This window comes from Nonomuraea sp. LPB2021202275-12-8 (genome assembly GCF_037044575.1).
In the GTDB taxonomy this organism is placed as follows: domain Bacteria; phylum Actinomycetota; class Actinomycetes; order Streptosporangiales; family Streptosporangiaceae; genus Nonomuraea.
Window position 1 is genome coordinate 56,542 of record NZ_JBAHWD010000006.1, and the last position, 57,285, is coordinate 113,826.

Genomic DNA, 57,285 nt, shown 5'->3' on the forward strand with positions numbered 1-57,285 from the left:
GCGTCCATCCGCCGTCCGAGATCCGCCCGCGTGCGGACCTCGCGCTGCCTGGCCATGCCCAGGGCCCGTTCGCACGCCGCCCTGCGTCGCAGCCGTTCGTCCTGGCACCACAGCTGCAGGAAGTGATTCCTGCGCAGTTGGTACGAGCCGACCCGCCTCAGCGGCAGCTTGCCGTCCCTGCCGAACGCCCGTGCGGGCAGCACGGCCCGCCACCCGCCGTGCGGCCCCCGCCGGAGCGAGCCGTGCCCGAATCCGCTGTCGGACAGCCACTCCTCCCACAACCGTCGCTCGTCCGGCCGCGTCTCGGCCTCCACCCGCGCCCGCGCCTGCGGCACCGAAGCGAGCACCTCCTCCAGGAATGCGTCCCGTTCGCCGCCCGCCGCCGTGTAGCCCAGCAGCTCGCCGCCGCCGGTCTCGATGATGTACGAAGGCAGGTACGCCTCCTGTGGCCGCAGGTCCCGGATCTCGCGCAGTCGCACAGGCAGGTTGTACGCGGCCCGATCGGGACGCGCCGCCAGGTCCAGGACGAGCCCCTCATGGAAGGCCGCGGGTGCGAACAGCGGCCGGAACAGCGTCCCGTCCGACACGTCCTCCTTGCGGACTGTGGGCGTGTCCAGCACGCTTATCGACCCGTCGTAGTGCGAGCGCGGCAGCGGCCTGCCCGTGAACCGCTCGAACAGCAGCCTCCTGCGGCTCTCCTTGCGAAGTGCGTAGCGCACGCCCTCGTGGTGGGAGCGCGTGCCCAGCTCGGTCAGGGTCACGTGCCCGCCGTCCACCCGCACGTGGCCGATGACCACAAGAAAGTGCAGGCAGCGCTCGACCAGCGACAGATCGAGGCCGAAGAACGCGCTCAGCTCGGTCGCCGTGCCGATCCCGCCCTCTGCGACCGCTCTGACGAGGTAGCGGTCGATCACCTCGTAGGCCTGCTCCTCGTACAGGTCGGCGGTTACCTCCACCTGCCACAGCGGCCACAGGACGGCGAACAGTCGCGTCGGGTGCGTCCCGGGCCGACTCACCGCGTGCTCCACCGCCCGCCTGGCGGGATAGATGATGTGCCTGGCCACGCGTCAGGCCTCCTCGATCTCATCGATCAGTCGGCCGGCCTCCCGCGAGGGCCGCAGGTCGCCGACCCTCCCCAGGTGCGCGATCATGGCCCGTGCCAGGCGGGCGAACTCCGGCTCGCGCGCCCGCGTCAGCGTCGCCTGATCGCCGACGACGACGAGCTGGGCGCGGGCTCTGGAGATGGCCACGTTCAGGCGGCGCAGTTCCTTGAGGAAGCCGATCTTCCGCTGCGCGTTGCTGCGGGTGAAGCCGTACACGACAAGGTCGCGCTCGCCGCCCTGGAAGGAGTCGACGGTGTCGACATGCCCAGCCACGTCGGTGCCGCCGCCCAGCTTGGAGCGGATCAGCTCAGCCTGCGCCTTGTAGGGGACGATGACCGCCCAGTCCTTGTAGCGGGGCGCGTACGCCCTGACGAGCCGCGCGATCAGGTCGGCCTCTGCCCGGTTGCGGTATCCCTTCGCCTCGCCGGTCAGTTCCTCCTCGCGGCGCTCGGCGTCCGGCAGGTCCGAGGTGTCGATCATGGCAAAGGGGCTGCGGAAGATCGGATCGCGACCGCCGCCGGGGTGCTCCGTGCGCAGGATGCCGCCGTAGAAGGCAGCGGAGACGAACTCCGCGATCTCGCGGGGCATCCGCCGTTGCAGCCGCAGCATGACCTGGTGATCCTCTGGCAGGGTGCCGTAGAGCTGCTCGAAGGCACTGCGCCGCAGGATGTCGCCGATCCGGTCGATGGCGGGCTGCGGGAGCTCGGCGTCGGCGCGCAAGCCCGCCGCCCAGTCACTCACCTCCTCGTCCAGGTAGGGCGGGAGCTGGTGATGGTCGCCTACGAGGAGCGCGCGCCTGCCGCGTACCAGCGGGACCAACAGGTTGGGGGTGGAGATCTGCCCGGCCTCATCCACGATCACCAGGTCGAACTCCAGGTCGGCCAGGATTTCGGCCGTCGCGGTGCCGATGCAGGTGGCGCCCACGACGGTGGCGTAGCGCACCAGCTCGTGCTGGAGCTCCTCCCCCGTCTCCGCGATTCCCGCGCGCCAGGCCGTCAGCAGCTCCGCGCGGGCGGCCAGCTGAGTCGTGGCCCGCGCCAGCCGTTCCCGCTCGTCCCGCCAGTGCGACAGGTCGGCGCCTGGTGCGGCGGGGTCGAGCGGCAGCCACGCGGTGATCATCGAGCGCACCATGGAGGCGGCCTGCTCCGCCTGTGCCAGCTCGGCACGCCGTCGTCCGGCCGCCGCGTCCACGGCGCGCGCCAGCTCGTTCGCCGCGGGGTCGGCCTCCGCCAGCCGGTCCGCCTCCTCCCGAACGGCGGCCAGGGCAGTGGAGGCGGCGTCGGACTCGGCGCGGGCGACCGCGGCCGCCTGCTCGGCCTCCCGCGACCTCAGCAGCCGGCGACCGGCCACCCAGCGCCAGAGGAAAGCCAGCAGCCCCGATCGGGCACGGGTCAGGCCGGCCTCGTAGCGGTCGCGGGCACGGCGGCAGGCGTCGTCCAGGGCCTGCGCGGTCGCCCGGGCGCCGGCCGCCGCGCTCCCGGCCGCCTCCAGGCGCCCGGCGAGGGGTGCGGTCGCGCGGGCCACCGCCGCCTCCCGCTCGGCGGCCAGGCGCCTGGCCTGCGTATCGGCGGCGTCGGCGCCGTCCAGGCTCCGGTCGAGGTAGGACAGCCAGTGCCCGGCCGCGGAGTCCGATCCGGCGAAGGGCCGCAGGGCGGCCTCGGTGCCCTCGGTGGCGGCCAGGACCCGTCGCTGCTCCAGTTGGACGCGGTTCTCCACCATGAGCGTCCTGGCGTGCGCGGTCATCTTGTCCTCGTTGCCGATCCGCACGGTGAAGACGTCCTCGGGCAGTTTCTCCAGGACGTTGTCCACCGCACGATTGGTGTGGGAGGTCACCAGCACCCGCTGGCGACCGGCGCAGGCGGCCACGATCTGCGCGATCGTCCTGGTCTTGCCGGTGCCCGGCGGGCCCAGGACCAGCAGCAGGTCGGGCACGGCCAGCGCGCGCTGGAACGCGGCGAGCTGGCCGCTGCCCTCGTCGAGCGGCTCGCGTGGCCTGGCGTGCGCATGGGGCTGGAACGGCGCCACCCGCCGGTCGACGAGCTGGTGCAGCAGCCCGGCGTTGACCGACCGGCCGTCGCGCAGCCGGGCCACGGCGTCGGCCTGGGCCTGGTAGATGCGGTCACTGGGCATGGTCATGAGCGCGCCGGCCGCCGGGATGCGCCCGTAGTCCACGGCCCGCTCGAAGCGGATGGTGACGTCGAGGTCCCTTACCCTGAGTACCCGGCCGCGCAGGTCGGGGCTCTCCCGTAGGTACAGCACGGTCCCCTCCGGCACGTCGGCCGCGCGCAGGAGCCGGAAGGTGTAGACGTCCCTGACTGAGTGACGCTGTTCCCTGGTGCTGGCCTTGTTGCGGTAGAGCAGCGGATCGGCGTCGTGCTGCCGGGTGACCTCGATGTCCCGGCCGGCCTCGATCACCTGGCTCATCAGGTCCAGGTAGAGGGTGTGTGCCGGCGGCAGCGGCGAGGCGGGGCGGGAGGGGGCGGCGGCCTGGGACCAGGCGCGCAGGAGCAGGTCCCAGTGGGCAGACCCATGGGCGGGCACGTCGCGCAGGTGGTGGTAGGCGTGCCAGCCGTACTGGCAGCGCAGCAGCAAGGCGGCCTCGACCAGCCGTTCCTCATCCCTGAATCGGCGCGGAGCGGCACCGCCGAGGCTGTACGCGTCTCCCTGCCGCGACGGATAGAGCCAGGCCACGTACCTACTGGTGTAGACAGCCAACCGCCCGTCGTCCACCCGGGCGGGCAGCGCGCCGGCGCGGGCCAGGTCGTCCATCTCCTGCACCAGCGCGAGGGGATGCGTGTCCTGGGCCAGCTTGGCGTACACCTTCGGCGAGGGGACAACGGCCACCCCCGTGGTCAGGAACACGGGGACGGTGCTCATCGTCCGCCCCCGCGCGACAGCTCGGCCCTGGCCCGGCGCAGGCCCGCCGCCATCGTGCGGATGTCATCGGGCCGGCCTGCGGGGTCGGCGTCGAGCGCGCGGGCCAGCAGGTCGTCCAGCTCCACGGGCGTCTCCGGTACGACCGCGCGCAGCGGCGGGGACGTGCCCGGCAGCCCGGAGAGGGTGTGGCGGACGAGGGCGGCGACCTGGTAGACGTCTGTCCGCGGGCCGGGCGGGAGCGTGGCCAACGTGGGCCGGTGCTGCTCGGGGGCCTGGTAAGGCGCGTGCCCCTCGCCAGGCACGGGAGGCAGCGCCGCGAGGCCGAGGTCTCGGGGGACGCCTTCGTGTCGGCCGCCGCGCAGGACAACGGTCTCGGGGCTGAGAGCGCGATGGGCGTGCCCGCGCCGGTGCAGCTCGTACAGGGTGTCGCACAGTCCGGCGGCGGCGGCCAGCGCGGCGGCGGCGCTCAGGCGGTCGAGCGGTCCCGCCGGCCCGAAGGCGGGGCCGAGCACCTCTCGCCAGAGCGGGCCGTCCGGGAGAGCGGTCGCCAGCGTGACCGAGCCGTCGCCATCGCGGCGCAGGCTCTCCTTTCGCGGCAGCCCTCGGGCGCCGTGCAGGTCGTCGAGCAGCCTGGCCTGGGCGAGCAGCCCGTCCCGGCGCGTGGTTCCGCCCACCGAGTCGCGGAAGATCCGCACCTGGCGCAGGGAGACACGCCGGCCGGGCGGGGCCACCCGGTCGGCGGTGGCCTCGCGCCAGGCCCAGGCGCGGTCGGAGGCGAGGACCTCCACGGCGTCCGCGTGCAGCAGGTGACCGAGGCTGACCGAGCCCGCCTGCCATGGCCCGTCCACGTCCAGGTCCGCGAACGAGGGGACGATCGTGAGCGGGACGTCGTCGGCGGGCGGGCGGTAGGGGTCGTAGTAGAGGCGGCGTACGTGGTCGGATTCCGGCCTCGCCAGCAGGTCGCGCAGCCGGTTGTCGTCCCACAGCTCGATCGGGATGCCGGTCTCGGCCTCGCGATCCGCCTTCCACCTCCCCCACCACCGGGTGTTGGGCGGGTCCATGTTGCAGGGAATACAGAGCACCCAGCCATCGATGGCGTGGCCCTCCCGCGTGGCGGCGGCCACCGCCGACTTGAAGGACTTGTCGACCTGGACGCGCTGGCGGGTGTCGAAACCCCGGATGAAGTACTTGGCCTGCCAGATCCTTATGCGGCCGTTCAGATCGCCGGCCAGCACGTCGATCCCCCAGTCGCCGCGGGTGGCGTGCGGGACGGACGTCTCGATCCCCTCGACGGCCCGTACGAGCAGGCCGAGCATCTGCTCGAACTCGTCACGGCCCCCCGCGTCGTTCTGGCGCGTCGCGTGGACGCGGAAGTCTATGTGTGGAACGCCGCTCATGTGCCGCGCGCCCTCTCGCTCTTCACTCGTCCCTCGATCCACCTGGGCGGGAGGCCACAGCTCCATGATCTCGTCGCGCACCAGAGGTCGTGCACGAGCACGGTGTCACCGTGCGCGGGCGGCAGGCGTCTTGCCGGCCTTGGGCGAATGCCTTGTCCGGGTGTGTGTGCACTGGTCTTCACCGCGTGTGTAGGTGACTGATCGAGGCGGGAGACTAGCGGATGGCGCTCCAACTCCGGCGAGAATCGACAAAGTGCCCGATTACGGCAAGCCGCGCGCCCGGAATGGGGTGAATCCGAAACCTCGGCCGACGGCGAGCGCCGGACCTGTTCCCTCCCGTATGACGCGCTTGCTGTATGAATGATCGCAACTGTGGTGGTTCAGGGCTCCGAGTCCATCTTGTGGAGCCTTGAACCAGGCGAGGAGGGCGGACCTGATGGCGGAACGGGCGATCTCTCCGGTCCTGGTCGGGCGCGTGGAGGAGCTGGACCGCCTGGTCGCCGCCGTGAGCCGGCCGCCCGCCGTCGTGGTGCTGGAAGGCGAGGCCGGCATCGGGAAGAGCAGGCTCCTGGCTGAGATGGCGGCGCGCCCCGAGCTGGCGGGCCGGCTGCTGCTCAGCGGGGGCGCGCGGCGGATCAGGGAGCCGTTCCCGCTGGGTCCCCTGGTGGAGGCGCTCCGCGGCACGGGTGACCTGCTGGCGCGGGCCGAGCTGTCGCCGGTCGCGGGCGCGCTGCGCGGGCTGCTGCCGGAGCTGGCGTCCGTGCTGCCGCCGGCGCTGGAGCCGCTGGACGACCGGGCGGCCGTGCGCCACCGGCTGTTTCGCGGTCTCATCGAGGTGCTGGGGGCGCTCGGCCCCGTGGTGCTGGTCGTGGAGGATCTGCACTGGGCCGACGAGCAGACCGTCGAGTTCCTCGCCTACGCGCTTGCGGTGCTGCCGGCCGGGATGTCGGTGGTGCTCACCTACCGCGGTGAGGAGGCCGGCGCGCTGGTCCGGGAGGCGACCGAGCGCCCGGCGGACGCCGTCCTCCACGAGCACATCCTGCTGAGGGCCCTGGACTCGGCGCAGACCGGCGAGCTCGCGGCCGCGATCCTCGGCGAGGCGGGGGTGACCGCGGACTTCGGGGCGCACCTGCACGAGCTGTCGTCGGGACTGCCGCTCGCCGTACACGAGCTCATGGCGCTGATGCGCCAGCGGGGCGCCCTGATCAGGCTGCGCAGCGGGCGATGGGCGCGTAAGGCGGTGGCCGAGCTCGACGTGCCGCCAGGAGTGCGCGACTCGGTGCGCGAACGGGTGGCGCGGTTACCCGAGACGGCGCGTGCCGTGGCGGAGGCGGCGGCGGTGCTCCAGGTGCCCGTGCGGCTGGAAGGGCTGGCCCAGGTGAGCGGGCTGGCGAAGGCCGAGACCGTGACCGGGGTCGACGAGCTGCTGGTCTCCGGCCTGCTGGCGGAGCAGGCCGGGTCGGTGGCCTTCCGGCACGTGCTGACCGCTCAGGCGGTGTACGGCGGGATCCCGCTCGGACGCCGGCAGGAGCTCCACGCCCGCGCGGCCCAGGCCGTACGGGCGGTGAAGCCGGTACCGCTCGGCCAGGAAGCCCACCACCTGCGCCAGGCCGACCGGCTGGCGGACTGGGTGGAGGCCGCCGACCGGGCGGCCGAGCAGGCCTCGCGGCTCGGTGACGACGCCGAAGCGGTCCGGATCCTGGAGGAGGTGCTGCGCGAGGCGCCGCTCGCGCCGGAACGACGCGGCCTGCTGGCGGTGCGGCTCGGCTGGGCCGCCGCGCAGGTGCTGCACCCGCCGTCGGTGATCGACCTGCTGTCGCGGGCGCTGGAGTCGGAGCAGCGCGGGCCGTTGCGCGGCCAGCTGCACTTCCTCATCAGCATGCTCCAGGAGCGGCTCGGTGAGGACCCCGGCGCGCAGCGCCGCGCCCTCACCGCGGCCGTCGACGACCTGGGCGACCGGCCCGCGCTCGCGGCATGGGTGATGGCGTCGCTGGGCCGGCCGATGGACGCGAGCGTGCCGCTGGCCGAGCACCTCGTCTGGCTCGACCGGGCCCTGGACGCGGTGCCCGCCATGGGCGACCCGATCGAGGAGGTCTTCGTCCTCGGCAAGATCGCGACCTCCCTGGCAGGTTACGGCGATCCGCGCTGGGGGGAGCTGACCGAGGAGGTGCGCCGCAGGACCGGCGGGCGACCCCGGCACCGCCAGGAGGTGGGCGCCTACCGGTCCATCGCGGAGAACGCCTGCCTCGCGGGGAACTACGAGGCCGCCGAGCAGTTGCTGAGCGCCGCGATGCGGGGCGCGGAGGACGAGGAGTCGTCGCGTGAGCCCCTGGCACGCTGCCGGCTGGTCGCGCTCCTGCTGGCCTGCTGCCGAGGCGACTGGCACGGCCTGGAGCAGGAGACCGCGCTGCTCCTCGACGAGTACGGCGGGCGCCCGTTGGACCGGCTGTCGGCCGAGACGGTGTCCGCCTGCCTGGCCCTCGCGCGCGGCGATCTCGACACGGCCAGGCGCGAGCTGCCCGACGTCGCGGGTCGTGCGCTGGACCTGGGCACCTACGAGCTGCTTCCGCTGTCGGTCGCCGGGTTCCTCCGGCTGTCCGCCGCGAGCGGTGAGGCCGAGGCCGCGCTCGCGGCGACCGGAGCCGCGGTCGCCGTGTGGGAGACCAAAGGGCTCTGGCCGCTGGCGGTGCGCGCGCTGCCCGCGCTCGCCGAGGCGCTGGCGGCGGCGGGCAGGCAGGACGAGGCGACCGTTCTGGTGGACCGGCTGTCCGCGCGGCTCGACGACCTGGACGCGCCCATGGCCGCCGCCGCGCTGGCGCACGCGCGCGGGCACCTCACCGCCGGGGACGGGGACGCCACGGCCCGGTTCCTCGCCGCCGCGGCCGGCTACGACCTGCTGGGCGCGCCGTACGAGGCGGCCCAGGCCCGCGAGCTGGCGGCGGGACGGCTGTTCGCGGCGGGCGACCCGCGCGGCGAGGAGCCGCTGCAGGCGGCGATCACGACGTTCCGCGAACTGGCCGCCCGATGGGACCTGGACCGCGCCGCGCAGCTGGCCCGCAGACACGGGGTGACGGTGCGGGGCCGCTACCCCGGCGGCCCGCAGGGGTACGGCGCGGACCTGTCTCCCCGAGAGCGGGAGATCGCCGAGATGGCCGCCGCCGGGCTGACCAACCGGGAGATCGGCCAGCAGCTGTTCGTCTCGCCCAGAACGGTGGAGAAGCACCTCGGCGCCGCGCTGCGCAAGCTCGGGCTGCGCTCGCGTGTCGCCCTCGGCGCACACCTTGAGGTCGAATACCCCCGTAGTACCCCACCCGGCGCGTAACCCCCGAATGGGGTGTCCTACCCATAGTCCCCCAGGGGCCGCACGGACGACGCTGATGGCATGTCCGAAACCGACTCCACAGATGGCGGTCCGGCCGACGCCGACGAGAAAGGACCGGCCGCGGCGCCCGACAACCCGGTCATCGAACCGCTGGACGACGCCCCCGAGGGCTTCGAGCCGGTCTGATCCGCCCCCCACCGCACCCGAAAGGGCAGCCCCGCATGTCCCCTCGCAGATCCCCGCACGATCCCCCCTCTTTCCGGCCAGGCCGTAAAGGCGCGCTTCTCGCAGGCTCGGCCCTGCTGCTGGGCGTCCTCGTTGCGCCCAGCGCGTCCGCCGCGGCCCAGGAGCAGGAGCCAACACCCGCCACCGAGGCGACCGGCCAGGTCAGCGGCCCGATCGCGCTGACCGGTCTGGGCCCGGGGGACCGCACGGTCACCCTGGTCACCGGCGACCGGGTACGGCTCAGCGACGCCGGCGGCGGCAAGTACTCCGTGCGTCCCGAATCGATCGTCCGCCCCGACGGCACCAGCGCCCAGCTGTCCACGCTGGCCACCCCCAAGGGGGTGTACGTCACCCCCAGCGACGCCGTGCCCGCCATCAACGCCGGCCGCCTGGACCGGGAGCTGTTCAACGTCACCTACCTGGCCGAGAACGGCTACACCGACGACAGGACCAAGCAACTGCCCGTCATCGTGCAGTACCCGGGGCAGCACACGGACAAGGCCGTCGCCTCGGCCGCCAAGGCCATCCCCGCCAGCGAGCCCGTGCTCACCCTGGAGAGCGTCAACGCCTCGGCGCTCCAGGTCACCAAGGCCGAGGCGGGCGCGTTCTGGAACGCGGTGCGGGCCGTACCGGACAAGAAGAGCGCGACCGGGATCGCCGGGCCGGCCAACGTGCCGGACACGCTGCGCGGCGACATCTCCAAGGTGTGGCTGGACGGCAAGGTCAAGGCCGAGCTCGCCGAGAGCGTGCCGATGATCGGCGCGCCGCAGGCGTGGGCCGGCGGCCACGACGGCGCCGGCGTGAAGGTCGCCGTCCTGGACACCGGAGTCGACGCCAGGCACCCCGACCTGGCCGACCGGATCGCGGACAGCAAGTCCTTCATCCCCGGCCAGGAGGTGCAGGACGGCCACGGCCACGGCACCCACGTCGCCTCCACCATCGCCGGCTCCGGCGCGGCGGACGGCGGCAAGCACAAGGGCGTCGCGCCCGGCGCCCAGCTGATCGTCGGCAAGGTGCTGTCCAACGAGGGCTCCGGCAGCGACTCCCAGATCATCGAGGGCATGGAGTGGGCCACGACCTCCGGCGCCAAGGTGATCAGCATGAGCCTCGGCGGCGACGCCTCCGACGGGACCGACCCGATGAGCCAGGCGGTCAACGCGCTCAGCGCGTCCACCGGCGCGCTGTTCGTGATCGCCGCGGGCAACGCCGGCGCGTCGGGCGCCGAGACCGTCGCCACCCCCGGCACGGCCGACGCCGCGCTGACCGTGGCCGCCGTGGACAAGAGCGACGCGTGGGCGACCTTCTCCAGCCAGGGACCGCGCATCGGCGGCGGCCTCAAGCCGGACATCGCCGCTCCCGGCGTGGCGATCGCCGCGGCGCGCGCCGCCGGCACGACCATGGGCACCCCGCTCGACGAGCACTACACGGCCGCGAACGGCACCTCGATGGCCACCCCGCACGTCGCGGGAGCCGCCGCGATCATGACGCAGCTGCACCCGGACTGGACGGGGCCGCAGATCAAGGCCGCGCTCATGTCGACCGCCAGGGACGACGCGCTCAGCGTGTACAAGCAGGGCTCCGGCCGCGTCGACGTGGCCAGGGCGTACACCCAGCAGGTCTTCGCCGCCACCGCCGGGGCCGACTTCGGCGCCGTCGAGAGTGACGCCGCCCCCGTGAGCCGGGAGCTGACCTACACCAACCTGGGCGGCCGGCCGGTCACCCTGGCCCTGACCTCCGACTTGCGCAAGTCGGACGGCAGCGCGGTCGAGGGCGGGCTGAGCATCGCTGAGACGACGCTCACCGTGCCCGCCGGAGGCACCGCCACCACCACCGCCACCGTCGATCCCAAGACCCTGGCGGACCTGGACAACTACACCGGCGCCGTCATCGCCACCGCCGACGGCGTCCAGCTGCGCATCCCCGTGGGGGTGGTACGTGAGGTGCCCAGGGCCACGCTCACCATCCACACCCTGGGCCGGGACGGCAAGCCGCGCAGCCCCTCGGCCCAGGACACCATCGACGTGTCCGGCGGCAAGGGCGTCATCAGCGGTGTCGCCCTGACCGCCGAAGGGACCACGGTCACCCGCGTCCCGCAGGGCGTCATCAGCGTGACGCAGGCGCTGAACTGGGTCAGCGACGACGAACGGGACAACCTGGCGTTCCTGTCCGTGCCCGAGCTCAGCGTCACCGGGGACACCGAGATCACGCTCGACGCCCGGAACCTCACCGAGGTCCGTTTCACGACCCCGCAGCCTGCCGAGCCGTTGAGCAACGTCCCCTATCTGGCGTACCAGCGGACCGTGACCAACGGCACCTCCTACATGGGGTTCACGTGGCCGAACCGCGCCTGGGCCCGACTGTGGGCCCTGCCCACGGAGAAGGTCACCAAGGGCGCCTTCCGCTTCCACACCCGCTTCACCCTCGGCAAGGCCGAGGTCGCCATGAGCGTGCGCGGGCGGGGCGGGCTCACCCTGCACCCGGCCTCCGCGCTGCACGGCGTCAACACCTACGGGGTGCACGAGCAGTACGACGGCTTCCCCGACTTCCGGCCGTTCACCGGCACCCGCGAGCTGGAGGTCGTCGACGTCGGTGAGGGCAGGCCCGAGGACATCGCGGGCCGCGACCTGCGCGGCAAGCTCGTCCTCCTGGAGGTGCCGAAGTCAGAGGGCCTGTTCGGGCCCATGTGCGGAGTCCAGATCGAGCGGCTCGGCCCGATCCGCGACGCCGGTGCGGCCGCGATCGCGCACTTCCCGCAGCCCGGGAGCGGCTGCGCGATCCCGATGGGCTTCACGCAGATCCCGTACACCGGAGAGGCCAAGCCCATCGGCGTCCCCACCGCGTCCCTGCCCTCCCGCGAGGCGCTCGGCCTGCGCGACCGGCTCGCCGGCGGCAGGCCGGTCACCATCCGGGTGACCGGCACCGAGGAGTCGCCCTACACCTACACCTTCGCCCCCTACGAAGAGGGCCGGGTGCCCCGCTCGCTGCACTACACCTTCACCGAGCGCGACCTGGCGCGGATCGACCTGGACACCCACACCGTCGCCCCCGCGCGCTACAACGACTGGCGGTACGCGCAGAAGGCCGGCGACGTCATGCCGCTGTCGACATCGCTCACAGGGTGGGGCGGCCCCCGGCTCACTCTGCAGGAACGCCGCGACTGGGTCGGACCGCTCGACCCCGGAGTCCTCTGGTCGCACGGCATGGAGGAGATACGCGGCACGATGATGGACGACCGGGTTCCGCAGTGGGCCCTGGAGGTGTTCGACAAGCCGGTCCGCACCCAGCAGTCCTGGATGACCACCCCGTTCACGCCCGGCGCCGCGACCGGCTCGGACAAGGTCTACAAGCTCGCCAAGCCGGGCGCGAACTTCGGCGCGTTCTTCCGGTGCATGATCTGCGTCCAGGGCGACAGCCTGTGGGCGGAGTTCGAGCCCAGCTACGGCTCGCCGGGCGCCAGGAAGTACAACGGCGACTACTGGCCGACGACCGACCTGTCCAAGCCGGGCTTCGACGTCCGCCTCTACCGGGACGGCAAGGAGATCCCGCGCACCCAGGTCGGCGGCTCCACCATCATGCCGGTCTTCGGCCTGCCGCAAGGCCCCGGCAGCTACCGGCTGACCGCCAAGAACGACCGGCACGACACCGAATGGACCTTCACCACCCCGGTCTCGGCCGATCCCCTGCCGGGATCCTTCTGCTCCCTCGAGGTGCTGTACGGCACGGCGGAGCCCTGCAAGCCCGCCCCGGTCGTGTTCGTCAGCTACGACCTCGGCGACACCCTGGACGTCGGCAACTCCGTCCGCGCCGGCCGTACGCACACCTTCACCGTCTCCCCCTACCACTCCCCGTCCGCCTCCAAGATGCCTGACATCGCCGGCCTGAAGCTGTGGGCCGGCACCGACGACGGCGCCACCTACACCCCCGTCTCCGTCAAGCGCGGCAAGGACGGGACCTACACCGCCACCACCCGCTACCCCGCCCTCAAGCACACCAAGGGGGCCGTGACGCTCAAGGTCGAGGCCTGGGACAAGGCGGGCAACACCATCAAGCAGACCACCGTCCGCGCCTTCAACCTCCGCTAGCACATGTGTGACCCCGGGCCATGGGGGTGGCCCGGGGTCACACGATCAGTTCAGGTGAGCGGCCGTCCAGCAGTCCGCCGCCCCGGGCTTGCCGCAGTGGGCCAGATCTTCGAGCGCCCGGTCGAGAACGGCCGTTCTGGGGTTGGCCGGATCGTTGGCCTCCTGGTTCGGGTCGGTGACGGTGTCGTAGTACTCGGGCGTGGGATCGCCGGCGTACTCGACATACAGATCAGTGGCGGTCCGCACCGCCGCGTAGGTGGGCGGCTGGGAATTGCCCGCCTGGACGGGGTCCGCGTCCGGATCCGGACCGCCAGGTGCGTCAGGGTCCGGCCTGACGTGCTCGATCAGCGCCGCGTCGCGCCAGTCCTTGACCTTGTGCCCCTGGATGAGGGGTAGCAGGCTGCGACCGTCACGGCTGTCACGGGTCGCCGCGTCGACTCCCGCCATGTCGAGGAAGGTCGCGAAAAGATCCACGTTCTGGGAGACGGCTCCGGCCACGAGGTCGCCGCGCCGTCCCGCAGCCGGGCGCTTGACCAGCAGCGGCACCCGTACGTCGTGGTCGTAGGCGGTGGACTTGCCGCGAACCAGGCGGTGCTGGCCCAGGTGGAAGCCGTTGTCGCTGGTGAACACCACGTACGTGTTGCGCTTCTCGGCGGGCGTCAGCGTGGACAGCACGCGCTCCACCATGTCGTCGACCGACTGGACCATGCGGATGCGGTCGCGGAAGTCCTTGCGGAGCTCTTTGACGAGCTTCGCGCCGAGCGGCTCCCGCCGCACCCAGGAGGGCTTGTCGGCGGTGTCCTCATTGAACGCGGGCAGCGTGGTCACGTCGATACTGAGGCAGTCGGGGCCGCCGCAGTCGCCGTGCGGGAACTGCCCGGCGGGCCACTGGGTCTTCGGCCGGTCCCGACGCGCCGGCGGGAAGCGCGGCTCCTTGTCGCCCGGCTTGGCGCCGATCCTGGAGTGCGGAGAGAAGGGCGAGACCTGCAGGAAGAACGGCTCGCCCGGTGCGTGCGCACGGGAGCGCTCGATGAAGTCGACAGCCCGCTGTCCGATCTCGTCCACCAGGTAGGTGCCGCTGGACGGGTCGATCGGCTTCTCTTCGGCCGTCTCCTCCTTGATGTAGCGCGTGAGCTGGTACTTGAACTCGCTGTAGCCGCCGCCCGCGGCCACGTGCCATTCGTCCCAGCCGGGCGGGACGTGGTAGCCGACCGGCACCGGGTACTCGTTGATGTACTTGCCCAGGTAGCCGGTGCGGTAGCCGGCCTGGTCCAGCGAGACGGCGTACGTCCTGCCCTCGTGCTTCTGGAAAGCCTGGTAGCCACCGCCGTCTGAGCCCTTGTTCGTGGCCACGCCTGTGTTGTGCGGGAACTGGCCGGTGAACATCGAGGCCCGTGACGGGCAGCAGAGCGAGTTGGACACGTAGTAGTCGGTGAACGTGGTCCCGTCGTCCGCCAGGCCGCCGACCGCGTCCATGTACTGGAGCAGCTCGGCCGACAGGTCGTCGACGAGGAAGAAGACGATGTTCGGCCGCTTGGGCGCGGCGGCCGCTCCCTCGCTCGCCTGGGACGCCGGGATCAGGCCCAGGACGGCGGCCAGTGCCACCACCAGTGCCCTCTGGATGCTTCCGGCTCTGGACATGACAGCCCCTTTTACAGCCGATGGGAGATCAGAGTTGCGGTGAACCCTAATCTCCAGCGATGCGGCCTATCAACCGATCCGTCCTCCAGGGTTGCTGGCAAAACGAGGGCCGGCCCTCCTATGAGCCCGCACGGTGGCGAAGGACTGCAGGACATCTCCGCGGCGTACTCGTCGGTGCGGAGAACGCCTCCTTCAGGGGGTCATGACCTCCATGTCCCCGGATTCGCTGGACAGTTCGATGGAACGCTCGGCCGAGGGGTCGCTGGCGGCGGTGATGTCCTTGGTCCCGGACTCCGTCCTGGCCACGATGTGGTACGCCCCCCGCGGGACATGGATCACCGTCTTGCCCGCATCCGTGGAGGTCGTGACCTTGTCAGGCAGTGCCGCCGCAATGATTGGCGTTGCTGCCGACACCCTGATCTCGGGTGGTGCTGGCCCTACCAACGCCGTAGGGGCCGGCGGCTGCCGAAGACTCCGTCCATGCAGTCCGCCGAGCCGGTCCCGTCGGCGTACCTTGAGGTTGACCTGCGGCGATCCAGGAGTCCTGGCGCACCTAAACGGGTGGACTGAGGTGTCCGCCCTCGTTCTCCCAGCCGTCCTCGCCGGGCGTGCGGGAGGGCGATGCGACGGGCAGGTGCGCGGCGGCGAGGATGTCGGTCAGCGCGAGGCCGGCCGTACCTTGAGCCGCTAGCGCCAGCGCGGCCTCGGCAGGAGCGCTCGCGGTGCCCGGCGGGATGACCAGCAGGACGATCGGCTCGGCAGCCGAGAAGACCAGGGTGATCACCCGAGGGTCGGTGTGGCGGAACCAGCCGACCCGGACCTGTCGGCCGCGCGCGGGGAGCCGGCGGGGGACGTGGTCCCACGCGGGCGACGGGCGAGGCGCTCGGAATTCAGAGCCGGCGCATCAGACCGGCTCATCGCTGTGGCTGGTGGCTGCCGGAGCGTCTTCGCCGGGTGCCGGTTCAGTGGAGCGGGCGGGTCGCAGCCAGCCGAGCTGCTCGGCGAGTTGTCTGGCGCTGTCGATGACGTCGGCGATGTGGGGAGACGGGTTGGCGTCGTGCCATAACAGTGACCAGGGGTAGAGCGTGGCGGGCTCGGTCAGGGGCCGCCAGATGGTGCCGGGCCGGTTGGAGGTGCGGAAAGAAGAGGGGACGCAGTGCACGCAGCGGTGCTGGAGCACGAGGTCGGCGGCGGCGCGGGTGCTCTCGACGGTTCCCTCGTAGACGCGGGGCGAGAAGCCGGCCGAGCGGCACAGCTCGATGACGAGCTGGTTGAGCTCCGGTGTCTGCTCCTCCTCGCCGAGCAGCAGGAGCTCGTCGGCGAGGGCGGCGACGGGTACGCCGTCCATGCCGGCGAAGCGGTGGTCCTCGGGCACCAGCACACCGAGCGGATCGAGTCTGATCAGCTTGGACGCCACCTCGGCCGGAGTCTGGGAGGCACGCCCGATGCCGATGTCCAGGCGTCCGTCGAGCAGTCGCCGATACTGCTCGGGCGTGCCCGCCTCGACCTGGTGGATCGTGACATCCGGATGGGCGCGCTGGAGCTCGCGCAGGATCTGCGGCATGGAATCGTAGCCGGCATCGATGATGCCGACGCGCAGCGTGGGCGCTGACGACACCGCATTGCGCGCGGCGTGCTTGGCCCGGTCGACGTGATCGAGGATCTGGCGAGCCTCGACGAGGAAAGCAGCACCCGCCGAGGTCAGATCGACGTGGTGGGTGCTGCGATCCAGCAGCCGCACTCCCAGCTCACGCTCCAACCGCTGCACCTGCTGGCTCAGCGCGGACTGCACGATGTGCTCACGTGCCGCCGCCCGGCCGAAATGCAGTTCCTCGGCCAGCGTCACGAAATACCGCAGTTGTCGTAACTCCATGCCGCCACCCCTCCCTCAGCCGGGCGGCGCCGATCCGGGCCGTCTTCCACCACTCTAGGTTCCTCTTGGAGTGTGCGCCCTGGAGGAGGACCTGGCACTACTTGCTGGGCTGGGGGGTCTGGCAGGCGATCTTCGGGTTCATGCCGAAGTAGTTGAGGGGTCCCGCCAGGATTGTCACCGCGATGGTGGCCACCTGATTGCAGTTCTCCACCGAACCTGTGTAGTAGTTGCGCTGGCCTGCGGCGACGGCACCGGCGATCAGCCATACGATCAGCACTATCGACGCGATGCGCATAGGTCCGACCTCCATCCTTCTGTCAGTTCACGAGTGGTGTCGCAGGCGATGAGGGAGCTCCGAGGAGAGGATCAGCGCTTGAAGGCGTCCTTGACCTTCTCGGCGGACTGCTTCAGATTGCCCGCGACCCGATCGGTCTTGCCCTCAGCCTGCTGGGAGCGGTTGCCTGAGACACGGCCGAAGCGCTGCCTGACCCAGCCTCTGACGGCCTGCACCTTGTTCGTGATCTTCCAACGCATGCTCATCGCGTTTTCCCTTCACCGCTCAGCTCAGCCCATGGCCGGGGGCAGGCCCTGTTGGCCCGTCTCCCCCATCAGCCATGACCTCGTGCAGGCGGATACTCCGCCGCGGTCAGGCGGCTTGGAGCCCCAGTGTCCTCCCCGGCCTCATAGGAGGAAACGAGCAATGACGGGGCCGGTTATCACTGGAATCGATGAGCGTGGCCGAGCCTGGCGAACTCTCCGACCCAGTGAGCGAGATCTTTCGAGAGGGCGCCGGATCGCCTTGACTCGCCGAATCGACTTTTTGGCCCCGTCAGACCGCAGATTTCACCGGTGCGAATCTTCGACTACGTTATGCCGAGAGTGGAATTCGCTAATTTGTGCGAAATCTCCTTGCGTTTTACTTCGGATTGGTATTTGATGAGGAATGCAATCCAAGAAAAAAGGGAGGCTCTTATGAGCTTCGTACAGATTCTGGAATTCGACACCAAGCGCGCCGGGGAAGTCGAGTCGCTCATGAACGAGTGGCGGACGCAGACCGAGAGCACGCGCACCGTGAAGCGCGAGGTCGTGGCGAGGCATCGCGACCGCCCGGATCACTACATGGCCATCGTGGAGTTCGCCTCCTATGAGGAGGCCCAGCAGAACAGCAAGCTGCCGGAGACTGACCGGTTCAACGCGCACATGACCAAACTGTGCGACAGCCCGATCACGTTCTCCAACTACGATGTGATTCGCGACAAGAGCTGATCGCCGGCTGAACACCGCGAAAGCTCAACCTGTGCTGTGGCGTGTGAGAAGTTTCTCGCGTCATGGCGCGGGATATTTTTATGTTCCAGCTTTCTTACAAAGTGGAGCAATTGTGCGGCGTCCCCCACAGCCCGGGGGCTCAATGATCTGCTTCGGTGCGGACCGCACAACCGTTACGAATGCCTTCTGGCGAGCGCCTGGTCGGCCTCGGCGCCGAGCAACCGGGCGGCCGCGGCCACCTCGACGAGCTGACCAGGCGTCATCGCCTCCAGACAGGCGGCGAGCCGCTGACGGTCACCGCGCCAGGCCATGCTCGTCGCGTTCTGAAGAGCGAGGGTGCGCGAGGCGGTGCCGATCGCCTTCAAGACGCCGGTCAGGGCCTGATCCACGTCATCGTTCGGATCCGGCCGCCGCGGAGGTCGAGCGTCCAACGTCATTCACCTTGCCGTCCTTTGGACTCCGAGTGCTGTCCGATCCCGTCACTGATCGCCAGGCCGATCATCACGCCCGATGATGAGCCTCGCGCAGGTTGCTGCTTTCCACCTGGTCCGGCCCGCTGGACGATCAGATCATCGCACCTGACGGCTCCGCTCACGCCGCCCCGACCGCGACGTGTTCATGACCGCGTCAACCCCGCGGCCACTTTGTCCCGCACTCCCCTGCCCGTAGGAGTCAGCATGGACGCTGCGGATACAGTCGGCGCCCTCACACCTCGCCGGCTCCTGCGCATCACGCCGCTCGTCGATCTCGCGGGCCTGCGGATCGAGGGCGAGCTCGACCGCGCCTCGCTGCCCGCCCTGACCCGGGCACTGGCCTCGATGGCTGGCCGTGGCAGCTTCCACGTCGATCTGAGCGGCCTGGTGTTCTGCGACATCGGCGGGCTGCGCGCCCTGCTCACCGCCGCCGCCGGTCTGCGCGACGGCCACGTCCTGACGTTACGGTCGCCCTCTTCCCAGATACGACGCCTGATCGGGCTCACCGGCTGGCACGAGACGGCCGGCCTTCGTCTGGAGGCGCTGCCTGCCCCTTGCCCGGCTGATCGGTTCTGCAGATGAGTCCTTCCCGGATCGCCTGTTTCCCCGCCCGCACGTGTGGTGTTGGCTCGGGGCGAACGACTTCGACCGTCGGCACCGGCAATCCCGCGGGGGCCGGCCCCCTGCTCGACCGGTCCGGAAGACCGATCCGCGCAGACATCGATGCACCGCCAGAGGAGCTCGGCCATGGGCATCATCGCTTGGATCATCCTCGGACTGGTCGCCGGACTGGTGGCCAGAATGCTGGTCCCCGGCAAAGACTCACAAGGCTTGATCATCACCTTCGCGCTCGGCATCGCCGGGGCGTTGCTGGGTGGCTTTGTGGCCACCGAGGTGTTCCACGTCTCGGGCGTCCAGGGGTTCTTCAACCTGTCCACCTGGATCTGCGCCATCGTCGGCGCGGCAGTCCTGCTGATCGGCTACAACCTGATCACCGGCCGGCGTTCGGGCCGCCGCACCGGCCGCTGGGCCGGCCGCCGGTGACCCCGCCCAGCGCACGCTGCGGGGGTGATGCGTGATGCACGTCGCCGCGGCCATCGCGGTCATCATCGTCGGCGCCATCCTCACCTACGCCCTGACGGACGGCTCGGTGGGCGGCTTCGACCTGCGCATCGTGGGCATCGTCCTGATGATCGGCGGCGCCCTCGGGCTCCTGCTGCCGCTACTGCTCCGCAACAGATCACGCTGGAGCCAGTCAACCGCCCGCAGCCGCCAGGACGTCATCGATGACCGGCCACCGCCCACCCTGGTGGACCCTCCCGACCACGACGGCAGGCAGGGTGGTGCCCGCCAGGCCCCGGACGATCGACGCCTGTGAACAGGGAAGCGCCAAGTGGTGTCGGCGGGCCGCTGTCGGCCATCGACCCATGTCCAACCCGCTGCCTTGCCCCGTCCTTGTCGGCGCGCGCCAAGGCATCGACCTCTCCAGGAGGCAGACATGTCCACGATGACCTGGACGGCCGTCGCCATGGCGGTGGTCCTGATAGCGGCCATCGGCTTCGTCGTGCTGCGCCGGCGCCGGCAACACCTGCGCCGGCGCTTCGGCCCCGAATACGAACACGCCCTGAACCAACGAGACAGCCGCAGCGAGGCCGAGCAGGAGCTGCGTGCCCGGGAGAAGCGGTTCGCCACCCTCGACATCACCCCGCTGACTCCCGAATCCCGGCAGAGCTACGCCGGGCAATGGACCAGACTCCAGCAACGGTTCGTGGACGCGCCGGGCGCCGCCGTGACCGAGGCCGACGAGTTGGTCACGGCCGCCATGGCCGAGCGCGGATATCCCACCGGAGGCTTCCGGCAGCAGTTGGCGGACCTGTCGGTGGTGCACGGCCGTACCCTGCACCATTACCGACAGGCCCACGAGATCAGCGGGCGCGCCACCTCCGGCGAGGCGTCCACCGAGGATCTCCGGCAGGCCATGGTGCACTACCGCGCCCTGTTCGAGGAACTCCTCGACGACGCGGAGGTGCCGTCACCTCGGCCCGTACCCGTTGAGAAGCACGAGAAGGCGCCCCGGTAACTCCTGCCCTGCCGGCGCGGGGAACGCGGACGCACTTGTCCACCGGCCGCCTGCAAGGCAATGGAAGCAAAGGAAAACAGATGGCCGTCCTGGACATTCCCCTGGAACAGATGACCGCCGAAGAGCTCCTGATCGAAATGGCCCGGCCGCAGACCTCGGAATCGCACAAGGTCCTGCTACGTGAGCGGCTGGTGGAGACCCACGCCTGGATGGCCGACTCCCTCGCGCGCCGTTACCGCTATCGGGGCGAACCGATGGAAGACCTTCTGCAGGCGGCCTATGTCGGCATGATCAAGGCCATCAACGGGTTCGACGCCGGCCTCGGCCACGACTTTCGCCGCTACGCGTCTGTCACCATGGCGGGCGAGGTCAAACGGCATTTCCGGGACCGCACGTGGGCCATCCGGGTTCCCCGTGTCTACCAGGAACGCCGCTCGCGGCTGACCAAGCTGTCCGATGACCTCTGCCAGGCCTTGGGCCGCTCGCCGACCGTCGCCGAACTGGCGGCCGGAATGGGGCTGTCGCAGGAAGAGGTCCTGCTGACGATGGACGCCTCGGCCGCCTACAGCACCCTGTCGCTGGACGCGCCCGTCAACAACGACGGCGAGTCCGCCAGCCTGGCCGACTACCTGCCGTGCAACGACGAGGCGCTGGACGCCGTCATCGGCAGGCAGGCCGTCAAGGCGCTCATCGACGCCCTGCCCGCGCGCGAGAAGCACATCCTGCTGCTGCGCTTCCACGGCAACCGCACCCAAGCAGAGATCGCCACCGAGTTCGGACTCTCCCAGATGCACGTCTCCCGCATCCTGCGCAAAGTCCTGGGCCAGCTACGCATGGCACTGTCCGACTGACCGCATCTGTGATGACGACGACCGCCGTCGCCCGTTCGGCGACTGCGGGCCGCACCAGACCCCGGATGGATCCGGAGAGGCCCATGCCGGGCTTCGAAGACGACCATCAGATGACCGCTGGAGGCGATCACGACTTCCTGGTCTCCCAGCGGAACCACCTCCTGATCGAGAGCAGCGCGATCCCCGCCCACGCCGCCAGGACCAGAGTCGGTACGGCTGCCGCCGCCAGGTCGGAGCCGAGTGTTCCCGGCCCGTAGGAGGTGCGGACCGCGTCCACCACGGCGCTGGTGGGCAGGGCGGCGAGGAGTGGGTGCAGCCAGGAGGGCAGCAGGTTCATGATCGGGCCCATCGCCCCGGACGCGAGGCCGGCCAGGAAGAAGAACGGCAACGTCATGACCGCCGCGAGCTCCCCGCGCGGGATCGCGGCCGTCCACGCCACCCCCAGCGTCGCCACCACCGCCGAACCCGCGACCGCGAACGCCGCGAACAGCACCGGATTCCTCGGCAGCGGCACGTCGGCCAGGAGGTGTACGGCCACGGCCGACACGAACATGAGGGCGACCGTCTGCGTGACGGTGTTCGCGACCTCGCCGAGGAGAATCTGCCGGTCGGTGAGCCGGGTGGTGCGCAGCCGTTTGAGCACGAGCTGGTCGCGGCGCATGGTCAGGGCGACGGTGATGTTCAGGAACGCGGTCCCCGACAGGATGAGCGCGAGCGTCCCCATGAACATCTGCGCCGCGGCCGTGACGCCGTCGGCCTGAACGTTGCGCATCAGCGTCGGCATCCCGATCGCCAGCCCCAGCGGGAGGATCACGGAGGCGAGCAGCATGCCCTTGTCGCGCCAGAACAGCCGGGCGCTCAGCTTGTAGGTGGCCGTGAGGCTCATCGGCGTGGGTCCCATCGGAAGAGGAAACGGACGGCTACCAGGCCGAGGAGGGCCCAGACGGTCAGATTCAGTACGGGCCCGGTCAGTGTCGCGAGCTCGCCGCCCCGGTAGGCGAGCCCGGCGATCTCGACCATCGCTCCGGTCGGCAGCAGGTCGAGTGCCCACTGGACCCAGCCGGGCAGGAGGCCGGTGACGAACGGCCCATATCCTCCGGCCCCGACCGCGCTGGCCAGCATGAACGGGATCGTGGCGGGGGCGTTCAGGTCGGGGCGGCGGGTCACGATCGAGAAGACGACGCCGATCAGCGCCAGCACCCCGGCCACCGCGACGACGCACGCCGCGAACAGCAGCGGCAGTTCGGGGGGCGGGAGGTAGGTGAAGGTGTAGAGGATCACCGAGACGAGGGCCGACAGGAGAGTGGCCTGCGTCACGATGTTGACCAGCTCGCCGCCGATGATGGCCCGCCCCCGCAGGCCCGAGGCGCGCAGCCGCTTGAGAACCAGCAGCTCGCGTCTGGTCGACAGCGCCACAGCCGTCTGAGTGGTCGCGACGACGGTCAGGACCATGGCGAGCATGCCGAGATGCATGCCAAGCACCACCTCCACGTCGCGGCTCCTGAGCGAGGCGGCGATCAGCAGCGGCAGGCCCGCGCCCAGGCAGACGCCGAGCACCGCGATGCCGCCGACGGCTCGCCCGTCGCCCCAGAACAGCCGCCCGCCCAGCCGCGCCACAGCCAGCACCTCACGCACGGGCGTCACCACTGCGGGCAGGGCGATCGTTCCGGGCAAGTTCCAGGAACAGGTCTTCCAGCGAGGCCGTCCGGATCTCCAGACCCCGCAGGCGCAGGCCGCGTCCGCTCGCCCAGCTCAGCAGCGTCTGTGCGGCCAGGTCGGGATCGGCGGCCTGGACGATGGCGAGCCTGCCCCGCACGGTCGCGGGCAGCGGCAGCTCCCCGGGTCGAATCACGGACGGCAGCTCGAACGAGACCCGCCCCACCCGCGCGGCCAGCGTCTCGGCCATGTCGCCGCCGATGACGATCTCACCGCCGTCCATGATGGCCAGGCTCGTCGCCAGTTGCTGGGCCTCCTCCAGGTAGTGGGTGGTCAGCAGCACGGTCGTGCCCCGGGCGGCGAGGTCGCGGACGACCTCCCAGGTGTTGCGGCGAGCCTCGGGGTCCATGCCGGTTGTCGGCTCGTCCAGGAACAGCACGTCGGGCCGGCCGAGCAGGGCCAGCGCCAGGTCCAGACGGCGTTTCTCGCCGCCGGACAGCTGCCGCACCTTCGTCTTCGCCTTCGCGGTCAGGCCCGCCAGCTCCAGCGCCTCGCTCGCGGGGCGCGCGGCGGGGGTGAAGTCACGCCAGATCTCGACCGTCTGCCCGGCCGTCAGGTCAGGTAAGAATCCGGCCTCCTGCAGCATGATGCCGACGTTGCCGCGCATCCGGGCGCGGTCCCTGATCGGGTCGAGGCCCAGCACCCTGACCGAACCGGCGTCCGGCTTCTGGAACCCGGTGAGCAGCTCGATCGTGGTGGTCTTGCCCGCGCCGTTGCGGCCGAGCAGGGCGAAGACCGTTCCCGCCTCGACCTCGAATGAAATGTCGTTGACCGCCTGGAATCTGCCGTAGCTCTTGCTGAGATGGTCCACCTGAATCGCAGTCACGCCCTGATCCTTCGCCAAGGGGCGGCGGCGGAGACAGTGAGGAATTCACAACTTCACCAGCAGGCCGAGCAGGCGGCCTCCTGCGAACCATCGGTCCGGCATGAGGTGACGGAGATCAGCCCGCTCGCCGGGTCGGCCTGCCGGGGTGCGAGCCCACGTGTTGACACCTTGACCAACCAAGCGCATGCTTTGGAAGGTGACGGGGCCGGAAGGGCCCCAGGCGCGCCGTCGCGCCGGCGCGAGGTGTCACTGCGGTTGTTCCGCCGAGCGCCTTGACGAGAGTTCCGCGTCGCAGCGACACACACGTGAAGGGATCGATCCACCATGGCCGATGCGATGGACACATCCCCGCAGACCCCTGACCGGACGGACCTGACCCCCGACGGGCAGAGCCGCCGCGCGCTGCTGCGCGGAGCCGCCCTCGCCGGCGGGATCCTCGTGAGCGGCGCGGCGCTGGGCCGCGCTCCCGCCCACGCCGACGTCGAGGTGGACGTCGTGGTGGTGGGCTCCGGCGCCGCGGGGATGACAGCGGCGCTGACAGCGGCCAGACGAGGGCTGCAGGTCGTGGTGGTCGAGAAGGCGCCGACATTCGGCGGCTCGGCGGCCCGGTCCGGCGCGGGGATCTGGATACCGTGCAACGAGGTGATCCTCGCCGCCGGAGTGCCGGACACCCCGGCCAAGGCCGCCTCCTACCTCGCACGGGTCGTCGGCGACACGGTGCCCGTCGAGCGGCAGCGGGCGTTCCTGTCCGCCGGTCCCGCCATGATCTCGTTCGTGATGCGGAACAGCCCACTGCGGTTCCGGTGGATGGAGGGCTATTCCGACTACTATCCCGAGTTTCCGGGCGGGATGCCGAACGGCCGCTCCATCGAACCGGACCAGCTCGACGGCAACATCCTCGGCGCGGAGCTCACCCGCCTCAACCCGCCGTACATTCCCACACCGGCCGGCCTGGTCGTCTTCAGCGCCGACTACAAATGGCTGACTCTCAGCGCGGTCAACCCGAAGGGGCTGGAGGTGAGCGCCGCGTGCCTGTTGAGGGGCACCGAGGCTGCGCTCCGCGGCGAGAAGCCGCTCACCATGGGCCAGGCCCTGGCGGCGGGGCTTCGCGCCGGGCTGCTCGCCGCCGGCGTGCCGGTATGGCTGAACACCCCGCTCGTCGATCTGCACGCCGAAGCCGGCCGCGTCACCGGCGTGGTGGCCTCGCGCGGCGGCCAGCAGACCCTGGTCAGGGCCCGTCGCGGGGTCATCATCGGCTCGGGTGGATTCGAGCACAGTGCGGCCATGCGCGCGGAGTTCCAGCGACAGCCCATCGGCACGAGCTGGACCGTGGGCGCCAAGGAGAACACCGGCGACGGCATCGAGGCGGGCGAGCGCGCGGGGGCCGCGCTCGATCTGATGGACGACGCCTGGTGGGGGCCGTCGATCCCGCTGCCCGGCCAGCCGTACTTCTGCCTGGCCGAGCGGACCCTGCCGGGTTGCATCCTGGTCAACGGCAACGGGGTGCGCTTCGTCAACGAAGGGGCGCCGTACAGCGACGTGGTCCACGTCATGTACGACCGCAACACGCCGGCCGCGCCGCACATCCCCTCCTGGTTGATCGTCGATCAGAACTACCGCAACCGCTACCTGTTCAAGGACATCGCCCCGCTGCTGCCGTTCCCCGACGCCTGGTACCAGAGCGGCGCCGTCCACAAGGCCTGGACGATCGAGCAGCTGGCGCAGCGGATCGGCGTCCCCGCGGCGGCCCTGCGCGGCACGGTCACCCGGTTCAACGGATTCGCGCTGACCGGCAGGGACACCGATTTCCGCCGTGGCGACAGCGTCTACGACCGCTACTACGCCGATCCTCTCGTCAGGCCCAACCCCTGCCTGGCCCCCCTGTGGCTACCGCCGTTCTACGCATTCAAGATCGTTCCCGGCGATCTCGGCACGAAGGGCGGGATGCGTACGGACGCGCGGGCGCGGGTGCTGCGAGCGGACGGCTCGGTCATCCCCGGCCTGTACGCCGCCGGCAACGCCAGCGGCGCCGTCATGGGCCACAGCTACGCCGGATCCGGCTCGACCATCGGACCGGCCATGACCTTCGGCTACCTGGCAGCCATGGATCTGTGAGTTCGGCGCCTGCCGAAAGCCTCGTTGATCCCGTTCAGGCCGCATGTGAGCATGGGAAACCGGCGCGGCTTTCAAGCTCGTCGGCGGGAGTTCCGCCGCTGCCGGTACGTGGATTTCATCCACGAAAGACGTGCCGCACGGGCCTGTTCCTCGTCGCAGCATTCGCACGGCATGCCCAGCTCCACCCGGTCAAGGGCTTCTACTCCGTGCTGGGCGACCAGGAACTCCACCGTGGCGCGGTGCAGGCGTGCCAGTCGGTGGCGCTGTCGTCCGTGCCGGGCGAAGTACTGGTCGACGGCGGTCACGGTCTCCGCGTTCAAGGTCATGTCCGGTCCTCCGGTCGGGCCGCATTCTGCCGTCGTGCGCGGCGACCTGACCATGATCTCCTGAATTCGCCGGCCGCCGTACTCCTGATCGCGGTCAACGCCGAGACCCATCGGCTGATCCCCCTGTTCGCCATCGGGGTGTTCACCGGATTCACCATCAGCCAGATAGGGCTCGTCCGCCACTGGGTGAGGCTGCGCCCCCCGAAGTGGGCGGGCAAGGCGCTGCTGAACGGCGTCGGCGCCGCGGCCACCGTCGTGGCCACGCTGGTGCTGCTCACCACGAAGTTCACCGAGGGCGCCTGGGTGGTCCTCGTGGCGATTCCGCTGCTGATCCTGCTGTTCGACCGGGTGGAGGGCTACTACACCAAGGTCGGCGTCGCGCTCGGGCTCGGGCAGCCCCAGGGCGCGCCGCACAGCCCCGATCCGGCCTCGCGACTGGTCATCGTTCCGCTCAGCCCGGCGTCCGCGATCAGCGCCATCTCCGAGCGGGCGATCAGCGCGGCGCTGGCGTTCGGCGGCGAGGTCGTCGCCGTCGTGGTCTCCGACGCCCCCGGGCAACTCGACAGCCTGCGGGCCGAGTGGGATCGGTGGAATCCGGGGGCCCGCCTGAAGGTGCTGGACGGCCCCAGCCACACGGTGGTCCGCCCGGTCGTCGAGTACGTCCAGCGCCGGGAGGCGGACGGCAGGTGGATCGCCGCGGTCATCCCCGGCATCCAGCCGTCCCACCCCCGCTACCGGCTCCTGCACACCCAGCGGGACCTGCTCCTGGCCGCCGCCCTGCGCGACCACACGGACGCGGTGGTGTGCTTCCTGCCGTTCCGGATCCCGGCCTGACGAGTCGGCCGTCACGTGGCCGGGCCGTCAGGGCCGGGCCTCGTAGACGAGGTTGAACGGTGTCGCCGCCACCCGGCGGAACGTCCGGAATCCCGCGGCCTGCACCGCCGGCCTGATGCCGGCTTCGCCTGCCTGGTTGCCCAGCGCGTCGTCGGCGCCCTCGGAGATGGCGTGCGGCACGCACAGGAACGTGGAGAACGAGTAGTAGACCCGCCCGACCGGCGTGAGGTTCTCGGCCACCGAATCGCCCGCGAACGGTTCGACGATCAGCCAGACACCGTCGTCGGACAGCGCCGATCTGATGTGCCGGGCGGCGGCGACCGGGTCTCCCATGTCGTGCAGGCAGTCGAAGGAGGCCACCAGCCCGTACCCGGTGCCGGGGAAGTCCTGCGCCCGCGCCACCGAGAAGTCGCACCGGCTGTCCAGGCCGGCCTCGACCGTCGCCTTGCGGGCCAGCTCGATGGACTCGACGTGCGGGTCGAACCCGTGCACGGAGGAGGCGGGGTAGGCGTCGGCCAGGATGCGGGTCGACGCGCCCAGCCCGCATCCCACGTCGGCCACCTCGATGCCGGCCGCCAGCCGGTCGGACAGCCCGTCGACTGCCGGAACCCAGGAGCTCAGCAGGTTCGCGACATACCCCGGGCGGAAGAACCGTTCGCAGCCGGTGAACACGCCCTCGTGATGCTCGCCCCAGGCCACCCCGCGGCCGGTCCGGAACGCCTCGGTGATCATCGGCTCGTCGGCCAGGCTGGACACCGCGAGCTGGAAGGCCCCGGCCAGCCCGAGCCCGGCCGGGTCGGCGAAGGCCAGCGCCTGCTCGGGGGTCAGCGAATAGCGTCCGGTTTCGGCGTCGTGGGTGACGTAGTGGCCGGCGGCCTGACCGGGCAGCCATTCCCGGACGTACCGCTCCGACGTGCCGGTGTATTCGGCCAGTTCCGCGGCGGTGAGCGGTCCCGCCTCCGCCAGCGCCCGGTACAGACCGAGCTTGTCACCGATGAGCACGTTGCCGGCCGAGACCGTCGCGCCGAGGTCGTTGACGAAGCGGTCGAGCAGTTCGGCGAGCCGGTTGTCGTCGATGGTGGTCATGGCATCCTCCTGCTGACGAAGCGGACTCTGAATGCCCCTAGCCTGGATCGGCGACCTTGGACAGCCGTTGCTCGAACCCTGCCGCAACGTTGGCACAACCTTGGGTGACGGCCGGTTCGGATCGGGCCTAGGCGAGCAGTTCGGCGTATCGTCGGCACCGAGACGGCCGAGGACATCCGCGGCTGGATCGAACTGCTCCCCGACTGAAAGCGTGGTGTGGGAGGTCGGGCTGCAGCGGTTCTGGCTCGGGAGCTCAGGCGTCCAGGAAGCGGTGCAGGGAGGCCGTCATGGCCGTCACGAAGGTGTCGCGGACCTGGCTGGGGACCAGGTCCAGGGACAGATAGGGGTTGAGGTCCTCCAGCTCGACCAAAAGCAGTTCGCCTTCCTGGGTGCGGCAGGCGTCCACGCGCTGGATCCCGTGGTCGAGGGTGTTCCAGTCGATGAAGCGGCGGGCGAAGCCGAGGTCGGCGTCGCTGGGCTCGTAGGGCTCGAGGACCCAGCGCCGGTCGGGGTCGGGGGCGTACAGGGCGTACTGGAAGGCGTCGTCGACGTAGTAGAACGACACCTCGTAGCGGAAGTCGACGCGCGGCTGGATCAGGATGTCGCCGTGGGCGAGGACGTCCACCCGGTCCCGGGGGACGAAGGCGAGGCCGATGGAGTCCGCGCCCGCCTTCGGCTTGACCGCGTACTGCGCGGCCGTGGGCAGCAGGTCCAGATCCTGGGGCCGGTCGACGGTGGGGATGACCGGATGCCCGGAGCGGGTCAGGTCCAGCAGATACTGCTTGCCGGCCATGTCGCCACGGCCGGACAGCGGGTTGTAGACACGGGTGCCACGCGCCGCCGCCCGCTCCCGGAAGGCGTCGTACTGCTTCCGGTAGTGCAGCACGGGGCCGCTGTTGCGGACCACGACCGCCTCGAAGGCGTCCATCAGCGCGGCGGCGTCCGACGGGTGGCACAGGGCGATGTCGAAGTCGTCGCGCAGCCGGGAGGTCAGGAAGATGTCCTCGTCGCAGTAGCGCCGCCCCCGGGCCTGGTAGGCGAGATCGGTCACGAACAGAAGAGGGCGGCGGACGGGCACGGCGAATCTCCTTGCGGGGTGGCCCACCAACCTACTCATCCCGCGCGGCACGGTTACCGGCGGCCCTGCCAGGTCCAGGCGGTCGTCGTCGGGCATCCGTTACGGAGAAGCCGCGCTCCCGCGATGAGCCGTGCTCCCGTGCGAGCCGTGGACGTCGCTGATGCTGGGCGTCGCCACGGCCGGACTGTACTTACGGATGCCCGAATCGCGCTGGTTGTCGCGGGCGGTGACCGCGGCGTTCGCGCTCTCCGCCTTCCTCATGGGACTGCTGCTGGTCGGCGGCGCGAACCTGATGACGGGCGTGCTGCTCGGGCTCGCCGCGTTCGCCGCGCAGATGCTCGCCGCCCTGATCCTCACGCACGGACTGCCGGTCATGGACCGGATCCATCTGGGCCTGGCGCAGCAGAACGGGATCACCGCCGTGATCCTCGCCCTGGCCTTCGAACGGGACTTCCCCGGATTCGTCGCGGTGATCGCCCCCGCGATCCTGACCGTCAACCTCGTCTACGTCCTGGCCAACCGGATCTCCGACACCTGGGGCCGTCGCCGCCCGCTGCCATCCACACCGCAGTGATCTCGGCTCGGGACGACCGGGGACGTCCGGGCCGGCCGGTGCGGCCGGCCCGGACGTCATGATCAGACGAGGTCGAACCGGTCGAGGTTCATCACCTTGTCCCACGCCGCGACGAAGTCCTTGACGAACTTCTCCTTGGCGTCGTCGCTCGCGTAGACCTCCGCGAGCGCGCGCAGCTCGGAGTTCGAGCCGAAGACGAGGTCGGCGCGGCTACCGGTCCACTTGACCTCGCCGGTGGCGGAGTCGCGAGCCTCGAAGGTGTTCGCGTCCTCGGACGTCGCCTTCCACGTCGTGCCCAGGTCGAGCAGGTTGACGAAGAAGTCGTTGGTCAGCGTCCCGGGGGTCGTGGTGAGGACGCCCAGCGACGACTGCTGGGTGTTCGCGCCCAGGACACGGAGACCGCCGACCAGGACCGTCATCTCGGGGGCGCTCAGGGTGAGCAGGTTCGCCCGGTCGAGCAGCAGGTATTCGGCCGGCAGGCGGTTGCCCTTGCCGAGGTAGTTGCGGAAACCGTCGGCGGTCGGCTCCATCGCGGCGAACGACTCCACGTCCGTCTGCTCCTGCGACGCGTCCACGCGACCCGGCGTGAAGGGGACCTGGACGTCGAAGCCCGCGTCCTTGGCTGCCTTCTCGACGGCCGCGGCGCCCGCGAGCACGATCAGGTCGGCGAGCGAGACCGGCTTGCCGAAGGACTGCTGGATGCCCTCCAGGGTGCGCAGCACCGTCGCGAGCTGGTCAGGATCGTTGACCTCCCACCCGGCCTGCGGCTGGAGGCGGACCCGCGCGCCGTTGGCGCCGCCGCGCTTGTCGCCGCCGCGGAAGGACGCGGCCGAGGCCCACGCCGCGGACACGAGCTGGGACACCGACAGGCCCGAGGCGAGGACCTGAGCCTTGAGGGCGGCGACGTCGGCGGCGTCGATGAGCTCGTGCGTCACCGCGGGGAGCGGGTCCTGCCACAGCAGCGTCTCGGACGGGACCTCGGGGCCGAGGTAGCGCACGACCGGGCCCATGTCGCGGTGGGTCAGCTTGAACCACGCACGAGCGAAGGCGTCGGCGAACTCGGCCGGGTTCGCGAGGAAGCGCCGCGAGATCTGCTCGTAGATCGGGTCCACGCGCAGCGAGAGGTCGGTCGTGAGCATCGTCGGGGCGTGGCTCTTCGACGCGTCGTGGGCGTCGGGGACGGTGCCCGCTCCGGCACCGTCCTTCGGCCGCCACTGGTTGGCGCCCGCGGGGCTCTTGAACAGCTCCCACTCGTAGCCGAACAGGATCTCGAAGAAGCTGTTGTCCCACGTCACCGGGGTGTTCGTCCAGATGCCCTCGAGACCGCTGGTGATCGTGTCACCGCCCTTGCCGGTGCCGAAGGTGTTCTTCCAGCCCAGGCCCTGGTCCTCGATCGAGGCGGCCTCGGGGTCGGCGCCGACGTGGTCGGCCGGGCCCGCGCCGTGGGTCTTGCCGAAGGTGTGACCGCCCGCGATCAGGGCGACCGTCTCCTCGTCGTTCATCGCCATCCGGCGGAACGTCTCGCGGATGTCGCGCGCCGCGGCGAGCGGGTCCGGGTTGCCGTTCGGGCCCTCCGGGTTGACGTAGATGAGGCCCATCTGGACCGCGCCGAGCGGGTTCTCCAGCTCACGGTCGCCGGTGTAGCGCTCGTCGCCGAGCCAGGTGGACTCGGGGCCCCAGTAGACGTCCTCGTCGGGCTCCCACACGTCCGCGCGGCCGCCGGCGAACCCGAAGGTCTGGAAGCCCATCGACTCCAGGGCGACGTTGCCGGTGAGGATCATGAGGTCGGCCCACGAGATGCTCTGGCCGTACTTCTTCTTGATCGGCCACAGCAGGCGGCGGGCCTTGTCGAGGTTGCCGTTGTCCGGCCAGCTGTTGAGAGGGGCGAAGCGCTGCTGGCCCGCCCCGGCGCCACCGCGGCCGTCGCTGATGCGGTAGGTGCCCGCGCTGTGCCACGCCATGCGGATCATGAACGGACCGTAGTTGCCGAAGTCGGCCGGCCACCAGTCCTGCGAGGTCGTCAGGACCTCGGCGATGTCCCGCTTCACGGCCGCGAGGTCGAGGCCCTTGAACGCCTCCGCGTAGTCGAACTCCTCGCCGAGCGGGTTGGCCACGACGGGGTTCTTCGCGAGGATCCTCAGGTTGAGCCGCTCCGGCCACCACTGGCGGTTTCCGCCGCCCTGCGTCGGGTGGGGTGCGCGCTCGTGCGCGACCGGGCAGCCACCTTCGCCCTCCGTCTTCGCGTCGGTGACGATTGCGTCATGGTTCTCGGACATGGAAACCTTCCGGTTCAGGGGATTCAGAGTGCTCAGGCACTGCGGGTGGTGGAACAGGCGGGACACAGGCCCCAGTAGATGACCTCGGCCTCGTCGATCGAGAAGCCATGGTCGTCGTCAGCGGTCAGGCAGGGCGCCTCGCCGGCCGCGCAGTCGACGTCGGCGACGGCGCCGCACGACCGGCACACGATGTGGTGGTGGTTGTCCCCGACGCGTCCCTCGAACCGGGCCGCGCTGCCGGCCGGTTCGATGCGACGTACGAGTCCCGCCGCGGTGAGCGCGTGGAGGGCCTCGTACACGGCCTGCAGGGAGATGTGGCCTACGCGATCGCGCACCCCGGAGGCGATCGCCTCGACGTCGAGGTGGTCTCCGTCCCGGACGGTCTCGAGCAGCGCGACGCGGGCGGCCGTCACCCGCAGGCCGGCGCCGCGCAGGGCCTCGGGGGTGGTCGGAGTCCTGGGTGCGGTCATGGACAGAAGCTACCTCCTCAAACACGAATTGTTCAAGATAGTGAACTGATCCATGTCCTGTACCTGTCAGGTGATGACCCGGGCGTCCAGAATTTGCCTAAAAACTTTAGGCAAATGCACAATAGGTTATGTCGAACGGGAGGAAGGTTATGGTGCGCGTCGGGCTGACCACGGATCGCCTGGTTCGGGCGGGGGCGGAGCTGGCCGACGAGGTCGGTTTCGACCAGGTGACCGTCTCGGCGCTGGCCAGGCGGTTCGACGTCAAGGTCGCGAGCCTCTACTCGCACCTGAAGAGCTCGCAGGACCTCAAGACCAGGATCGCCCTGCTCGCCCTGGACGAACTCGCCGACCGCGCCGCCGACGCCCTGGCGGGCCGGGCCGGCAAGGACGCCCTGACCGCCCTCGCGAACGTCTACCGCGACTACGCCCGCGAGCATCCCGGCCGCTACGCCGCGGCCCAGCTCAGGCTCGACCCGGAGACGGCGCTCGCCAGCGCCGGCGTCAGGCACGCCCAGATGACGAGGGCGATCCTGCGCGGCTACGACCTGACAGAGCCGGACCAGACCCACGCGGTCCGGCTGCTGGGCAGCGTCTTCCACGGCTACGTGACCCTGGAGATGGGGGGAGGGTTCAGCCACAGCGCCCCCGACACCCAGGAGACCTGGTCACGGACCCTGGACGCCCTCGACGCCCTGCTGCGGCACTGGCCCGCCCCGTGACCGGGGACCACGCAATCCAGAATCAACAGGTTGAGACCATGCATACCGAGCACAAGTGGATCACCACCCCCATCACCGCCGACCTCCTGCGCGGCGCCCTCGACCTGGAGCGCACCGCGCACGGTGTGCTGCCGCACCGGTTGCCCGCCCGGGCCCGCGCCCAGTGCGCCGACCCGCAGCTGGCCATGGCGGAGTCCCAGCCCTCCGGGGTGCGGCTGGTCTTCCGCACCCGGGCCACCGCCGTCGAGCTGGACTCGCTGCCGACCAAGCGGGTCTACGTGGGGGCCCCGCCCCGCCCGGGCGGCGTGTACGACCTGCTCGTCGACGGCCACCTCGCCGACCGGGCCGGCGTGGCCGGCGGCAACACCCTGACCATCGACCTGACCACCGGCACCTCCGACTACCGGCCCGGCCCGGCCGGCACCCTCCGCTTCGCCGGCCTGCCCGACCGTGACAAGGACGTGGAGATCTGGCTGCCGCACAACGAGACCACCGAACTCGTCGCCCTGCGCACCGACGCCCCCGTCAGGCCCGCACCGGACCGGGGCCGCAAGGTGTGGCTGCACCACGGCAGCTCGATCAGCCACGGCTCCGACGCGGCCGGCCCCACCGCCACCTGGCCCGCGCTCGCCGCCTCCCTCGGCGGCGTGGAGCTCGTCAACCTGGGCCTGGGCGGCAGCGCCCTGCTCGACCCCTTCACCGCCCGCGCCCTGCGGGACACCCCCGCCGACCTGATCAGCCTCAAGATCGGCATCAACCTGGTCAACACCGACCTGATGCGCCTGCGCGCTTTCACCCCCGCCGTCCACGGCTTCCTCGACACCATCCGCGAAGGCCACCCCTCCACACCACTGCTGGTCGTCTCGCCCATCCTGTGTCCCATCCACGAGGACACCCCCGGCCCCAGCGCCCCGGACCTCACCGCCCTCAGCGCCGGGCACCTGCTGTTCCGGGCCATGGGCGATCCGGCAGAACGCGCGAGCGGGAAACTGACGCTGGGCGTCATCCGGGACGAGCTGGCCCGGATCGTGGAGCAGCGGGCGACCGAGGACCCGGACCTGCACTACCTCGACGGCCGTGACCTCTACGGCGAGGCCGACTCCGCCGAACTGCCGCTGCCCGACCAGCTCCACCCGGACGCCGCCACCCACCGCCGCATCGGCGAACGCTTCGCCGGGCTGGCCTTCGGCGCCCACGGTCTCCTCGCAGGCCGCCGTGCCTGAGGCACGGGTCGCGACTCGATCAGGCGGACGGGAGGGGGGCACCGCCTCAGCTCGCGACGTAGCCTGACTGCCGCGTCGGCCAGCGCGCCGATGACGATCAGCGCGATCGTGAACTTCATCGGCTGGTCGGTCACCTGCGCTTCGAAGATCCTGCTCCGTTCGTGTGCCATCGTCTCGTCGGCGGGGCGGCCCGTTTCTGCGGCTTGTGTCGCGGCACTTCGCCTCTTGTGTCAGCCGGTCTGCGCGACGGTCTGCGGCTCTCGGAGCGGGAAGTGGCATGCGGCCGAGTGCCCCGGGTCGAATCCGAGCAGGACCGGCTCCTCCTCGGCGCAGCGCGTCTGGGCGCGCGGGCACCGGGTGCGGAAGCGGCATCCGGACGGCGGGTCGTACGGGCTGGGCATTTCGGCGCCGATGTCGACCTGGTCGTCGGTGTCCGCCGCAGCTGGGTCCGGCTCCGGGATCGCGGCGATCAGGCCGGCGGTGTACGGGTGGACGGCGCGGAGGTAGATGTCGTCCGCGGAGCCGATCTCGACCAGTTTGCCGAGGTACATCACTCCGACCGTGTCCGCCATGTACCGCACGACGGTCAAATCGTGAGAAATCACGACGTAGGTAAGTTCATGCTTGGCCTGGAGCCGCTTCATCAAGTTGAGCACCTGGGACCGGACCGAGACGTCCAGCGCGCTCACAGGCTCGTCGGCCACGATCACCCGCGGGTTGAGCGCCAGCGCCCTGGCGAGCGCGATGCGCTGCCGCTGGCCGCCGGAGAACTCGTGCGGGTAACGCTCCAGCACGCTGTGCGGCAGGCCGACCTCGTCGAGGAGCTCCCGGATCGCGGCCAGTTGCTCCGCGGCCGTGCCGATGCCCTGGGCTTCGAACGGCTCGCGCAGGATGGCGCCGATGCGCATCCGCGGATCCAGCGCGTCGAGCGAATCCTGGAACATCATCTGCAGGTTGCGCCGGTGCTTCCGCAGACCTCGCCCGCGCAGCTCCTCGAGCTTGCCGCCCAGGGCCGTGACGCTGCCCGTGGTGGGCTTCTCCAGCGCGACGATCATCCTGGCCAGGGTGCTCTTGCCACAGCCGCTCTCGCCGACCAGCCCGAAGGTCTGGCCCGGCTGGACCGAGAACGACACCCCGGACACGGCGTTGACGCTGCGCTTCGAGCCGCCCAACGACAGGCGGCCGCCCGAGCCGTACTTCTTGACGAGCTGGTCGACGACCAGCACCGTGCCGTCAGCGTCGGCGGGCTGGTCCTGCGCCTTCGGCGTGGTCGTGGCCGGCTGTGCGGCCGGGTCGAGCGGGCCTTCGACCGGGTGCCAGCAGGCCAGCGTGTGTCCCGGCCGTGACTCGGCGAGCGCCGGTGCCTCGCCCTCGCAGCGGGCGGTGGCGTGCGCGCAGCGGGCGGCGAAACGGCATCCGGCGGGCGGGTGCTCCAGGTCCGGCGGGGAGCCGGGAATGGAGTAGAGGGTGTTCTCGCGCTCCTGGGTCAGCCGCGGCGTGCACGCGAGCAGCGCCTGCGTGTACGGGTGCCGCATGCCGGTGAAGAGCTGGTCGGTGCGGGCGCTCTCGACGATGCCGCCGGCGTACATGACGCTCACCCGGTCGGCCCAGCGCGCGATCACTCCCATGTCATGGGTGATCAGCAGCATGGCCATCCCGAGCCGGTCCTTGAGATCGTGGAGCAGCCTCAGGACCTGCGCCTGCACGGTCACGTCGAGCGCCGTCGTCGGCTCGTCGGCGATCAGCACCTTCGGCTCGCAGGACAGGGCCATGGCGATCATGACCCGCTGCCGCAGGCCGCCGGAGAGCTGGTGCGGGTAGCTGCCCATCCGTTCGGCGGGACGGGCGATGCCGACGAGCGCGAGCATGTCGGCCGCCCGGTCACGCGCCTGCTTCGGGCTCTCGCCGAGGTGCAGCCGGATCGGCTCGGCGACCTGCTCGCCGATGGTCTTGGTGGGATTGAGCGACGTCATCGGGTCCTGGAAGACCATCGCGATCTCGTTGCCCCGTACCTTCTGGTACTGCCGCTCCGGGAGGCCCACCAGCTCGCGGCCCTCAAGCTTGATCGACCCCTCGGCGATGTGCCCGCCGGGCGGGAGCAGCCCCATGATCGACAATCCGGTCATCGACTTCCCGCTGCCGGACTCCCCCACCAGCCCGAGGGTTTCGCCCCGGCGCAGGCGCAGGTCGACGTTGTTGATGATGTCGACGGCCGACTTCCTCAGCCGGATGCTGGTGGACAGGCCCTCGACTGTTAGAACATCCAGATCGTCGGGCATCACTGGCCCCTTTCCGTGCGAGCGGCCATCAGCGCCGCCTCAGCCGTACGTCGATCGAGTCGCGCAGCGCGTCTCCGACGAAGTTGAATGCCATGACGACCAGGACCAGGCAGCCGCCGACCGGGTAGATCAACCACCAGGCGCCCTCGAACAGGTGGCTCACCCCGTCGGAGAGCTGCGTCCCCCATTCGACGTTCGGGTAGTTGAGCCCGAATCCGAGGAAGCCCAGCAGCGACACCGCGATGATCGCGTCGGCGACCTGGAAGGTGATGTTCACGATCACCACGCCCAGCGCGTTCGGGATCAGGTGCCGGATGATGATCCGCGGCTTCGTCGCCCCCATCACGGTCGCGGCCGCGACGAACCCTCGCGAACGCAGCGAGAGGACCTCGGCCCTGACCAGCCGGGCGGGTCCCAGCCAGGAGAACGCGCCCAGGATCAGGCTCAGCGACAGGACCGTGGAGCTGAACTGGGTGGCGGCGATCAGCACGATGAACAGGAAGGGAATCGACAGCAGCGTGTCGACCACGCGCATCATGACCCCGTCGACGATGCCGCCGACGAGACCGGCGATCGTGCCGTACAGCGTCCCGATCGCGGTGGCGATCAGCGCGGCGAACAGCCCGATCTGCAGTGACGCCTGACCGCCCTTCATGATCCGGCCGAGCACGTCGAACCCCTGTGCGTCGGTGCCGAGCGGGAAGGCGCCGCCCGGCGGCATCAGGCTGTTGACCGGATCGACGGCGACCTGCTCGGTGACGTACAGGTACGGGCCGACGAAACAGAAGAGGAGGAGAAGGACGATGATGCCGACGCCGACTACAGCGAGCCGGTTCTGCACGAACGACCGCACGCCGAGCCGCCACGCGCTCGTGACCTGATGTTCCATTGCCGTTTCCGTCATGCGCGCTGCGTCCTCGGGTCGCTGATCGCCACGACCAGGTCGGCCAGGAGGTTCCCCAGCACGGTCAGGGTCGAGGCGACCAGGGTGTAGCCCAGCAGCACCGGGTAGTCCTGGTTGTTCAGGCTGTTGAAGAACAGCAGCCCCAGGCCCGGGTAGTTGAAGACCGACTCGACCACCAGGTTGCCGGCGAGCAGCAGCGGAATCGTCATGCCGATCAAAGTCACCAGCGGCAGGCACGCGTTGCGCAGCAGGTGACGGGTGAGAACCATGCGCATCGACAGGCCTTTCGCCCGCGCCACCCTGATGTAGTCCTGTGCGAGCTGGTCCAGCGCGGCGGAGCGCTGGTACCTGGAGTACAGCGCGACCGTGATGCCGGTCAGCGTCAGGACCGGCAGCAGCATGGCGCGCGGCTCGGTGAAGATCACGAAAGTGGAGCTCGACTGTGACGCCTGGGCCGGAAGGATGCCCAGCCCAAGCGCGAAGACCTGGATCAGCAGCATCGCGAGGAGGAAGACGGGCATCGAGTAGGCGACGAAGGTGAGCGTGGTCAGCACGTTGTCGCCGATGCTGTTGCGCCTCACCGCCTGATAGACGCCCAGCGGGACCGCTACGCAGATGGCCAGGACGAGCGCCACGCCGGCCAGCATCGCGGTCCGCCCGGCGTTCTCGCCGATCAGCGCGTTCACGCTCTGGTTCAGCTTGTAGGAGTAGCCGAGGTCACCCTGGAGAAGCTGGCCCAGGTAGCTGAAATACTGCGCCACGAGCGACCGGTCGTAGCCGTGCTCCCGGTCGAAGGCGGCCACTGCTTCCGCGCTCGCCTGGACGCCCAGGATCGCGCGGCCGGGAGACCCGGACATGCCGTGCAGCAGCATAAAAGTGATCACTGAGACGCCCAGGACCACGATGACGGACGTCACCAGCCGTCGCAGCACATACTGGGTCACGATTCCCCTCCTTCCTCTCGTTCTGTCGCCGCTACTTCAGGTACCAGTACTCCGGTGTCAGCACCGTGCTCGGTAGGCTGGCGAAGGCGTCCTGCGGGCCGGACAGCGTGTCCTTCCAGGCCCAGATGGTGTGCGCGTTCGGCAGCCAGAGCACGGGCAGGTCCGTCCGCAGGTGCTCGATCTCGGCCTGGACGGCCTTGCGGTCCCCACCGTGCACCGAGGCGCGGATCAGCTCATCGGCCTTGGTGCTGCTGTAGGCGCCCACGTTGCCCGACCCCTTGGAGTCGAACGTCCCGGTCATGGTCGGGTAGGGCGTGGTGCTGAAGCCGCCCCAGGTGGACATGGCCCACTCGCCGGCCTTCGACGGTGCCGCCGGGACGTTGTAGTTCTGGATCAGGAAGCTGAACGTCTTCGGCGCGACCGAGATCGCGATGCCCAGCTTGCGGGCCTCCGAGGCGAGCGCGGTGCTCACCGCGCTGTGCAGCTGCGGCTCGCTGCGGTAGAAGAGGTTGAGCTTGATCGCCTGACCCTGCGGGATCCCGGCGCCGCACTCCGACGGGCCGGTGCCGGGGCGCTCGCACGTCGTGGCGCCATCCGGCACCACCTTCCACCCGTGGTCTTCGAGCAGCTTGCGAGCGGCGGCCGGATCGTAGGGGTAGGGCGCGGTGGCGACGGTGTCCGACGCGTACGGCGAGGTCGCGGGCGCGGTGCCGTAGCTCTCCGCCGCGGCGCCGTTGTACATGCCCTTGCTGGCGATGTAGCCGGGCTGGTTGATCAGATGCTGCAACGCCTGCCGGACGTAGAGCTGACCGAGGATCTTGTCGACGTTGTCGGTCGTGTCCTTGAAGTTGAGCATGATGAAGTTGAAGCCCAGCCGGGGAGCGCCGTAGACGTTGTAGCCGGCGGCCTTGAGCGCCGACACCTGGCCCACGTGGGTCTGGTCCACCGTGGCCATCGTCAGGTTGCCGCTCATGAGCTGGTTGAACTTGGCGGTCTCAGAGGTGAACGGCCGGAAGTTCAGCGTCTTGATGCGGGGCTTCTGCGGACCCGAGTACGCCTCGTTGGCGGCCATCGCGTAGAAGTTCGTGGTCACGTCGAACTCGCTCAGCCGGTACGGGCCGTTCACCGTCTGCCAGAGCGGGTTCGTCGCGAAGCTCGCCGGGTCCCGCGCCGCCTTGTCGAGATAGGTGTAGATCGCTTCGGCGTTCTTCGGCGAGCTGTGGTCGAGGATCGGCCCGTCGGCGGATGCCCGCGCCCACTGCTTGGCCGGCAGCGGGATGACGTAGGTCAGCTCGTCGGCGGTGAACCACTCCGGGTTGTACGCCTCCTTCAGCTTCAGCGTCACGGTGCTCTCGGAGGTCGCGGTCGCGCTGGCGACGTTGTCCGGGAACTGGCCGGGCGTGTAGCCGCCCCAGTTCGCCGGGCTCTTCTTCAGGGCCGCCTTCAGCAGGTTGATGAAGAAGACCACGTCGCCGGCCTCGACCGGTGCACCGTCTGACCAGGTGTAGCCGGACTTCAGCTTGATGGTGACCGTCTTGTTGCCGTCGGAGAACTCGGGCGTCTCAGCGAGGCTGAGTGCCGGGTTGATCTTGGGGCTGGCGCCTTCGGGGAACCAGTAGAGGGGCCGGTACATGAGCCGCTGGAACTGGTAGGTCACGTAGGAGGAGTTGAACGCGCCGGGCACGATCGGCAGCGTGTAGTAGGGCCCGGCTCCCGGCTGCTGCGCGATGTCGACGGTGCCGCCGTCCTTGGGCGTGCCCGACTGGGCGGGCAGCTCGCCGAAGGTCTGGGCGCCGGACTTGCCGGCGGGCGACGCGCCGCCGGCCTTGGCGCCACCGGTGTCGCCGCCTCCGCCGCTGCACGCCGCGAGCGGCAGGAGGGTGGCCAGGGCCGCCGCGGCGAGCGCGCGCCGCGTGCGGCCGCTCATGACCGCCCCTTCGCGGCTCGATATCCGTCCGTGTCGTATCGATCTATGTACACGTAGCCCGCTCCTGTTGCCTGATGGGGGGAGAGCTCCACACCCCGCTTGTCGACGGCTGTCACTGTCCCCAGACCGCCGTCGCGTAGGTGTGGAAGTTGAGGCCGAGGATCTTTTCGATCCTGGTCGAGGAAAAGCCGCGCTCGTCCAGCAAGCGCGCCAGCTGCCGGAACTGGTCGACGCCGCGCAGGTCGACGACGAACGGGAAGGTGTCGCTCCGTTCCCCCGCCGCCGCCGCTCCGGCCGCGCGGCGCTCCGCCACGTGCACGGCGAGCCGGTCACGGTAGGCGTCCAGGTCGTCGATGGCGGTGATCGTCCCGTCGGTGCCGATGCCGACGTGGTCCTCGCCGCAGACGTTGACCGCGTGCACGATGTGCTCCACGACGTCAGCGGCGCTGGCATGACCGGTGGCGTTGAGGAACGGCATGAAGTAGATGCCGACGAACCCGCCCTGCGAGGCGACCAGCCGCAGCTCCTCGTCGGTCTTGTTGCGCGGCAGGTCGACCAGGGCGCGACAGCCCGTGTGGTTGATCGAGACGGGCTGCCGGGACACCCGGGCCGCCTCCAGGCAGGTCCGCTCCCCGCTGTGCGACAGGTCGACCATGACGCGGTGCTCGTTGAGCGCCTCCACGACCTCCCGGCCGAGAGGCGTCAGGCCCCGGTTCTCCGGCGCCATCGAGCCGTCGCCGATCTGGTTCGCCTGGTTGTAGGTCAGCTGGATGATCCGGACGCCCCGGTCGGCGAAGGTGGCGATCCGGTCGGCCCGGTCGTCGACCGCGGCGGCGTTCTGGAAGCCGTAGATGATGCCGATCTTGCCCTGGCGCTTGGCCTCGACGATGTCCTCGGCCGTGCGGACCAGCAGCAGATCCTCGGGGTGTTCGCGGATGATCGCGTCCCAGGTGTCGATCTCCCGCAGGGTGTGCTCGTACGGCGGGAAGTCGCCCATCGTGTAGCCCAGGGTCACGTTGATCGCGGTCACGCCCGAGGCGTGCGCCTCCGCCAGCGCGCGCGCGTCGATGGTCATCTGGTCGCTGGTCTGGACCAGGGCGCCGGCCGTGGCCTCCGACGCGCCGGCGTTCGGGTTGTCCAGCACGCCGAGCGCGTTGACGACGAGGTAATCGGCGATGTCGGCGCTCATCCTCGCGCCCCTTCCTTGTCGGTCTCCGTGGCTGTGCCGTCGTAGTCGGCCCGGTCGTGGCGCCGTCCGCGCTTGACCGTGGTGACGATGCGGCGGAGGTGGTCGATGTCCTCGTGCGGGTCGGCGGAGACGATCACGAGGTTGGCCAGCTTGCCCGCCTCGACGCTGCCCATCGTGGCTTCCTGTCCCATGGCGGCCGCTCCGGAGAGGGTGGCCGCGCGGACGACCTCCTGGGGCGGCATGCCCATCACGTGGACCAGGTGGTGGAGCTCGTCGTGCAGCGAGGGGTGCGGGTCGCCGGGCGGCGTCTCGTAGTCGGTGCCGGCGCAGATCGTGACGCCCGCCCGGCGTGCCCGGTCGATCAGCCGCCTCAGCATGTCCTGCACGACCTCGACCGCGCCGGGCGGGGCGAGCGGGATCCGGGTCACGACGCTCGCGGTGGCGTCGATGATCGTGCCCCGTCGCCGCATGTCGTCGAGCAGCGCGTCGACGGCGTCATCCGGCGCGTCCAGGAAGCGCCGGCAGGCGTCCGCGAGGTGCTCGCGCTGGCCCCGGTACGCCGGAGGCTGCACGCCGGCGAAATGGTAGGCGAGCAGATGGGCGTGCGACACCACGTCGACGCCGGCGGCCACGACCTCGCCGGGCATGGCGGGGAACACCGCGGCGTGCGCCCACACCTGCATCCCCTGCCGGTGCGCCTCGGCGGTGATCCGGGCCACGAGGGAGCCGTCGAGATCGGCGTAGACCTTGATCGCCGCCGCTCCGGTGCCGCGGGCCATCGCGACCGCCAGCGGGAGGTCGGTCTTCTCGTCGATCGCCTGCATCCACGGCACGGTGCCGGGCGTCGCGCCCTGCGACACCTGCCACGTGCGCGGATCGTCGAAGAAGCTCGGGCCGGCCATCAGCGCGGCGGAGCAGATGTCCGGGCCGGCGATCTCGCCGATCAGTGCGGCGCGCCCGAGGTCCGCCATCTGCCGCAGGTCACCGGCCATCTCGCGGATCGCGGTGACGCCGCCGTAGATCTGCCGCCGCATCAGCTTCTCCGCCTGGTCCCGGTTGGGCGGGGTGGACAGATGCTGATGGGTGTCGATCAGGCCGGGCAGGAGGAACGCCCCCGCCACATCGACCGTCTCGGCGTCGGACAGATCCGAACGGGTCAGCTCGGCATCCGGGACGACGGCCTTGATGGTCGGCCCGTCGGTCACCACCGCCATGCCGCGCCGTACCGGAGCACCGGTCCCGTCGATCAGCGACACGTCGCGGTAGACCGTCACCTGCCCCTGCGCGGCAGCCGCGAAGGGGGTGGGGGCCGGGTCGTTGCCCGCGACCGGTTGCTCGTCTCTGTCGCTCATGGCGATCTTCGGTCTCCGTTCCAGAGCCGCCAGGGGGTCCTGCGGATATTTGGCTTGTTACATACACCGTAACAACTGTTGCAACAGTAGCAACGTCTGTTATGCTCCGTCAAGCATGGAAAGATGAGCTCAGCGACCGTGGAGGGGACCTTGCCCAGACCGGCCAGCTCTGCCGTTGACAAAGCCCTGGACCTCATTGAGACCGTCGTCCGGGCCGACCGCCCGCTCCGTCTCAGCGAGCTGGCGAACCAGGCGGGAATGCACCGCGCCACCGCCTACCGGATCCTGGTCGACCTGGTTCGCCGCGGCTGGATCATGCGGAGTCAGGATCACTACCTGCCCGGGACCGTGGTGCTGCAGTTCTCCCAGGCCGCGGCGGCCAACTCGATCGTGGTCCTGAGCCGACCCGTGCTCCAAAGGCTGTCCGACCAGACGGAGATGATGGTGAACCTGCAGGTTCTTGAGCCCGAAGGCGGCCGGGTGATCGACGTCGTGCGGCCACCGCGGTTGGCGATGATCACCGACCTGCTGGGAGAGCTGCTGCCGATCCACAAGTTCGCCGGCCCCATGGCGCTGGTCTCGGCGCTGGAGGAGGCCGCCCGGGTCCCCTACCTGCGCGCCACCGAGCAGCAGGGCCACTCCCCTGAGGCCAAGGCCGAGCTGCTCAAGGAGATCGACCTGGCCCGGCGCACCGGCTTCGCGCTGGAGCGCGGGCGCAACGAGGAGGTGATCGCCTCGCTGAGCCGCGCCGTGCTCACCGGCAACGGTCAGCCGATCTGCGCGCTCACGATCGTCGGCCTCGACAGCGAATTCGACGACGCCACGCTGGCGAAACTGAAAGAACACCTCACCACCGCCACCGACGAGCTGCAACGCACTCTCAACGGCACGTCCTCCGGAGCCGACCTTGACTGACACCGCGGTGAGAGGGGTCCTGGTCCTCGACCGGGATCAGACCAGGGCGGCATTACCATCCGACGAGCTCCTCGCCGCGGTCCGCACCGCGCTCGTCTCCATCAGCCGGGGCGAGGCCTCCGCCCCACCTCGCGTCGCGGCTCGCTCGGCGCACGGGCTGCTGGGCGCGATGCCGGGCTACGTACCCCAGCTCGGGCTCGCCGCCAAGCTCGTGACTGTCTTCTCCGCCGTCACGGCGGGGGGCCACGGCGCCCACCGCGGGATCGTCGCCTACTTCGACGACGAGACCGGCCGACCCCTGGCGGTCATGGACGCCGAGACGATCACCGCCGTGCGCACCGCGGTCACCGCGACCGTGGCCATGCGGGCGCTGGCGCGGCCGGACGTCAAGCGGATCGCGGTGATCGGAACGGGGACGCAGGCACGCGCCCAGATCGCTCTCATCGCACCGATGGAGTCCACGGAGCTGCTGGTCGGCGCGCGCGACCCGCGCAACGCCGAGCACATCGTCGCGCGGCTGGGCTCGGGTTCCGTGACCAGCGTCGAGGCCGCGACCAGGCATGCGGACGTCGTCTTCTGCTGCACCTCCAGCCGGGAGCCGGTGCTGCGCCGGTCCTGGCTCGCCGACGGCGTGCACCTCAGCTCGGTCGGCGGCTCCGACGGCCCGGAGTTCGACGCCGACACCCTGCGGGCGTCGTCGCTGTTCGTGGAGTGGCCGGGCGCCGTGACCGAGCCGCCTCCGGCGGGCGCCTGGGAGCTCCAGGGCACCGACCCGGCTCAGGCGGGCCTGATCGGGGCCGTGCTCGACGGAGGGCATCCGGGTCGCCGCACGGCCGAGGAGCTGACCGTCTTCAAGTCCACCGGGCATGCCGCGCTCGACGTCGCGGCGGCGTCGGTGGCCTATCGGGTGGCCCGCGAGCGCGGGCTCGGACTCAGCGTCGACCTGTGACCGCGTCGCGGCGCCTCCTCACACGGGCGGCGCCGCGATGACCGGCCTGTTGGCCAGCGGGCTCGAAAAGATCATCGTGCTCGACGGCTTGCCGTAGGCGGCCAGCCGATCGATCAGGAACTCGAACGCCGCCATCGACGGCACGGCGATCTTGAGGATGCTGCACACGTCACCGGTGACCCGGTGGATCTCCCGGATCTCCGGCCAGGTCGGCACCTCGGGATCGCGGAGCACACAGGTCGGCCCGTAGCAGGTCAACTGCACGAAGGCGGCCACCTCCCAGCCGACCCGCGCCGGATCCACGGCGGCGTGATAGCCGGTGATCACTCCGGTCTCCTCCAGGCGCCGGATCCGCTCGGCCACGGCCGGTGGTGACAGGTGGACACGGCGGGAGAGCTCGTTGAAAGAGAGCCTCGCGTTGTCCTGGAGCTCGCGTAGGAGCTCCCAGTCCATGGTGTCCATCAGCAGGTCCTTTCACCTGAAAAGCGGTATGCCAGATATTGATACCAAACACAAAGCACTTTCGGGAAACAGCCGCTGAACTGGCATTCCGTTGTGCCATATCACCCCGCCATCATGTGTAGCCGGCGAACGGAAAGGAGTGCGGCATGCAACAGACGGGACGAGTGCGTCCGACCTCAGCCCACGAACGGGCCGAGCGGGCCCAGGCGGGGGGCGGGATGCCGACCCTCGACTTCGAGCAGGAGACCCCCTACGACACCTATGTCCGGACTGAAACCCTTCTCGACCTGCAGCGGCCGCTGAGCGACGCCCCGGGCGAGATGTCCTTCCTGGTGATCACGCAGGTGATGGAGCTCTACTTCAAGCTCATCGCCTACGAGCTGCTCGCCGCTCAGGAGTCGCTGCGCGCCGACCGGGTGCGGGACGCGACCGGGGCACTGCGCCGTACGGCCCTGCACCTGGAAGGACTGAACGGCAGTTGGCGCGGCCTGAGCTGGATGACGCCGTCGGACTTCAACAGGTTCCGTGACCAGCTCGGCGAGGCTTCGGGGCTGCAGTCGGGCATGTACCGGCTGGTGGAGTTCCGGCTGGGGCTGAAGAGCGAGGCTCTGCTCCGGCCGTTCAGGCGCAGCCCGAACGGTGACGGCCTGCGCCGCGCGTTCGCCGAGCCCAGCGTCTGGGACGACGCCATCGCGCTGCTCGCCCGGCACGGCCACGATCTGCCGGACGAAGTGCTCGGCCGCGACCACAGGGCCGAGTACGAGCCGCACGACGCGGTCGAGCACGCCTGGGTGGAGGTCTACCGCGACGACTCGGCGGGCAACGACCTGAGATCGCTCGGCGACGCGCTGACCGAGGTCGCCGAGCGGTTCGGCGACTGGCGCTACCAGCACGTGGCCGCGGTGCGCAGGGCGATGGGGGCCAAGCCGGGCAGCGGCGGCTCCAACGGTCTGGCCTGGCTCGAACGCAGCATGACGAGAGTGGTCTTTCCAGAGCTCTGGTCGGCCCGTACACACATGTGAGGAAGCACCATGTCTGAAGACGACGCGCGGCGGCGGGACGCCGAAGATCCTGGATACCGGGACTTGTTCCTGGTCCCGCCGGCCCAAGGCGGGAAATATCAGGAGTCTGCCTATTTTGCAGGTAACTCGCTCGGCCTGCAGCCCAGGGCCGTCCGGGACAACCTGCTGATCGACCTGGACAACTGGGCCGCGCTCGGGGTCGAGGGACACCACGAGGGAGACCGCCCCTGGGTGAGCTACCCCGAACAGCTCATCGAGCCCGCCGCCCGGCTGGTCGGCGCGCTGCCCGAGGAGACGGTCATCATGAACACGCTGACCGTCAACCTGCATCTGCTGATGGTCTCCTTCTACCGGCCACGCGGCGAACGCGTCCGCATCCTCGTCGAGGAGTCCGCGTTCCCCTCCGACAGCTACGCCGTCCGCAGCCAGGCGCGCTTCCACGGCCTCGACCCGGACAGCGAGGTGATCAGGACGACGGACCCGCTCGGCTACCTCGCCGCGGAAGGCGACAAGGTCGCGCTGGTCCTGCTCGGCGGGGTCAACTACCTGACCGGCGAGCTGCTGGACATCCCGGAGATCACCCGGGCGGCGCACGCCGCGGGCGCGATCGTCGGCTGGGATCTCGCACACGCCGCCGGAAACATCCCCCTGAAGCTCCACGAATGGGGGCCGGACTTCGCGGCCTGGTGCTCCTACAAGTACATCAACTCCGGGCCCGGGGCCATCGGCGCCGCCTTCGTCCACCAGCGCCACCTGGACGACCCGTCGATCCAGCGCTTCGAGGGCTGGTGGGGCACCGATCCCGGGACGCGATTCCGCATGGATCCCGTCTCCACGCCGCCCGCGAACGCCGGCGCCTGGCAGATCTCCACCCCGCCCATCTACGCCATGAGCGCGATCCGCACCTCTCTCGAACTCTTCGACAAGATCGGCATGCCCGAGCTGCGCGCCCGTAGCCTCCGCCTGACCGCCTACCTGGAGAGCCTGCTCGACGGCCGCACCGTGATCACCCCGACCGACCCGGAGCGCCGCGGCTGCCAGCTGTCCCTGCGCGTGCCCGACGCGGACGGCCTGTCCAAGAGGTTGAGCCAGGGACACGGCGTGATCGCCGATTCCCGCAATCCCGACATCCTGCGGCTGGCCCCGACGCCGCTCTACTCGACGTACCACGACTGCTGGCGCGCCGCCGAAGCCATCGGCCAGGAGATCTGAGCGCTGCGGGTGCACGGCCTCGGCCGTGCCGGATCAGGCCGGCTTGTCGATGAGGATGCTCCAGCCGTGCGCCGGGACCACGGCCGGGTCGCCGCCATGGGCGCCGTGGCCGGCGGTGCCGGTCTCGGCGAGGACCGCGCGGCTGAGGTCGATCGGGAACCGGTGCGGCTGGCCGTCCAGGTTGAGCAGGGTGATCACAGCGCTGTCGCCGTCCTCGGTGCGCAGCGCGGCCGTACGGTTGGCGAGGTGGTGCACGCTGGTGCGTGCCCGCGCCAGCCACGGGTGCCGCCTGCGCAGGCCGATCAGCCGCCGGTGCAGCTCGAACGTCTCCCGGGCACTGCCGGGCAGGTCGCCGGAAGCGGTGCGGACGGACGGATCGGCGGGGAAGGCCGGGCGGATGGCGTCGTCGCCGCCCTCGCGCTCCTCCTTCACCCCCCGCATGGCCAGCTCGTCGCCGTAGTAGACGCTCGGCACGCCGCCGACGGTGAACAGCACGGCCAGGGCGTGGCCGAGGTGCCGCTCGTCGTTCAGGCGGGTGGCGATCCTGGTGACGTCGTGGTTGCCGGCGAAGGTGAGGGGCGCGAACGCGGCGAGCATGTCGCTGTGCCGGTCGAGGGCGTGGGCCAGCTCGAACAGGTTGCGGTCGTTGAGCGAGCTCCAGAGCGCCTTCCACAGCTCGTACTGGGTGACGGAGTCCAGTCCGGACTCGGCGACGTAGGCCGCGTAGTCGCCGTGGATCACCTCGCCGACGAACCACGCCTCGGGGTGGCGGGCGCGCACCTGGGGCAGCACCGCGTTCCAGAACCGGGCCGGGACGGCGTAGGCCGCGTCCAGCCGCCAGCCGGCCGCGCCGCGGTCGAGCCAGTGGGCGAGCACGGCGGCGACGTACTCCCGGACGGCCTGCTGCCCGTGGTCGAGGGCCACCAGGTGGTGGTGTCCCTCGAAGGTGTCGAAGTCGGCCGCGCCGGCTCTTCTCCTGAGCCAGCCGGAGTCGCCGGCGAAGGAGCGGCCGACATGGTTGAACACTCCGTCCAGCATGATCTCCAGGCCGCGTTCGCGCGCCGCGCCGACGAGGCGGTCGAAGTCGGCGTCGTCGCCGAGCCGCCGGTCGATGGCGAAGTGATCCACGGTGTCGTAGCCGTGGGTCTCGGAGGCGAAGATCGGGCCGAGCATCAGGCCGGTGCAGCCCAGTTCGGCCACGTGGTCCAGCCACGGCTCCAGCCTCCGCAGCCGGTGCTCGACCGGCCCGCCGGGAGACGCGGTCGCGGGCGCACCGGTGAAGCCGAGTGGGTAGACGCTCCACCAGATCGCCTGGTCACCGTGCGCCAGCACGCACACCTCCCCCTTCGAGCTTCCCGGCTGCTGATCGTATCGGCGCGCCGATCCCCTGACATGAGCTCACGGCTCTCGGCCGGAGCTAGCCGACGATGAGCCCGGCGTCGGCGAGGACAGCCATGAACATGCCGCCACACAGAAGGGCGACGGGCCACACCTTCTGGGTGAGCGCGAGCAGCACGCCTGCGAGGAGCACCACGAGGGTGACGATGAGGAGGACGTCCATAGTGGATGTTCCTGCCCGTGAATGCGGTCTCTAGCGCCTGACCTCGCCCAAAGGTGCGCTCAGTGCCTTCAGCGCGTCGATCGGCCAGACCAGCCACGTCTCCGGCACCTCGGCCCGATCCATCGCCGGGCCGAGCTCGCCTCCATCCCGGACAGGTCCGCGCCGTGACCGGGCGACGCCACAAGGGCCTCGGGCATCAGTCCGGGATCCGCTGTCAGTTCTCCGGCGCCTGGAACCAGACCTTGAGCGTGTCGGCCACCTTCCCGGAGACCGGGTCGTCGGGGAGGTAGATGCGTAGCTGCCCACGGCCGCCCAGGTTCCCGAGCTCGCTCGACACCGCTCGCATGTGGCCGTCCTCCGACACGTGGATCGCCGAGTCGGCGGCGATCACCACGTGCCCGGTGTGCCGGGCGACGCTCAGCGGATGCCGGCCGGTGCCGACGTGGCAGTTGGCCAGGAGGATGACGTCGCGCGGCGACAGCCCCTCACTGTGCAGCAGCAGCGCGGCGACCTGCTTGCCGTCCAGGGTCCGGTCGCCGATCTGGTTGCCGAGCTCCGAGCCGTGCCCGTCGACGTAGAAGGCGCCGTCGATGGGCACCACGTTTTCGGCCGAGGTGGCGATGCCTCTGTCGTGCGGGTCGTCGAGGTCGCGCAGCCAGACGCCGGCGGGTGTCGGCTCGACGTGCTCCTTGAGGTGGTGGCGCAGGTCCGGGGTGAGCGGGGGTTTCATCCGCGGCACCGGGATCGCGATCGAGTCGGTGCTGCGGCCGTCGGGCACCTGCACGGCCAGCAGATGCCGCTCGCCCTGCGATTCCTGCACGGCCAGCACCTTCAGCCGGACCCCGGTGCGGAAGACGGTGTGGGCGGGCTTGCCCGACAGGTCCGTGACGTCGGTGTACTCGCTCGCCCTGATGGTCAGCCGCACGCTGTCGGGCAGGTCGCCCAGGAAGGCCGGGTTGTCGACGCCCTCCAGCAGCCCGTGGAAGACGACCTCGCTGTCGGGCCGGACGCCGCGCGGCAGCCAGTCGGCGGGCACGCGCGCCGAGACGTGACCCGCCGAGGTGGGCCGGCCGGCGAGCTCGGCGTCGGCCCTGTCGAGCATCGTCTCGGCGGCGGGAACGAGCGCCGCGTCGTCGGAGCGCCCGACGGCCAGCTCGTTGACCTGACGCAGGTTGGAGCCCTCCAGGAGGTTCGGCAGCGCGGGCACGCGGGGGTCCGGCGGTCGCCACGGCGTGTCCCGGAAGTCGGGCGTCAGCGGGGAGCGGTCATGCAGCGGGCCCAGGTCGAGCGGGGCGTGCGGATCGGTGCGGCTGATCACCCTCAGGTGCTCCTCGTAGCGGGCGGACAGGCCGTGCCGTTCGAACTCCGGCCGCAGCGCCTCGTACCGGGCGCGCAGCGCGGCGCTGTCGGACTCGGTGAGCAGTGCCCTGCCGTGCACGAGGCGCTCCAGGCGCGGGTTCTCCGAGGCCAGCGCCGTGGACCGGTCGGCGCGGGTGAGCGAGGCGTGCAGCGCCCGCCTGTCCAGCTCCGGCCGGAGCGTGTGGGGCACGGCGCGCTCCTGGTCGGTCATGTGCCAGGGGCCGATGCGGTGCTCGTAGACGACGGTGGGCGCGGCCCGGTAGATGCCAGGGACGCCGTCCCTGATGCCGTGCGCGGCGTGGGCGCGCGCCTCGAACTCGTCGGCCTTGACGATGCCGTCGAACTCGTGGCGGATGGCCCGCGTGCCGTCGTTGAAGGTCACCACTTCCGTCCTGTCCGAGATCAGCGGCACCAGCTCGGTCTGGCGGACGCCGCTGTCCAGCGCGGCGCGCAGATGGTCGCTGCCGTGTGCCTGGTAGACGGTGCCGTCGGCCGTCCGGTGGACCGCGGGGCCGTCCAGTCCGAGGGCGCGCCTGGTCAGCTCGGCCTCCAGCGCGCGGTCGCCTGCCCTGCCGGTCAGCTCCAGCGCCTGCGAGCGGTCGCCGAAGGTGACGACGCGGCCGAGGTCGGACTCGCGGGTGGCCACGATGTCGTCCAGGTTGTAGGCGAGCCGCTGGGCGGGATCCATGAGAGGGCGGCCCGCGCCGGGCGGGGCGGAGTCCCTGAGCTGGGCGGCGATCTCGGCGACTTCCCTGCCCCGGGCGTCGAGCCGCTCCGGGGAGATCTCCGGTGGCGCTGCGACGGAGTCGGCCTTCAGCGCGGACTGGGTGCTGACGGCGTTGGCGGTGATCTGGCGCATGGAGTCGGTCATCCGCAGGTGCATGTCCGTCAGCCCCGCGGCGGCGAAGTCCTGCCGCATGGTGCGCAGCGTGCGCTGGAGGCTGATGGCGTCGGTCGGCGAGAGCGGGTTGGGCGCCCATCCCTCCTGGCCGGAGCCCAGATCGCGGATGAACAGGCCGCTCATCCGCCTTGCCGCGGCGGGGTCCGGCATGAGGGGGGCCTCACCCGCCAGCGCGGCCAGCAGCACCGGCTCGTCCCGCACCAGAGCGCCGAGCAGGCCGGTGAGCACGCCGTCGGTGCTCGCCACGGTGTCGTTCCACGCTCCGCCGCTCCAGCTCATCTGGCCGGGATCGCCGTACACCCAGTCGACGAGCAGCCGCGACTGGCCGACCGGGTGCGTGGAGGGCATGTTCAGCCCGAGCTCCTGTCCGAGCTGGGCGAGCAGCATCTTGGCGTCCCTGGCCTGCCGGGAGGGCAGGTCGGCGAGCATGGCGTGCGACCCGTCGGTGAGCGTGACCCGGGCGCTGTCGAGCCCGGCAGGCTCCCAGGCGCCGACCGTGCCCTTGGCCGCCACCTGGCCGAACTCGTACTGCGGCCGCGGCGGGTCACCGGCGGGCCGTTCCTGGCCCCAGTTGATCAGGCTCTCGATCGAGCCCGGCTCCGGCCCGCGCGCGCCGGCCGGCGGCGGCTCCGGGTCGCGGCCCGGCCCGTCGACGAGGTCCCTGACCCGGTCCCAGACGTGTCCGGGTACGGGATCGTCCGGCAGGAAGATGCGGTAGCGCCCGCGCTCGTGGAGGGTGCTGATCAGGTCGGCGTCGGGTACGCGGGACGGGATGCGGTCGTGGGCCTCGGTGATGGCCAGCAGCGAGTCGGGGGCGATCACGACGTGGCCGGTCCGCTTTGCGAGGGCCTCGGCCAGCGGCGCGGGACCGGCGCCCACCTCGCAGTTGCCCAGGAAGATCACGTCGTCGGGGCGCAGCCGGGGCTCGTTGAGCAGCAGCGCGGCCAGCCCCTCGCTGCCGAGCCGGGCACCGCCGATGTACAGGGCCTTGGGATCGCCGTGGGCGTCGACGTAGAAGGCGCCGTCGATCGGCAGCATCTCGGGCGCGCTGTCGGCGAACTCCATGTCCGCCTCGTGGGTGGGATCGCGGTACCAGACGCCCGCGGGCGTGTCCTGCCGGTGCTGGGTGGCGTGCCGGAGCAGCTCTCCGGTCAGCTCGGGCCGCACGCGGGGCGCGGCCGCTCCCCGCTCGGGCAGGGTGAACGCCCCGTGTTCGACCAGGTAGTAGTGCTTGGCTCCGTAGGAGGTGGTCTCGACTGCCAGCACCGTGAACCTGCTGTCGGGGCCGAACAGCGCATGGTGGGGGCGTCCCGAGATGTCGCCGACGAAGCCGTGGCCGCGCCCGAGGATCGTCAGCTGGGCGCTGTGCGGCATGTCCGGCAGGTGGGTGGGTTCGGTGACCCCCTCCAGCAGCCCGCGGAAGGTCACGGTCGAGCCGGGGAGCATGTCCGAGGGCAACCGGTCGATCGGAACGCGGGCGTGTACGCTCTCCTGCCGGTGCAGGCCGGCGGCCAGGTGCTGGTCGGCGAGCTGGGCGTACGCCTCGGCACGCGCCACGTCGGCGGGGTCGGCCCACCTGTCGGCCAGGGTCTCGTTGAGCCGGCGCAGCCCGTCGCCGTCGAGCACGTCGGCCACCGCCCGCCTGGCGTCGGCCGGGTCGGGGTCGCGCTGGAGCCAGCGGGGCTCGGGCGCCTGGTGTACGGGCGAGGCGGCGGGGTCGGCGGCGCCGAGCAGCGGCGTGGCTCCCCTGGCGTGCTCGGCCAGCAGGTCGTAGCGCTGCATGAGGCCGTCATGCCAGTCCGCCCGGCCGAGCCGCTCGAACTCGGGCCGCAGCGCCGCCAGCGCGTCCCTGCGCGCGGCGAAGTCGGCGGGGGCCAGCAGGTTGTCACCCACGGTGAAGTGACCGAGCGTCCCGTCCGGTCGCGGGTGCGCCCACAGCAGTTCCGAGGTGATGTCGGCCGCCCATACCTCGGTCAGCCGGTCGGGCACCGCGTACAGGTGCCGGCCCGCGCCGTCGGGGACCACGGCGTGCGGGGCGAAGGTCTCGGCCTGGGTCAGCACGTAGTGCAGGGCCCGCTGCGCCCGCTGGGCGTCGCTCTGGTGGCGGACCATCGACTGCAGGTCGGCGAAGTCGGTCCGCAGCAGCCCTGTCTCGTACACGACGGTCTCGCTCGCGCGATACACCGAGCCCTCGTTGGCGGCGCGGAACGGCGGCAGCGCGCTCGACTCGTGCAGGTCGGCGTCGGCGGCGTAGACGTACTCGGCGCGTATGGCCCTGGTCCCGTCGTTGAACGTCACCACTTCGCGCATCTCGTCGCCGAAGGAGTAGACGTCGGTGCGCCTGATGCCGGTGGCCGCGCTCCGGGCCAGTTCGGCGCTGCCGTGGCTCTGGTAGACGGACTCGCCTGCCCGGTGCGTGGGAGGCGCGTCCATGCCGAGCGCCCGCGCGACCAGGGCGGCGGCCTCCGCTCTGTCGGCGGCCTCGCCGGTGAAGCGCACCGCCGTGACGCCGTCGGTGAAGGTGACGACCTCGGCACGCAGGTCTTCGACCTCCAGCGTCCGCGAGTGGCGCACGCCGCCGGCGACGCTCTCGTGCAGGCCGCCTGGCGGGCGGGGCTCGAAGCGGTGCCACTGGCCCTCCAGCGGGCCGCGATAACCCTGGGCGCTGCCGTACGGCATGCCGTTGTCGGCGGCGACCACCGCGCGGCCGGTCCGGTCGGCGAGGTCCTGCAGCAGCAGCGCGTCGTGGCGGGCGTGCGGCCCGAACAGCCGTAACGCGGCGTCCGGCTGCGCCGCCAGCCGCCGGTCCTCGCCCAGCACGGCGGCCAGGTCGGCGGCGCTGATGTGGACGTCGCGGCCCGGTACCAGGTGCACGCCGGGCGGCACGTCGGCGGGCGGCCTGCTGAAACCGCCGACGGAGAAGCCGTCGGAGGTCGCGCGGATGCCGACGTCGAAGTGGCCGGGCAGCGGCTGGCGGCGGCGCATGTCCCCGGTGACGCTCATGTCCGTGCTCTCCTGGTTGCGGAACCAGAGCCCGGACGAGGTCTCCTCTCTGAACTGCCGGACCATGAAGTCCTGCCGCGCGGTGAGCGGCTGGGCCTGTCTCGGCGCGTGATCCTGGCTCGCGTGCGGCTGAGGCTCGTGCTGGGCGAGTGTCGTGCGCACCTCGGCCTCCGGCACGGCACGCGCGGCCGGGTCGTGGTCCGGCGTAACGCGAGCGGCCGCGCCGGGGTCCGGTACGGGACGCGCAGCCGCCGGATCGGGGGCCGGGTCCGGGTGGCGGAACGTGGCCTGGCCGGTGACGTCCCGGCGGTCCCCGGAGAGCGCCGGATCTCCGGACCGCGCGCCGCCCGACGGCCCCGCGTCGTCACCCCCGTGCGTCCCGGCCGCGAGCGTCCCGTCGCCGTTGGGCCGGCCGGCGTGCGGGTTCCAGCTCGCCCAGTGCGCGTCCGCGGCGCCGATGGCCCCCGAGGAGACGCCCTTCAACAGCCGCATCAGGTCGAACGGCTGGTCGTCGAAGGCCTGGATGGTCGCGTCGGTCAGGCCGCCCGCCACCCCGGAGGCCAGCATGAGGTCCAGCAGCCGGCGCGGCGGCATCAGCCAGGTCGCGCCTGTCAGGAACACGCCGTTGAGCGCGCCGGTGCCCGCCGACGTCAGCACCTGGTGCCAGTCGATCGCGTCGCGCCGGTTCTGGGTGGCCTGCACGTACAGGTCCATCCCGCCCATCAGCCCGCCGAACAGCGCGATGTTGAACAGCAGCCGCTTGGCCACCTGCACCACGATTTCCCGGGCGAAACGGGCGCGCAGCCCCGCCGCCGCTATGCCCGCGCCCGCCGTGGCCGGATTGGCGAGGAACGGCAGCAGCGTGGCCAGCTGGAAGACCAGCAGCGCGATCGACAGCTTGATCATCCGCTTGGTGTACTGGACCTGCACGCCGAGGTCGTTCAGCGCGATCGCCATCGCCGCCAGGCGGGCCAGCACCTCCGCCTGGCGCTCTCCGACGCGGGCCGAGGCGTTCGTGACGAAGGCCCTGAACGCCTCGCCGTCCCAGGCGTCTCCGGCAGGAGGGGTGACGCCGGTGCCGTCGGCGACCCGGTAGGCGGCGTCGGCCAGCGCGTCGGCCAGCGCGAACAGCTTGGCCTCGTCGGCCTGGGGCCAGTCCATGCCGACCACCCAGCCGATCCACGGCCGAACCCAGCCCGGTACCCCGTCGAGCCACACCGCTTGTCAGCCGCCGGGGCGCTCTGCCGCCTGGTAGTTCGCGGCGGTGACGTGCAGGTCGGCTCCGACCCCTTCGAGCTCGTCGATGTAGGCGCCGAAGGCGTCGATCACACCGTCGCGCATGACGGGGTACCTCTTCTCCATCTCGGCGCCGTACTGGTCGTCACCCATCGGCCGCCCGGCCACCGCGAACAGCTCGCCCACGTCGTGCAGCACCTCGCGGATGCGCTCGGCTTCCGCCGCCGAGTCCAGCCCGGACTGCCTGATTCTCCTGGGCATCGCGGCGTAGCCACCGCCCGTCATGCCCCTACACCATCACAAATCACACCAGCATCGTACAACTCATGCCTAATCTCGACTTTGCTCACGAGCGGCCCGCCGGAGCTCGTCGAGGATCTCGAACTCCTCGGCCGTCAGGTCGCCCGCCACCTCCAGCGTGCCGTCGGAGGTGTGCATGGTGATCGGCTCGGGCCGCTCGTCCCGCTCCGGGAGGACCTCGAAGAGCGGAGGCCGCCGGTCGTCAGCGCTCATGCTCCGAACCTACTCCTCCGGCCAGGGCCATCAGACACTGCGAGGATCTAGCCTGAGCGCGTGGACACGGAACTGACCCTTCTGCCGCAGGTGGCCTACCGGGGCAGGGAGATCTCCGGCCCTCGTGTCCACGGCCTTCTCGCGCTCCTCGCCGGCGAGCTGCGTACGGGCTGCGGCACCGCCGGGCCGGCCGAGCTCGACGGTCATCTGCCCTGAAGCCCCTCGACCAGCTCACGCACGGCCTCGACCACGGCGTCGGCGGCATCGACGTGGATCCAGCTGTGCGAGGTGTCGGCGGCCGTCTCATGCCGTTTCATGCCAGGGAGCCAGTGGGCGGGGGCCGCTCCCTACCCGGCTTTACTGATGATTTGACCGCTTCTCGCGCGGCCCACGGCCTGCCCCGGCGACGCGCTGCCTATCGTGAGCATCTGCGACGGGAATGAGGAGGCTCGATGCCCAACGATGTGGCCGCGCTGAAGCGGCGCATGGGACGCGTAGGGGTCTGGAACAGCACGCTGAGCGGGGAGTCGGCTTCGTTCGAGCGGGAGGCCGCCGCCGAAGTGGAGAGTCTGGGCTTCGGGACGCTGTGGATCGGTGAAAGCCCGACGGGCAAGGAGGCGCTGGTCCATGCGTCGATCCTGTTGGGCGCGACGCGGCGGATGGCGGTCGCCACCGGGATCGCCAACATCTGGGCCCGCGACGCCACCGCCGCCGCGAACGGCGCGAACGCCCTCGAGGAGGCGTTCGACGGCCGGTTCGTGCTCGGCCTGGGCGTGAGTCACGCGCCGGCGGTGGAGATGAGAGGCCACGACTACCGCAGGCCGGTGTCGGCGATGCGGGACTATCTCGACGCCATGGACGCGACGGAGTACGGAGGCCCGCTGTCGGAGCCGGCTCCGCGCCTGCTGGCCGCGCTCCGCCCCAAGATGCTGGAGCTCGCCGCGCAGCGCAGCTACGGCGCGCATCCGTATTTCGTCACCCCCGAGCACACGGCACGCGCCCGGGCGATCCTCGGCCCCGATCCGATGCTCGCGCCGGAACAGACGGTTGTGCTCGACACCGATCCGGAGCGGGCGCGGCAGACCGCCCGCCGGTTCATGTCGCTCTACCTCTCCCTGCCGAAC

Annotated in this window: 49 protein-coding genes and 1 pseudogene (2 of these 50 cut by a window edge); 20 read left to right on the forward strand and 30 right to left on the reverse strand. The window is 70.8% G+C overall.

From position 1 onward, the window contains the following. The 3 genes in view from V5E28_RS13495 to V5E28_RS13505 are tightly spaced (at most 3 nt apart) and all read right to left on the reverse strand, a layout consistent with a single transcriptional unit that may run on beyond the window. A protein-coding gene (locus V5E28_RS13495; protein ID WP_336207178.1) for a hypothetical protein crosses the window boundary here: on the reverse strand, positions 1–1,064 show its 5' portion. 109 nt of this gene lie to the left of the window's left edge; only the first 1,064 of its 1,173 coding nucleotides appear in the window; the start codon lies at positions 1,062–1,064; its stop codon lies off the left edge, out of view. Positions 1,065–1,067: 3 nt separating this feature from the next. Further along, a complete protein-coding gene (locus tag V5E28_RS13500; protein WP_336207179.1) occupies positions 1,068–3,980 on the reverse strand; it encodes a DEAD/DEAH box helicase in 2,913 nt (970 codons plus the stop codon). Continuing rightward, positions 3,977–5,377 carry a hypothetical protein gene (locus V5E28_RS13505; protein WP_336207180.1) on the reverse strand — a complete coding sequence of 467 codons (1,401 nt, stop codon included), beginning with the start codon at positions 5,375–5,377 and terminating at the stop codon, positions 3,977–3,979. The genes V5E28_RS13500 and V5E28_RS13505 overlap by 4 nt, the downstream gene beginning before the upstream one ends. 436 nt (positions 5,378–5,813) lie before the next feature. Here V5E28_RS13505 and V5E28_RS13510 point away from each other — a divergent pair, with 436 nt between their 5' ends. The 3 genes from V5E28_RS13510 to V5E28_RS13520 are packed head-to-tail and all read left to right on the forward strand — an operon-like array spanning position 5,814 to position 13,006. Continuing rightward, entirely contained in the window at positions 5,814–8,699 is a 2,886-nt protein-coding gene (locus tag V5E28_RS13510) for a helix-turn-helix transcriptional regulator (protein ID WP_336207181.1), read from the forward strand. A gap of 60 nt (positions 8,700–8,759) precedes the next feature. Further along, entirely contained in the window at positions 8,760–8,885 is a 126-nt protein-coding gene (locus V5E28_RS13515) for a hypothetical protein (RefSeq protein ID WP_336207182.1), read from the forward strand. Positions 8,886–8,920: 35 nt separating this feature from the next. Continuing rightward, on the forward strand, positions 8,921–13,006 hold the full coding sequence (locus V5E28_RS13520; RefSeq protein WP_336207183.1) for a S8 family serine peptidase: 4,086 nt from the start codon (positions 8,921–8,923) through the stop codon (positions 13,004–13,006). A 45-nt stretch (positions 13,007–13,051) separates the two neighbouring features. On the opposite strand, the gene V5E28_RS13525 is transcribed toward V5E28_RS13520, so the two are convergent. The 6 genes and pseudogenes from V5E28_RS13525 to V5E28_RS13550 all read right to left on the reverse strand — a co-directional run bounded on the left by V5E28_RS13525 (position 13,052) and on the right by V5E28_RS13550 (position 17,060). Continuing rightward, the gene (locus tag V5E28_RS13525; protein WP_336207184.1) at positions 13,052–14,647 is read right to left on the reverse strand and encodes a sulfatase family protein; all 1,596 of its coding nucleotides are present in this window, start codon (positions 14,645–14,647) and stop codon (positions 13,052–13,054) included. Between the two features lie 192 nt (positions 14,648–14,839). Then, a complete protein-coding gene (locus V5E28_RS13530; protein WP_336207185.1) occupies positions 14,840–14,986 on the reverse strand; it encodes a hypothetical protein in 147 nt (48 codons plus the stop codon). A gap of 214 nt (positions 14,987–15,200) precedes the next feature. Beyond that, positions 15,201–15,503 (reverse strand): annotated as a pseudogene (locus tag V5E28_RS13535) (DUF5994 family protein); the annotation flags it as partial. Positions 15,504–15,551: 48 nt separating this feature from the next. Beyond that, positions 15,552–16,520 (reverse strand): LysR family transcriptional regulator, encoded by a 969-nt coding sequence (locus V5E28_RS13540; protein ID WP_336207186.1) that lies wholly within the window; start codon positions 16,518–16,520, stop codon positions 15,552–15,554. 97 nt (positions 16,521–16,617) lie between these two features. Further along, positions 16,618–16,815: a hypothetical protein gene (locus tag V5E28_RS13545; RefSeq protein WP_336207187.1), complete on the reverse strand. Its 198-nt coding sequence runs from the start codon at positions 16,813–16,815 to the stop codon at positions 16,618–16,620. Positions 16,816–16,886: 71 nt separating this feature from the next. After that, the gene (locus V5E28_RS13550) at positions 16,887–17,060 is read right to left on the reverse strand and encodes a CsbD family protein (protein WP_336207188.1); all 174 of its coding nucleotides are present in this window, start codon (positions 17,058–17,060) and stop codon (positions 16,887–16,889) included. 432 nt (positions 17,061–17,492) lie between these two features. On the opposite strand from V5E28_RS13550, the gene V5E28_RS13555 reads away from it, so the two are divergent. Continuing rightward, complete coding sequence (locus V5E28_RS13555; RefSeq protein ID WP_336207189.1) at positions 17,493–17,786, forward strand: hypothetical protein; 294 nt, start codon at positions 17,493–17,495, stop codon at positions 17,784–17,786. A gap of 173 nt (positions 17,787–17,959) precedes the next feature. On the opposite strand, the gene V5E28_RS13560 is transcribed toward V5E28_RS13555, so the two are convergent. Beyond that, on the reverse strand, positions 17,960–18,175 hold the full coding sequence (locus V5E28_RS13560; RefSeq protein ID WP_336207190.1) for a hypothetical protein: 216 nt from the start codon (positions 18,173–18,175) through the stop codon (positions 17,960–17,962). Positions 18,176–18,463: 288 nt separating this feature from the next. Between V5E28_RS13560 and V5E28_RS13565 the strand changes: the two genes are divergently transcribed. From V5E28_RS13565 to V5E28_RS13585, 5 genes are all read left to right on the forward strand, one after another. After that, positions 18,464–18,841: an STAS domain-containing protein gene (locus V5E28_RS13565; protein WP_336207191.1), complete on the forward strand. Its 378-nt coding sequence runs from the start codon at positions 18,464–18,466 to the stop codon at positions 18,839–18,841. A 165-nt stretch (positions 18,842–19,006) separates the two neighbouring features. Next, entirely contained in the window at positions 19,007–19,303 is a 297-nt protein-coding gene (locus tag V5E28_RS13570; RefSeq protein ID WP_336207192.1) for a GlsB/YeaQ/YmgE family stress response membrane protein, read from the forward strand. A 34-nt stretch (positions 19,304–19,337) separates the two neighbouring features. After that, on the forward strand, positions 19,338–19,637 hold the full coding sequence (locus V5E28_RS13575; RefSeq protein ID WP_336207193.1) for a hypothetical protein: 300 nt from the start codon (positions 19,338–19,340) through the stop codon (positions 19,635–19,637). 120 nt (positions 19,638–19,757) lie between these two features. Further along, positions 19,758–20,339: an LPXTG cell wall anchor domain-containing protein gene (locus V5E28_RS13580; protein WP_336207194.1), complete on the forward strand. Its 582-nt coding sequence runs from the start codon at positions 19,758–19,760 to the stop codon at positions 20,337–20,339. A 35-nt stretch (positions 20,340–20,374) separates the two neighbouring features. Then, the gene (locus V5E28_RS13585; protein WP_336207195.1) at positions 20,375–21,190 is read left to right on the forward strand and encodes a SigB/SigF/SigG family RNA polymerase sigma factor; all 816 of its coding nucleotides are present in this window, start codon (positions 20,375–20,377) and stop codon (positions 21,188–21,190) included. A 127-nt stretch (positions 21,191–21,317) separates the two neighbouring features. On the opposite strand, the gene V5E28_RS13590 is transcribed toward V5E28_RS13585, so the two are convergent. From V5E28_RS13590 to V5E28_RS13600, 3 genes are read right to left on the reverse strand one after another with little or no spacing between them, the layout of a single operon-like run. Continuing rightward, a complete protein-coding gene (locus V5E28_RS13590) occupies positions 21,318–22,091 on the reverse strand; it encodes an ABC transporter permease (protein ID WP_336207196.1) in 774 nt (257 codons plus the stop codon). Beyond that, complete coding sequence (locus V5E28_RS13595) at positions 22,073–22,825, reverse strand: ABC transporter permease (protein ID WP_336207197.1); 753 nt, start codon at positions 22,823–22,825, stop codon at positions 22,073–22,075. The genes V5E28_RS13590 and V5E28_RS13595 overlap by 19 nt, the downstream gene beginning before the upstream one ends. Beyond that, entirely contained in the window at positions 22,818–23,732 is a 915-nt protein-coding gene (locus V5E28_RS13600; RefSeq protein ID WP_336207198.1) for an ABC transporter ATP-binding protein, read from the reverse strand. Before V5E28_RS13600 ends, V5E28_RS13595 begins: the two co-directional genes overlap by 8 nt. A 336-nt stretch (positions 23,733–24,068) precedes the next feature. Here V5E28_RS13600 and kstD point away from each other — a divergent pair, with 336 nt between their 5' ends. Next, positions 24,069–25,847 (forward strand): 3-oxosteroid 1-dehydrogenase, encoded by a 1,779-nt coding sequence (kstD, locus tag V5E28_RS13605; protein WP_336207199.1) that lies wholly within the window; start codon positions 24,069–24,071, stop codon positions 25,845–25,847. A 71-nt stretch (positions 25,848–25,918) separates the two neighbouring features. On the opposite strand, the gene V5E28_RS13610 is transcribed toward kstD, so the two are convergent. Then, the gene (locus tag V5E28_RS13610; RefSeq protein WP_336207200.1) at positions 25,919–26,356 is read right to left on the reverse strand and encodes a hypothetical protein; all 438 of its coding nucleotides are present in this window, start codon (positions 26,354–26,356) and stop codon (positions 25,919–25,921) included. 3 nt (positions 26,357–26,359) lie between these two features. Here V5E28_RS13610 and V5E28_RS13615 point away from each other — a divergent pair, with 3 nt between their 5' ends. Then, entirely contained in the window at positions 26,360–27,007 is a 648-nt protein-coding gene (locus V5E28_RS13615) for a hypothetical protein (protein ID WP_336207201.1), read from the forward strand. Between the two features lie 27 nt (positions 27,008–27,034). On the opposite strand, the gene V5E28_RS13620 is transcribed toward V5E28_RS13615, so the two are convergent. Both V5E28_RS13620 and V5E28_RS13625 read right to left on the reverse strand, forming a co-directional pair. Further along, positions 27,035–28,093 (reverse strand): class I SAM-dependent methyltransferase, encoded by a 1,059-nt coding sequence (locus V5E28_RS13620; RefSeq protein WP_336207202.1) that lies wholly within the window; start codon positions 28,091–28,093, stop codon positions 27,035–27,037. Positions 28,094–28,346: 253 nt separating this feature from the next. Then, complete coding sequence (locus tag V5E28_RS13625; protein ID WP_336207203.1) at positions 28,347–29,171, reverse strand: hypothetical protein; 825 nt, start codon at positions 29,169–29,171, stop codon at positions 28,347–28,349. A 130-nt stretch (positions 29,172–29,301) separates the two neighbouring features. Between V5E28_RS13625 and V5E28_RS13630 the strand changes: the two genes are divergently transcribed. Next, entirely contained in the window at positions 29,302–29,745 is a 444-nt protein-coding gene (locus tag V5E28_RS13630) for a hypothetical protein (RefSeq protein ID WP_336207204.1), read from the forward strand. A gap of 62 nt (positions 29,746–29,807) precedes the next feature. Here V5E28_RS13630 and katG read toward each other — a convergent pair whose 3' ends face one another. Together katG and V5E28_RS13640 are read right to left on the reverse strand one after the other, a co-directional pair. Next, the gene (gene katG, locus V5E28_RS13635) at positions 29,808–32,021 is read right to left on the reverse strand and encodes a catalase/peroxidase HPI (protein WP_336207205.1); all 2,214 of its coding nucleotides are present in this window, start codon (positions 32,019–32,021) and stop codon (positions 29,808–29,810) included. Positions 32,022–32,053: 32 nt separating this feature from the next. Further along, positions 32,054–32,491 (reverse strand): Fur family transcriptional regulator, encoded by a 438-nt coding sequence (locus V5E28_RS13640; RefSeq protein ID WP_336207206.1) that lies wholly within the window; start codon positions 32,489–32,491, stop codon positions 32,054–32,056. A 149-nt stretch (positions 32,492–32,640) separates the two neighbouring features. Between V5E28_RS13640 and V5E28_RS13645 the strand changes: the two genes are divergently transcribed. After that, complete coding sequence (locus V5E28_RS13645) at positions 32,641–33,210, forward strand: TetR/AcrR family transcriptional regulator (RefSeq protein WP_336207207.1); 570 nt, start codon at positions 32,641–32,643, stop codon at positions 33,208–33,210. Positions 33,211–33,248: 38 nt separating this feature from the next. Beyond that, a complete protein-coding gene (locus V5E28_RS13650) occupies positions 33,249–34,433 on the forward strand; it encodes a GDSL-type esterase/lipase family protein (protein ID WP_336207208.1) in 1,185 nt (394 codons plus the stop codon). Between the two features lie 230 nt (positions 34,434–34,663). Here V5E28_RS13650 and V5E28_RS13655 read toward each other — a convergent pair whose 3' ends face one another. The 6 genes from V5E28_RS13655 to V5E28_RS13680 form a co-directional block, all read right to left on the reverse strand. Then, complete coding sequence (locus V5E28_RS13655) at positions 34,664–36,712, reverse strand: ABC transporter ATP-binding protein (protein ID WP_336207209.1); 2,049 nt, start codon at positions 36,710–36,712, stop codon at positions 34,664–34,666. A gap of 28 nt (positions 36,713–36,740) precedes the next feature. Further along, complete coding sequence (locus V5E28_RS13660; protein WP_336207210.1) at positions 36,741–37,601, reverse strand: ABC transporter permease; 861 nt, start codon at positions 37,599–37,601, stop codon at positions 36,741–36,743. 11 nt (positions 37,602–37,612) lie between these two features. Continuing rightward, a complete protein-coding gene (locus tag V5E28_RS13665) occupies positions 37,613–38,560 on the reverse strand; it encodes an ABC transporter permease (RefSeq protein ID WP_336207211.1) in 948 nt (315 codons plus the stop codon). A gap of 31 nt (positions 38,561–38,591) precedes the next feature. After that, on the reverse strand, positions 38,592–40,487 hold the full coding sequence (locus V5E28_RS13670; protein WP_336207212.1) for an ABC transporter substrate-binding protein: 1,896 nt from the start codon (positions 40,485–40,487) through the stop codon (positions 38,592–38,594). A 112-nt stretch (positions 40,488–40,599) separates the two neighbouring features. Beyond that, a complete protein-coding gene (locus V5E28_RS13675) occupies positions 40,600–41,676 on the reverse strand; it encodes a dipeptidase (RefSeq protein WP_336207213.1) in 1,077 nt (358 codons plus the stop codon). After that, positions 41,673–43,028: an amidohydrolase family protein gene (locus V5E28_RS13680; RefSeq protein WP_336207214.1), complete on the reverse strand. Its 1,356-nt coding sequence runs from the start codon at positions 43,026–43,028 to the stop codon at positions 41,673–41,675. The genes V5E28_RS13675 and V5E28_RS13680 overlap by 4 nt, the downstream gene beginning before the upstream one ends. A gap of 123 nt (positions 43,029–43,151) precedes the next feature. On the opposite strand from V5E28_RS13680, the gene V5E28_RS13685 reads away from it, so the two are divergent. Both V5E28_RS13685 and V5E28_RS13690 read left to right on the forward strand, forming a co-directional pair. Further along, positions 43,152–43,943 (forward strand): IclR family transcriptional regulator, encoded by a 792-nt coding sequence (locus tag V5E28_RS13685; protein ID WP_336207215.1) that lies wholly within the window; start codon positions 43,152–43,154, stop codon positions 43,941–43,943. After that, a complete protein-coding gene (locus tag V5E28_RS13690) occupies positions 43,936–44,892 on the forward strand; it encodes an ornithine cyclodeaminase family protein (RefSeq protein WP_336207216.1) in 957 nt (318 codons plus the stop codon). Before V5E28_RS13685 ends, V5E28_RS13690 begins: the two co-directional genes overlap by 8 nt. 18 nt (positions 44,893–44,910) lie before the next feature. On the opposite strand, the gene V5E28_RS13695 is transcribed toward V5E28_RS13690, so the two are convergent. Continuing rightward, positions 44,911–45,354: an Lrp/AsnC family transcriptional regulator gene (locus V5E28_RS13695; RefSeq protein ID WP_336207217.1), complete on the reverse strand. Its 444-nt coding sequence runs from the start codon at positions 45,352–45,354 to the stop codon at positions 44,911–44,913. Between the two features lie 146 nt (positions 45,355–45,500). On the opposite strand from V5E28_RS13695, the gene V5E28_RS13700 reads away from it, so the two are divergent. After that, positions 45,501–46,376: a tryptophan 2,3-dioxygenase gene (locus V5E28_RS13700; protein ID WP_336207219.1), complete on the forward strand. Its 876-nt coding sequence runs from the start codon at positions 45,501–45,503 to the stop codon at positions 46,374–46,376. Positions 46,377–46,385: 9 nt separating this feature from the next. Then, positions 46,386–47,588, forward strand: coding sequence for a kynureninase (gene kynU, locus V5E28_RS13705; protein WP_336207220.1), 1,203 nt, complete (start codon positions 46,386–46,388; stop codon positions 47,586–47,588). 33 nt (positions 47,589–47,621) lie between these two features. Here kynU and V5E28_RS13710 read toward each other — a convergent pair whose 3' ends face one another. The 5 genes from V5E28_RS13710 to V5E28_RS13730 all read right to left on the reverse strand — a co-directional run bounded on the left by V5E28_RS13710 (position 47,622) and on the right by V5E28_RS13730 (position 56,161). Continuing rightward, on the reverse strand, positions 47,622–48,920 hold the full coding sequence (locus V5E28_RS13710; RefSeq protein ID WP_336207221.1) for an alpha-amylase family glycosyl hydrolase: 1,299 nt from the start codon (positions 48,918–48,920) through the stop codon (positions 47,622–47,624). Between the two features lie 85 nt (positions 48,921–49,005). Continuing rightward, complete coding sequence (locus V5E28_RS13715; RefSeq protein WP_336207222.1) at positions 49,006–49,149, reverse strand: hypothetical protein; 144 nt, start codon at positions 49,147–49,149, stop codon at positions 49,006–49,008. Positions 49,150–49,363: 214 nt separating this feature from the next. Continuing rightward, entirely contained in the window at positions 49,364–55,630 is a 6,267-nt protein-coding gene (locus V5E28_RS13720) for a WXG100-like domain-containing protein (RefSeq protein WP_442945810.1), read from the reverse strand. Positions 55,631–55,636: 6 nt separating this feature from the next. Further along, positions 55,637–55,933, reverse strand: coding sequence for a hypothetical protein (locus V5E28_RS13725; RefSeq protein WP_336207224.1), 297 nt, complete (start codon positions 55,931–55,933; stop codon positions 55,637–55,639). Between the two features lie 45 nt (positions 55,934–55,978). Further along, on the reverse strand, positions 55,979–56,161 hold the full coding sequence (locus tag V5E28_RS13730) for a hypothetical protein (protein ID WP_336207225.1): 183 nt from the start codon (positions 56,159–56,161) through the stop codon (positions 55,979–55,981). Positions 56,162–56,221: 60 nt separating this feature from the next. Between V5E28_RS13730 and V5E28_RS13735 the strand changes: the two genes are divergently transcribed. After that, positions 56,222–56,377: a hypothetical protein gene (locus tag V5E28_RS13735; protein ID WP_336207226.1), complete on the forward strand. Its 156-nt coding sequence runs from the start codon at positions 56,222–56,224 to the stop codon at positions 56,375–56,377. 236 nt (positions 56,378–56,613) lie between these two features. Beyond that, positions 56,614–57,285 carry the 5' portion of an LLM class F420-dependent oxidoreductase gene (locus V5E28_RS13740; RefSeq protein WP_336207227.1) on the forward strand. Its footprint extends 237 nt past the window's final position, so the window shows 672 of its 909 coding nt (coding positions 1–672); its start codon is at positions 56,614–56,616; the stop codon falls past the right edge of the window.

Coding starts and splice junctions, on each gene's coding strand:
- V5E28_RS13500 (WP_336207179.1), bottom strand. CDS start 3,980: ATGAGCACCGTCCCCGTGTTCCTGACCACGGGGGTGGCCGTTGTCCCC.
- V5E28_RS13505 (WP_336207180.1), bottom strand. CDS start 5,377: ATGAGCGGCGTTCCACACATAGACTTCCGCGTCCACGCGACGCGCCAG.
- V5E28_RS13510 (WP_336207181.1), top strand. CDS start 5,814: ATGGCGGAACGGGCGATCTCTCCGGTCCTGGTCGGGCGCGTGGAGGAG.
- V5E28_RS13515 (WP_336207182.1), top strand. CDS start 8,760: ATGTCCGAAACCGACTCCACAGATGGCGGTCCGGCCGACGCCGACGAG.
- V5E28_RS13520 (WP_336207183.1), top strand. CDS start 8,921: ATGTCCCCTCGCAGATCCCCGCACGATCCCCCCTCTTTCCGGCCAGGC.
- V5E28_RS13525 (WP_336207184.1), bottom strand. CDS start 14,647: ATGTCCAGAGCCGGAAGCATCCAGAGGGCACTGGTGGTGGCACTGGCC.
- V5E28_RS13540 (WP_336207186.1), bottom strand. CDS start 16,520: ATGGAGTTACGACAACTGCGGTATTTCGTGACGCTGGCCGAGGAACTG.
- V5E28_RS13545 (WP_336207187.1), bottom strand. CDS start 16,815: ATGCGCATCGCGTCGATAGTGCTGATCGTATGGCTGATCGCCGGTGCC.
- V5E28_RS13550 (WP_336207188.1), bottom strand. CDS start 17,060: ATGAGCATGCGTTGGAAGATCACGAACAAGGTGCAGGCCGTCAGAGGC.
- V5E28_RS13555 (WP_336207189.1), top strand. CDS start 17,493: ATGAGCTTCGTACAGATTCTGGAATTCGACACCAAGCGCGCCGGGGAA.
- V5E28_RS13565 (WP_336207191.1), top strand. CDS start 18,464: ATGGACGCTGCGGATACAGTCGGCGCCCTCACACCTCGCCGGCTCCTG.
- V5E28_RS13570 (WP_336207192.1), top strand. CDS start 19,007: ATGGGCATCATCGCTTGGATCATCCTCGGACTGGTCGCCGGACTGGTG.
- V5E28_RS13575 (WP_336207193.1), top strand. CDS start 19,338: ATGCACGTCGCCGCGGCCATCGCGGTCATCATCGTCGGCGCCATCCTC.
- V5E28_RS13580 (WP_336207194.1), top strand. CDS start 19,758: ATGTCCACGATGACCTGGACGGCCGTCGCCATGGCGGTGGTCCTGATA.
- V5E28_RS13590 (WP_336207196.1), bottom strand. CDS start 22,091: ATGGGACCCACGCCGATGAGCCTCACGGCCACCTACAAGCTGAGCGCC.
- kstD (WP_336207199.1), top strand. CDS start 24,069: ATGGACACATCCCCGCAGACCCCTGACCGGACGGACCTGACCCCCGAC.
- V5E28_RS13620 (WP_336207202.1), bottom strand. CDS start 28,093: ATGACCACCATCGACGACAACCGGCTCGCCGAACTGCTCGACCGCTTC.
- katG (WP_336207205.1), bottom strand. CDS start 32,021: ATGTCCGAGAACCATGACGCAATCGTCACCGACGCGAAGACGGAGGGC.
- V5E28_RS13640 (WP_336207206.1), bottom strand. CDS start 32,491: ATGACCGCACCCAGGACTCCGACCACCCCCGAGGCCCTGCGCGGCGCC.
- V5E28_RS13645 (WP_336207207.1), top strand. CDS start 32,641: ATGGTGCGCGTCGGGCTGACCACGGATCGCCTGGTTCGGGCGGGGGCG.
- V5E28_RS13650 (WP_336207208.1), top strand. CDS start 33,249: ATGCATACCGAGCACAAGTGGATCACCACCCCCATCACCGCCGACCTC.
- V5E28_RS13655 (WP_336207209.1), bottom strand. CDS start 36,712: ATGCCCGACGATCTGGATGTTCTAACAGTCGAGGGCCTGTCCACCAGC.
- V5E28_RS13660 (WP_336207210.1), bottom strand. CDS start 37,601: ATGGAACATCAGGTCACGAGCGCGTGGCGGCTCGGCGTGCGGTCGTTC.
- V5E28_RS13670 (WP_336207212.1), bottom strand. CDS start 40,487: ATGAGCGGCCGCACGCGGCGCGCGCTCGCCGCGGCGGCCCTGGCCACC.
- V5E28_RS13675 (WP_336207213.1), bottom strand. CDS start 41,676: ATGAGCGCCGACATCGCCGATTACCTCGTCGTCAACGCGCTCGGCGTG.
- V5E28_RS13680 (WP_336207214.1), bottom strand. CDS start 43,028: ATGAGCGACAGAGACGAGCAACCGGTCGCGGGCAACGACCCGGCCCCC.
- V5E28_RS13685 (WP_336207215.1), top strand. CDS start 43,152: ATGAGCTCAGCGACCGTGGAGGGGACCTTGCCCAGACCGGCCAGCTCT.
- V5E28_RS13695 (WP_336207217.1), bottom strand. CDS start 45,354: ATGGACACCATGGACTGGGAGCTCCTACGCGAGCTCCAGGACAACGCG.
- V5E28_RS13700 (WP_336207219.1), top strand. CDS start 45,501: ATGCAACAGACGGGACGAGTGCGTCCGACCTCAGCCCACGAACGGGCC.
- kynU (WP_336207220.1), top strand. CDS start 46,386: ATGTCTGAAGACGACGCGCGGCGGCGGGACGCCGAAGATCCTGGATAC.
- V5E28_RS13715 (WP_336207222.1), bottom strand. CDS start 49,149: ATGGACGTCCTCCTCATCGTCACCCTCGTGGTGCTCCTCGCAGGCGTG.
- V5E28_RS13725 (WP_336207224.1), bottom strand. CDS start 55,933: ATGACGGGCGGTGGCTACGCCGCGATGCCCAGGAGAATCAGGCAGTCC.
- V5E28_RS13730 (WP_336207225.1), bottom strand. CDS start 56,161: ATGAGCGCTGACGACCGGCGGCCTCCGCTCTTCGAGGTCCTCCCGGAG.